Below are 57671 nucleotides of genomic sequence, written 5' to 3' on the forward strand. Positions count from 1 at the left end.
AGAAATTGACTTGTGGGAAGTGTCTATTGTGACCTTTCCCGCGAATCAAAAAGCTCGTGTAACCAATGTCAAATCATCTGATGACATGGCTACACCAAAAGATGCTGAAAGAATCTTGCGTGATGCAGGTTTCAGCAAGTCGGACTCTACGGCATTTGTGTCGCGAGTCATGCGGATGGGAGAAGTGCGGAGAGATTCCGTTGATTCGACCGCCGTGGCAATGAAGGCAGCAAACAAGCTGCTTAATTCCCTCACATCCACTAAAGGAAAATCATGAAAACTATTGATAAGCACTACAGCGCATTCCGCGCAAAATTGGCAATGTTGACCGCAATCGGTATTGCGGCGGCATACGAAAAACGCGAAGACGTTAGCATTAAGAATGTCGCTGATTCACTCGATAAGATCGCCACAGCTTTTGACGAGTACAAGAAGACTAACGACGCTCGCTTAGAAGCGATCAAGTCTGGTAAGTCTACCGCCGATTTTGACGCCAAATTGGCGAAGATAGATGAAGCAATTGATTCTTTGAACGAGCAAAAAAGCCGTTTGGAGAAGATGGAAACCAAGCTTGCACGCCCAGGTGTTTTCCATGAAGAAAAGCAAAGCAACGAAACACGCGAAGCGGTTGAATATCGCCATGCATTCTTGGATTGGATGCGCGCACCTTCTGATCATGAGCGTCAACAAAAGGCGAGTGCAGCAGCAAAAGCGCTTGAGGCTAAATCAAAGGCAGATGGCCGCGAGACTCGTTCTACTCAAACTGTAACATCTACCGGTTCTGCTGGTGGCTTTGCTTTGCCTGAAATCATCGAGCGTCAAATCCAGCGTTTGAGCGTTGATATTTCCCCTATCCGTCAAATCGCAACGGTTCGCACTGTTGGTAGCGTCGACTATAAAGAGCTGTTCGATGTAAATGGCGCTGGCTTTGAATGGGTTGGTGAGACTGACCCTCGCAATCAGACAAATACGCCAGACTTGGCAGAAGTTGCGCCTACATTCGGCACGGCATCTGCTAAACCCCAAGCATCTGAAGAATCCTTGGATGACTTGTTTTTCAATGTCGAAGATTGGCTGATTAACTCTGCCGCTGAAGCAATGGCACAAGGTGAAGGTATTGCATTCGTCTCTGGCAACGGCACTAAAAAGCCTACAGGCTTTTTAGCGGGGCCAACTCCAGTAACAACAGCAGATTCAGCGCGTGCATTTGGTACGCTGCAATACATCGCATCAGGTCAAGCGGCTGCATTGCCAACATCTGCCGATATTTTCTACGATCTGATCTACTCTTTGCGTGCACGCTATCGTGCAAACGCTCAGTTCGTTACATCTAAATTGGTATTGGCCGCCTTGCGCAAATACAAAGACAGCCAAAATCAATATTTGTGGCAACCAGCTCTGACAGCTGGTCAACCAGCTACATTCATGGGTTATGGCATCACAGAGGCAGAAGATATGCCTGCGGTTGGTGCTGGCGCATTCTCCTTGGCTTTCGGTGACTTCAAAGAAGGTTACTTGATTACTGATCGTGTTGGTATGCGTATCACTCGCGATGAAATCACTACACCTGGCTTCGTGAAGTTCTATGTTCGCAAGCGTGTTGGCGGCAAGTTGCGCAATACGCAGGCAATCAAGCTGTTGAAAATCGCAGCTTCCTAATCTAAGCCTGAATTAAGCCAATCAAAAAAAGCCCCAGCAATGGGGCTTTTTCTTAGGAGTAGTAAATATGAAAATCATAATTCTGCAAGACTTTACTTACTGGCACAACGGTTGCAATCGCGTTGACTATGTTGCTGGCGATGAAATTGACACCGAAGATTCAGAAATGGTGAGCGTTGCGGTAGGCGAAGGTTGGGCGAAGGCTGACGATGCGCAGCAGAAGTCAGCCGAGCAAACTCCAGCCGAGCAAACTCCAGCCGAGCAAACTCCAGCCGAGCAAACTCCAGCCGAGCAAACTCCAGCCGAGCAAACTCCAGCTAAGAAAACAAAATCCAGCAAGGAATAAAGATGTCCTTACGTCTTCACACAGCGCCAACATTAAAGCCAGTGACTCTCTCAGCGATACAAGAGCACTTGCGCATTGATGCTGGTGTTGAAGAGTCGTTAATTGATGCCTTAATCGATGCAGCAACAGCAAGCGCAGAACACATCATGGGGCGCGCAATCATGCCGCAAAAGTGGCAATTGATGACCAATTCCTTCGATGATCTGCTGCTGAAAATGCCAACCGTCACGGCTGTTGATTCTGTGAAGTACGTGAACACGTCAGGCACTTTGACAACGCTCGATCCAAGTGTGTATCAAACTGTTTTAGGTAGCGACTACGAAGCCTCGGTGCAACTCGCTTACGGTCAATCGTGGCCTGAAATCCGAGATCAGGCTGAAAGTGTGCAGGTCATATTTTCATGTGGCTATGCTGATGCTGCAAGTGTTCCTGCGCCTATCGTGGCATGGATCAAATTATGTGTCGGCGCATTGTTCGCGAATCGCGAGCTTGAAACTGACCGTCAAACATATTCGCTCGGCATTGCTGATCGAATGCTTGATCGTTACAAGGTCTATGCAATATGAAAGCGGGTTTGCTTAATCGGAAGATCACAATTCAGAGTTTTGGTCCGACTCAAGATTCAATCGGGCAGGAGATACAGGATTGGGCGCCATTTGCGACCACTTGGGCAAATATCAGGTTTCTAAATGGCGTTGAGTCGGTTAAAGCTGATGCAGAGGTAAGTGTATCAAAGGCATCTATTCGCATTCGCTATCGCCAAGACATTACCGAAGCAATGCGCGTTGTTTATAACGGCATCACGTATCAAATTAAAGCAGTATTGCCAGATGAGGTGGGTCGCGATCACGTTGATCTGTCTTGTGAGGTGGTCAAGTGATGAACATCAAAATGGATACGTCTGGCTTTGTAAGTGCCTTGCGCAAGAAAGCTGGCGAGATTCAGGCGGCAACGCGACCAGCGGCGCAAGCTGGCGCACAAGTTATTTATGATCAAGCGCGGCTAAATGTTCCGGTAAGTAGCGGCGCTCATTTTTTTTACGGGACCTCGTATCAGAAGACTGGAAAGAGATATTTCTTTTCGCCCGGTAATCTGCGAAATTCGATTTACCAAGTCTATTCCAAATCCAATAGCGGAGAAAACAAAGCAACGTATCACATCAGTTGGAATCATACGAAAGCACCTTACGGATTCATGGTTGAGTTCGGCACAAGCCGCGCTCCCGCGCATCCATTTCTCGGACCTGCTATCCACGACAAGCAAGACGTGGCAGCAGCCGCAATGAAAACAAAATTTCTAGGTCTTGTGAAATGACTTTCGAAGTTGATTTGTACGCGGTCATCAAGACTGTTACGCCAAAAGTATATCCCGATGTGGCGCCAGAAGGCACGACAGCGCCTTATGCAACATGGCAAGGAATCGGCGGTAAGTCGATTAGGTTTCTAAATAACCAAGCAGGTGACAAGCGCAATACCTTGATGCAAGTCAGCGTGTGGAGCTTAACGCGACTTGAGGCATTAAATTTAATTCGGCAGATTGAAGATGCGCTGTGTGCTGCGAGTCAATTTGTCTGCACACCCGAAGGTGAGCCGCTGTCAATGAAAGAGCCTGATACGGGGCTCTACGGTTCAGTTCAAAGATTTTCGATTTACAGCAACAGATAAGGCGAAAGCCAACCAGTTAAGCCACCTTCGGGTGGCTTTTTTATTGCCCGTTATGGGCGCAACCGACCGCTGAAAGGCGGTTTTTTTTCGTCCAAAGGAACCAAAATGGCTTATTTTTTCCCTGAGGGTAGCTCTCAGCAATTCTCAAATACATTAGCTGCGGCAAAGACAATTACCGCAATCACAAACGCCAATCCAGCTGTAGCAACGTGCACGGCTCACGGCTACTCAACAGGCGATGAAATCTTGCTGACTTCTGGCTGGGAGGACGCAACTGATACCGTTTGGCGTGTCACAAGCATTGATGCGAATAGTTTTTCAATTCAAGGTTTGGACACTACTAATACTGGCTTCTATCCAGTTGGCACCGGTGCTGGTACCGCGCAAAAAATAAGTGGCTGGACAACCATTCCGCAAGTTTTAACAATCAGCGGTTCAGGTGGTGATGCCCGTTTCACTGATGTGAATCCATTGTCCAAGCGTAACGGCATCAAGATCCCAACTGGTTTTAATGCCACGTCAGTGACCTTGAGTCTCGCCCACGATGCAAGTCAAGCGAACTATATCACCATGGTTGGCATTAGCCGCAATTTGTCGAAAGTCGCTTTCAAGCAAGTTATTTCTGGCGGCGCGGTGACGTATGGCTACGGCTATATGAGTGTTTCTGAAATGCCAAAACTCAATAACAACCAGGTGAATACCGTCGATGCCGCATTGACGATTCTCGGTCGTTCCATCTCCTACTAATCGAGCGGAAGCTCTCCTTTGCACTGACCAGATCGCCGTCTTCCTTTCGCGGGGAGCGGTGGTCTGGCACAGGCTTTTTTATCTCGCGAAAGTAAAAAATCATGGCAAAAATTATCCTCGGCAAACGCCCAAAGAACTTCAAAAAAACGATCACTGTAACGATGCTGGAAGGCGGCGAAGGCTCGGTAGAAATGAGCTACAAGTATCGCACTCGCACAGAGTTCGGTACTTTCATTGATGAGTTATTCAACGACGCGGGCGTAAAGCCTGCAAGTCAAGACGATGCAGATGTGAAATTCAGTCTCGCTGAGGCGTTAAAGAAAACTCTCGACGTCAATGCTGACTACATCATGAAAGTGGCTGATGGCTGGAATTTGGATATTGAGTTCAGCCGCGACAGCGTTGCTCAGTTGTGCGATGAATTGCCAGGTGTCGCTTTGCAGATCATCGATTCATATCGTTTGGCGATCACTGAAGGTCGCTTGGGAAACTAAGAAGGGTCGCGGCGGCTTTCTATTCAAGCGAAGAAAAAGCCGCTCCGGCAAATGCATTTCTCGCCGCAATCGCGGCAAAAAACAAACCTGTTGACGTTGAAGTGTGGCCTGAAAATCAGGCCGCATTCTACCTATTCGCCCAACTGCAAACCCAATGGTATGTCGCGGCGGGTGGGCGTACAGGACTAAATCACCTAGTAGTTCTGGCACGAATAGACCGTATGAAGCTCAGTGAAGAAGATGCTGAGCAGATGTTTGAAGACATTTGGACGATGGAACTAGCGGCACTTGAAGAAATGAATAAAGGCGATGACTAATGTCTGACTTAAAAATTCAAGGCGAGGTCTCACTTGACACGACCAATGCAGACGAAGCACTGGTCAAAGTTGAGAAGGGCGCTAGCCGTATGGCCGAAGCTGTCGGCAATGCCGGCAAGAAGGCAGGCACCGGACTAAGCGAAATCGGTAATGGCGGCGATGCAAGTGCAGCGAAGGTTGATAAATCAACGAAAAGCATTGTTGCGTCTATCCAGCGCGCAACGGCACTTATGGAGGCTGGTTCGAAAACCAGCACTAAGTACTACGAGGCTTTAGCGAATCAGCGTGGCGTGTCTGTTGATGCCCTACGTCCTTATCTTGACCAGTTAGAAAAAGTTCAGCAGTCACAAACAAAGGTCGGCATTTCTGCTGCGCAAACATCTGCAGCAATGCGCAGTATCCCTGCGCAATTCACAGACATTATCACTAGCTTACAGGGCGGCCAGGCTCCTTTGACTGTTTTCTTGCAACAAGGCGGTCAGTTAAAAGATATGTTTGGTGGCGCTGGTAATGCTGCTAAGGCTTTGGGTGGGTACGTCGCAGGATTGGTCAATCCTTTTACGATTGCTGCGGCAGCTGCAACGGCTCTTGGCGCAGCTTATTACTACGGCAATGAGCAGTCTAAGGCATTGCAAAAATCTCTTATTGTGAGCGGCAATTATGCTGGTACTACGTCAGCAAAACTTAACGAAGTAGCCGAAAAAGTAGGGCTTATCACTGGTAAGTTTTCAGAATCTCGCGAGGCTGTGACCCTGCTTGCTGAGTCTGGTAAATTTTCATTTGAATCAATTCAAAAGCTATCTCAATCAATAGTTTCCGCATCGTCAGTAACTGGGAAGAGTATTGGTGAAACTATTTCGCAATTTGAAAAATTGAAGGGCGATCCGGCCAAAGCAATTCTTGAGTTGAACCAGCAATATAATTTTTTAACGGCCGATATTTACAAACAAATAAAGGCACTTGAAGAGCGTGGAGAAAAGGAAAGGGCTGGATCTGAAGCTATAAAAGCCTATTCTGAAAGCGTGAATTTAAAGCAGGGAAAGATTGTTGAAAATCTTGGTTATATTGAGAAAGCATGGCGCGGGATTAAATCAGAAACACTAGGCGCAATTGATACATTCCTTAGCTTTGGTCGTGCAGCTGACGATGCTCAAAAACTGGCAGTTGCAAAAAACCAACTACAAAGCATGCGTCAGACTGCTGGCAATGTCTCGAAAGACTCTTTAGCGGCAAAAGAAATCGCAGAGCAAGAGCAGCTTATCAAGACAATTGAGGCTCGCATTAATGCTGAGGCAGCATCCGCAGATGCTGCGGGTGTTGCAAGTCGTCAAAAAAAGGAAGCGATTGATCAACTAGTGGTCTATGACGGCTATCTGAAGAAGAATACGGAAACATTAAAAGATGCAGCATTGGCGGCCGCAAAAAATGATTTCAGTGCTGCTGTAAAAGGCTTGTCAAATACGTCGCAAGAGTACAAAAAAGCATTTGAAATATATCAAACTATTGAGAAAAAGATTGAAGATCAATTCAAAGAAAAGAAGGTTGCGATAAGCAGAGAGGAAAGTGCCTATAAGTTGCTCAGTAAGTCAATTTCCGAGCGCATTGCCCTTTCTGAAATGGAATTGCGGACTGGCATTTCACTCACAGAAGGTCAGAAATTAAAAGTAAAGCTGAATGAGTTAGAGCAAGCATCAAATAGCAAGCTCGCAAAGTCCGAAATTGAAAAGCAAAAAGCTCGTCTGTTATTGCTTGATGCAAATATTCGAGATATTGATTATTCCAAGAAGATTGTGGAGGAACATGCCAATCTAATTAAGTCGATGGATCTTGAGACAGATTCAATTAGAAAGCAAATCGAGTCGCAGAGTGAATACAATGAAAAAGTTGGTTTGACCAAAGAAGCTATTTCAGAACTAGAAATCGCAAAGCTCAATGACATTGCGGCAGGAAAAGAGCAAAACGCACAGATGCTTGAAGCGATCGGTCTAGAGACTGATTTAATTCAACGTCTTCGCGATCAAGCAAAGGAATATAGGGAACTTGCAATAGCCAAGGGCATTGGCGCACAGAAAACGCAAGAGAACGATTTAAAGAAAATCGAAATTGATCAAGCTAAAAAAACACTTATTGAATTAGAGCAGGAATCAAAACGATTCTATGATGACTTGTATAGAGGGCTAAGCGATTCCCTGTACCGCGGGTTTGAAGCTGGCAAAGGCTTCTTCCAGTCGTTCTGGGATGGCATCAAAAACCTGTTTAAGACGACTGTTTTAAAGTTAGCAGTTCAGGGCGTGATGACTGGCGTATTAGGCTTGGGTGCTGTTGGTCAGGCTGGCGCGGCTCAATCGAATCCGTTAGGGCAAGCGTTTGATGCGATCTCAACTGGCAAGTCTATTTGGGAAGGTTTTTCTACAGCTGGCGCTTCATTTACTTCATCCTTATCAAGCGGCATAACTTCACTTGCGAACTTAACCGGCTCAAATGGAGGCTTCTTGTCGTCCATAGCCGGCGGAATGAATGGCGCAGGAGTCGGCAGCGGATTGCAGTCAAGTCTAGGCCTCAGTATCGGTCAAAGTGCGGCATCAGTTACCTCGATGATGCCATATGTTGCGGCGGCTGTTGCTGCGTTCCAAGGTGTAAAAGCCATCAATGGCGATTATCGACTAGGCGGCTTATCGGCTGATGTCGGCGCACTACTTGGCATCGCTCCAAGATTATTCGGTCGCAAAGCGCCTGAGTTGCAACAGTCTGAGTTGTCGGGTACGGTTGGTCCTGATGGCTTCTCTGCAACCACGCGTGACGTGTATATGGCGAAAGGCGGCTTGTTCCGCTCGGATAAATGGTCAGAGACGAAAACACCGTTTGCTGATGCTGCTGGCTTATCTGCGCAATACGAAGCGATCAAGGCAGTTGCTAGCTCCTATGCTGGTTTGCTCGGCTTATCAACTGACGCGCTCGCATCGTTCAGCAAGAGTTTTACTTTCAATCTGTCAAAAACTGGCGATGCAGCTAAGGATGCAGAGGCAAATCAAAAGCTGATAAATGATTTGTTCGTTGGTATTACTAACGACGTTTCAACTTTGTTGGTCCCATCGATTGCAACGTTTGCAAAAAGCGGTGAGACCGCATCGCAAACCCTGCAACGCTTGGCGATAGGATTGACCGATGTTAATTCGGTTATGAAATCGTTTGGGTTTACTCAGTTTGCCAAGAGCTTAGAAGGCTCTAATGCAGCTACCAGACTCGCTGAATTGACGGGCGGCATCGAGAAGTTAGCTAGCGGTGCACAGTACTTCTTTGAAAACTTCCTGACAGAAGCTGAAAAGATTAAGCCGAGTGCTGATCTGGTCACAGACACAATGAAGCGTCTTGGGCAGTCTTCAGTGGATACGATTGATGAATTCAAGATGCTGGTTCAAGGGCTAGATTTGGCGACAGAATCAGGCTCGAAGATGTACGCTGAACTGATCGCAATTGCGCCGCAATTTAAGGCGGTGGCAGATTTTGCGAAACAAAGCGCAGAAGAGGTCAAGAAAGCCGAAGAGGAAAAAACTAAGACTATCCAAAAAGGAAACGCAGAGCGTGCAGCAATATTGGCTGATCGTCGCGCTGCGGATTCTGCACAGGAGGCAATTAAAAAAGCATCTGATGAGGCATTCAAAACGCTTACAGAATCAGTCACCAGCGGCATGCAATCAATGCTGCGTGCTGGAAATGTTGGTGCTGCATTAGCAGCGCAAATGTCAATCACGTCGTTTAATCCTGCGCAGTACACCGACGCGGGCGGTTTTAACGCAGGTGCATTCAATCGTACCTATGCACTCGCGAAAGCCAATGCGGCAAAAGGTTTAATGAGCTCAGTGAGTGCAGATGCGCTCAATGTGCAAGACGTTAGCAAAGTCATGCAAGATCTGATTGCGACTGTGTTTGATGACGCAATCGTCGCAAGTAATAAATCGAACCTGATTGATCAACTCAAGCTGCCTGCCAGTGATCTCATTCGAACTGCAATGAACGGCTTGCTCGATGCGGGTGTGCAGTCGTACATGGTGCAAAACGACATCGGGCGCGGTGCAGGTATCGCATCGGTGCTGGGCGCTCAAATGGACTATCTGTTTGCGTCGTTCGAAGGCATGGGGCGCGATGTTGTTGAGTACACCAAGTTTGTCGATGGCTTGAGCTGGTCACTCGACAAAGGCAAGATCAGTCAAGGTGATTACACGGCCGCGCTCGAAGCGGCAAATAAAATCGTCGGCTCAAATATCGACTTGCTCGGCAACGAAGCAGCGCAGCGCGAACGAATCGCAGCATCACAAAAAGCCTTGAATGATGCCGGGCTGAACTCTGTCTCGTTCTACTTCAACCAGATCAGCAAATCGGTCGAATCACTGAATGAAGCCGCTTCTCTGGCAAACGCGCCACTGGCACAAGTCACGGCAGGCATAGGCCGCTTAACATCATTGTCCGACGTTTTTAGCCAATCCGCAAAAGCAGCGCTCAGCGGCGGTGCAAACTTGGGCAATGGCTCATTGATCAATGCACAGATCGTCGCAGAGGCAGCAGCAAAAGCAGCATCAGTAATCACCACGGCAGACGCAGCGCAGGCAGCCAAGTTGCTAGGCAGCAAAGAGAGTTTTGCAGGTGTGGGTGGTTCGCAGTTGCGCGATGTGTCGTTATTACTGGATGGGCTGAAAGCCTTTGACGCAGTCTCGTTTGAAGCTTCGTTCATGCGGATAAATGATGCATTGAATAAAGGTGCACTCACGCAAGAACAGTATCAAGACATCTTCCAGCAGAGTCTAAACACATTCTCTGGCGTCGATGATGTCACCAAACAGCTCACAGACAGCATGACAAAGCTGCGCGACTCGATGGGCAGTTTTGCTGATCAAATTTTGATCGATAAGAGCAAAACAACACTTGGAGCCGGTGCAACGCTCGAAGAGATCGCGCGCCAATATGACATCGCACGCGTTAGTGCAATGACTGGTGATAGTACCTCAATCAGTCAATACCAGACATTAGCAAATCAATTGTTGGATGTGAATAAGTACAAAAGCCGCGCAGATTACAACTTGGCTTTCGGGTCGGTGTACGCAGATGCGCGGAATTTGGAAAACATCGGTGTGCGTGCTTTATCTCAAAACAGTGGTGAAAGCGTTGTCAACGAGCTTCGCTCAATGAATGCCAATTTAGCGAAGAAGGTTGAGAATTTAGAATCGTCATTGATGGCAGCGCTAGCGCAAATCGCCCAAAACACCAAAGACACAGCGAATAACATTGAAGCGAGCAATATAACGTGAAAATAATTATTCCAACTGGGGTGACATCAAGCATGGTGTCAGCAAGCACAGCGGTAAATGCTGATGCTGATTATGCGCCAGCCACAACATATGTTTTTGGTGCAAAAGTCACGTTTGAAAACTATATCTACAAGTCGCTGCAGAACGGTAACTTGGGGAATCAACCTGATTTGACAACATCGGCGGCTTGGTGGGCATTGCAAGGTCCTGCAAACAAATGGGCAATGTTTGACGATGAAGTTCAAACGCAAACAACCGCAACAAGCACGCTATCGACAACGATTGATGCAAGTTATGTCAATTCGATTTCATGCACCAACATCGCAGGGTCAAGCGTTACGGTTACAGTGAAAAAAGATGCTGTCACTATCTACACGCGCACACTCGATCTCGCGGATTACTCTTTGATTGGCGATTGGTCAGACTATTACTTTTCAGAGCATGAATTTCAGTCTGAGTTCTCCTTGACTGATTTGCCGCCAGTTCCAGGTGTCCAGATCATTGTAACTATTACTAAGCCATCAAATACCGTTGCAATAGGGCATTTGATTATAGGTCGTTTGCTTGATGTTGGTCTTGAGCAGTACGGGCTTAATCGCGAGGGTATTGATCACACTATTGCCACGACAGATAAATTCGGCAAACTCACTCGCGAAAAGCAAGCCTATGCGCGCAAGTATTCAACGCAAGCGATTTTGAATAACGAACGTTTTGACTATGTTTCTAAAAAGCTAGATTCAATCGCCTCGGTGCCGGTTGTCTGCATTGGTGGGAACGGCTTCAAAAGCACGCTTACTGTTTATGGACTGGTCAGCTATTCGATCTCGCTCCAGCACCTCTCAATTTCTTATGTTTCGATCAAAGTTATAGGACTAATCTAATGCCTACCCCTACCGAAATTCCATCACTTAATCCAGTTCCAGATCCAAATTCAGCAACATTTGGTGCGGACTGCTATCCATTTACTCAGCGAATGGCCGCTGCTGGCGAGGCTATGAATTTGTTGGCAGCTGAGTTAAATACGGCGCTTAATTTATCGCTGCTTGGCGTAACCTCATCAAGCACAACATCGCTCACTATCGGCACTGGCTCAAAGACGCTGACAGTCGGCACAGGTTTAGGCTATGCAGTCGGCATGCCGCTAAAAATCCCAAGCGCTGCGAATGTTGCGAACTTTATGAAGGGCGTGGTCACAGCATACAACAGTGGCACAGGTTCACTGACGGTCAATGTCGCAAGTATCGGCGGCTCGGGGACTTTTGCAGATTGGGCGGTGTTTTTTGATATTCCCGATGCTGGCTCTGGATTTGTTCCAATTGGCGGCTTGGTCGCAAATAAAAATCGTGGCAACAGCTTTACAGAAAACGGCACAACGTATTTAAAAACGGGTGTTATTTCGCCAACTGCGACATATCCATTGGCTCCGACGACTACGATCAACGACGGCTCAACCTGGTTGTCAAAAACGGGTGTTGCAATGATCAATTGCAATCTCGCATCCAATGGATCCGGTACTGTTCTTGGGATGCCGCGAGCGAACAACGATGCAAACTATGCAATCTCGACGGACTATGGTGCCACGTGGTCGACAGCAACGTTTCCAGCAGCTATCAGCGGTATTCCAGTCTGGTGTGGGTCATTCTTTTTGATTGTGAATGTCAATGGTGGGGCTGCGTCTACTACATTTTACACATCGACTACGGGCGCGACTGGTAGCTGGACCGCGAGGACTGTTCCGTCCAATGTATTCGTCAATGCGGTATATGGCGCGCAGGGATGCATTATCACAACCAGTACTACGCAAGGGTATTTAACAACCGATGGTATCAATTACACATCAATAACAATGCCAGCTGCCAATTTGTCTGGATGTTTCGGTAATGGATTCTATGTGTTCTTGACACCATCATCATCAACAACAACGTGTTACAAAACAGCGAACGGATCTACGTTTGTCACAAAAACCTTGCCGGTTGCTGTGGCTGGTAATGGTACTTGGGATAGACCGATAACATTTGGTGAAGGGGCGTTTTTGTGGGCGCAGAGTTCCGCTGTCGCAAAATGTTTCACGACCGCAGACTTTGAGACCTTCTCAATAAATGACACAGGAATTCCATTGACCAATACGTATTTAAGAGTGTTTGGCAATGGCACCTTCTTGCTGATCAATCCGTTTGGTTCGTCGACCTGCTACACATCAGACAATCAAGGTGTGACATGGACGCCAAGAACTTTTATTTCATCAGCGAACTTTCCTGCGGTTGCGTTCACTGGTACGTCATTTGTTGCCCTTGAATATAACTCGACAAACGCAACGCAAAGCGTGTCAGGCGGCACTTATACCGACACAGCAAAAGCCATGTTTGCAGACTCACCGGAAAACACTAGACCATTTTATATGAGGGTAGCGTAATGACTGAAATCGTAATTGATACGGGTGCAAAGCCCGTGCAAGACACTTCAAATCTCATCGACATTGGGCCATTTTTTGACCGATTTGGCGCTGCGAAAATGGCAGTTCTGATGAGTACAGACCCAGTTGTTCAGGCGATTTTACGTGATGTGCAAGTTCGCAAGTGGATTGATTTAAGCCGTCAAGATGTGGCGGATTCGCTGACTTACATCACAACAAAGGTTCCTGCGCTTACTCCTGAAATTGTGGCTAATGTTATTCATCTTCCAGTTGAAGAATCGGAAAACATGGCACTCAAAAAACTCTATTTCTCATAACAAGAGGTGAGCAATGTTTAAGATGACTCGTCAAAAATTAAAGTTAGTTCGCGCGAAGCTCGACCCACTTTTTAAAATCTTGTTGCACGGCTTGACTCAAATGTTTATCGCGTTTGATCAATTGCTCAACGTGTGGCTATTCCCGTTTTCGTGGAATACCTGGGCTGATGAGACTTTTTCAAGTCGCTGCGGTCGCCTGCAACATCGCTATCCCTACAAGATTTTTGGATTTATTGTCGATCTCTTGTTCTACTTTCAGAACAACGACCTCGAACACTGTAGGCGTGCGTATGAGAAAGAGAAAACGCGCTACCACTTTCCTCCTGATATGCGTGAACCAAAATGAAAGGGTGGCACATGCAAGATGATTTCGGCAATGAAATACCTACTCTTAGCCAGATGTGGGAGCGCATCACCAACTTTAACGATGAACTATCCACTGTAAAAGAGCAGCTTGCCGAAAATACTGAGGCAACTAAGCGCATAGAGACAAACACGGGCGAGTTGATCGAGATACTTACCAGCTTTAAAGGTGCATTTAAAGTGCTGGCATGGATAGGGAAATTAGCTGTACCACTCGCTGCAATCATTGGATTGTTTACTGCTGCTTATGCCGCGTGGCAGGCAATCAAAACAGGGATCATGCCGAAATGACAGATGCGACGATTAAGCAAAGACTGATTGCAAAGATTGGCGCGGGATCGCTCGCGCTGCTTGTGCCGCTGGTGATGTTCTTTGAAGGGACTGTCACCAAAACTTATAAAGACCCGATTGGCGTCATCACAGCTTGCGTTGGTCATACGGGGCCAGAGTTAAAGATTGGGCAGACTTTCACGCCTGAGCAGTGTCAAGAAATGCTCTATGCCGATTTACTCAAGCATTCGAGCGACATTGATTGTATTAAGCGACCTTTAACAGATGGACAGAAAGCCGCGTTTATTTCATTTGGCTTTAACGTTGGCAAAGAAAAACTGTGTAAATCGACGCTGGCAAAACGTGCCAATGCTGGCGACATGGTCGGCGCTTGTAATGAGTTAATGCGCTGGACGTTGGCAGGCGGTAAAGAATTACCTGGTCTTGTGAAGCGACGTGAAGCAGAAAGAAAATTATGTTTAACATAAAAATCTATATCTACGCGTTAATCGGTATTTCCATTGGTATGTTCGTTTTACTAATGCCAGAGCATTACAGGGAGCAGGGCAGACTAGAAGAGCGTGCGGCTTATAAGCGAGCAGCCGACATGGCAGTCATTAAATCATGGCGAGATTTAACAGCAACAGAACAGCAATTGACTAAAGAGAGGCAGCATCATGCAGACGAAATCGCCAAACATGAAGAGAAGTTTAATCAGTATGTCAGTGATGTGCGCGCTGGCCGCATTGCAGGGCTGCGCATCCCCCGAAGTGATTTATGTACCGCAGGAAGTGAAAAAGCCTCAAGCCCCAGCCGAGTTGTCGAAGAAACGACGGTTAGACTCCCAAGAGCAATTGAGGAAGGTCTTTTCCGATTCGCAAACGATCGAGACCAGATAATTGCGGACTTCGAGTCGTTTAAACAAGAGGTCCGCTTGGCTAAGTGTTTTGCTGATTAATCAGCGGACAGCGACAAGCTAAGCGTTTTGCCAAGCGCGCGCAGTGCGTCATTGATCGAGTCAATCTTCGTTGTGTGCTTCAAGTCAATTAATCGATTAACGACTTGGGGCGATGTGTTTAATCTGCGCGCAAGCTCCGAGGCCGTTACTTTTTGCTCAAGCATTTCATTTAGTAAGTGAATCTTCGCTGCAGCGGATAGCGGCAAAGAGATTAAGCGATCGCCAGCTTTTCTTTTTGATGGCGGCGGCACTTGTCGACCATCTTCAAAGTAAAAATCCATCGAGCAGAGAAGGGCATCTTCCGCCATCTCAATTGCTTCTTTTTCATCATCGCCCTGTGTGATGCATTCAGGAATATCTCTGAATGTGACGACAAAGCCGCCCTCTGGTGCTGGTGTGAAAGTTGCTGGGTATTTCATTGGTATTGCTCCTATTTCGCGTGATGTGCTTCAAGAAGCCCCTTTCGGGGCATCTCTCATTTCAAGTTAAGTTGTTTTAAAATTCCCTCGACTAGCGGCTGTTTCAGTTCTTTGGCTGGGTGTCTTGGGACTTGGCTTCTTTTTCCGTTTAGATACACATTTAAGTGATTCTTACCATGTGTAAATGTCGCCCCTTGCTTCCTCAACCATCGAACAAACTCACTTTGTTTCACATCACCTCCTGTTGTTGTTACGATGATGCTAGTTTAAACAAAAACGTTTAAATAGTCAAGATTTTTTAAGCATTTTTGTGTAAATTTTTGCGAAAAAAAAGCCCTGTTGAAAGGGCTTTACTATGTTTCATTTTGTGCTTATACTGTGTTTTTATACAGTAGTTTTGGTATTATAAAGTTTCGTTGTTGTGTCTTGCATATCACATAAATCTGATTTTCGCACGCAACAAATTTCTCGATTTATTTCTCGCAATAACAACAAAAACTAGTCACACTTGTCTGTCGGAAGCGTGACTTTGAACCCCGCTCTTTTTAAAACCTTAACAGCGAAATCAACGCGATCAAGTGGTTGAATTTCTTCGCAAGCTGACGAGATGTCGGCGGGAACAAATAACGATGACGCGAGCCGATGAATTATTTCAGCGTTCAAGCTTCGGTTATTTTTTTCAGCAATCTTTTTTAATTCGGCGCGCATTCCGTCCGGCATGCGAACCATAAATTTATCTTCATCCTGAAGAATTGATGTTTTTTTATTTTCCATCCGAAGATGGTAGAGATAAACTAAATTTAGTTAAATAGTAGCTAATAGCTACTATGTAATACTGAAATTTGATCGACGGAAAAACAGCGTCTTTGCAAGCGATTTGACCGAACAAGAACGATCGTTATTCTGTTAAATTTTTCGGTCGAATTTCGTTGGCGTGTCAATCATCAGGATTTTGAAAAGTTGTGGGTTACAAGCTCCGAATCACAAAATAATATACACAAACATTAACCAATAAAACAATAAAATGAATCAAGAAAAAATGATGTGGGCTCCAAAAATCGGCATTCAAAAAGACGGGGGCGTACAAGAAATTAGGAAATTTGACGCAGTTGAAGACCGAGCGGCGGCGGTCAGATTCGCCGAAAAAATCTTTGATGAAAATATTAATGCAGCGTGGTTTGGTGTTGAGAGGGTCTTGGTAGATCGATAAAAGCGATTGAAAATTTAAGTAAACATATTCTGTGGTTTACGCGAAAATACTGATTATTTATTCAGTATTTGTTATGAAATGCCACATGCTAAAAATGCGGGAGCGAGGAATAGTCATCCCAAAAGGTCGCCTCTTTGATCGCTATCACCCTGCAAATGTTGGTGTCTTGAGCCTGCGGGAAACCACTTCAAGTCAACTTCACCGAATGTCTCGAACTGCAGAGTTCAAACTTGGAGAGTCATCAAGTTATCTTCTCGACGCTCAGATACTTTGGATCGAGGGCGGCAGATTTGTTTTGACTGGTTTTGAACAAGTAAAAACACATGAAGGTGTTGCAGAATATGCACAGTCTTGGCTGATCATTACTCACGGCGCACCGACAGGGCAAGAGGGAAGGTAATTAACTGTGTATACATACAGTCAATATAAAATAAATTTGGGCGAAATTTGGGCGAAAACGGGGACTGAAAACAACTTCGCCAAACCTTAATACTTTGGCAAAAGCCTAGTATTGATGGGGTTTGGCGAGGTTTATTGCGGTATAAATTGGTGGAGTCGGCGGGAATCGAACCCGCGTCCAGAAGCACTCTACAGACAGTTCTACATACTTAGTGCTGCCATTTAATTTAATTTTAACGACGCGGACGCACACGCTGCGTTAAAACGAGTTACCTATTATTTAGGCCCAAGCTAAGTAACCCAGCTTAGGACGATTCCCTATAAATGACTCTACTGCTGTTGCCAGCCCACCCTAGGGAAGAGGCGGTGTAGAGCTAGCGAGCGATTAAGCTGCTAATGCGTACGAATTATCGTTTGCAGTTATATAGTTCTGATTGTATTTACGAGGTAGTCAGGCCTCGGTATGCCCTGCGCTGCTTTGCAACCCCTGTCGAAACCAGGTCGACCCCAAAGCAATGCTTAGTATACTCTATATAGAGTGTGTGTTTCAATTTTCAAGTCGCGATTCAAAACTTAATTTAGGCGATTTGTGTTTGTTGTATTTTGCCGCGCACTAGTTCTAGCAATTCAAGCGGCGAATCTAAAATCGCGTCCGCTTTCCAATGGGTAGGCTCAGTCGCACCGCAGTAGCCCCAAGCCGCAGCAATACTCGTCATTCCAGCGGCTTGCGCTGCTTGCATATCACGTAAATCGTCGCCAACATACCAGCAATCCGTCGTAGTAATCCCAATCCGTCTTGCAGCTTCCAAGAGTGGTTCTGGATGCGGCTTTGCATGTGCAGTTGTGTCACCCGAGATCACACAAGCTGCTTTTTCTAAACTGATCAGCGGAATTAGTGGCGTGGTAAATCTTGCTGCTTTGTTTGTAATGATGCCCCATGTGACGTCAAGATTTTCTAAGCCGGAAATCAGTTCTCTCACGCCAGAAAATAATTTACTTTGAGCTGCAATCGCAGATTCGTAGTTGGCAAGAAATTCTACACGCATTGCTTCATATTCAGCATGATCTGGGGTTATCTGAAATGCCGCCCCAATTAGTCCACGTGCACCAGCAGAGGCGAATGGTCTTAAGCTAAGGTAGGGTGCTGGCTCTAAGCCACGTCTAATACGCATTAAGTTGACCGCTGCAGCGAGGTCGGGTGCGGTATCTGCTAAGGTGCCGTCGAGGTCAAATAAAACAGCTTTTGGTGTAATCATAGTGGGCGAGTGCAGGCAACTAGATAGTTAACGCTAGTATCTTGATTGAGTGAATAAATTTTGCTGATTGGGTTGTAGCTCATGCCTTTCATGGCATCAACGATCAGTCCGGCGTTGCGAATGTCTTGTGTTAGCTCCGCTGGTGTGATGAACTTTTCATAATCATGTGTACCTTTCGGTAGCATTTGTAAAAGATATTCGGCGCCAATGATCGCAAACAGATAGGCTTTAGGATTACGATTGATCGTTGAGAAAAACACTTTTCCACCGGGTTTGACCAAGCTTGCGCAGGCACGAATTATTGAAGATGGATCGGGCACGTGTTCTAACATTTCCATGCATGTTACAACGTCGTACTGTCCAGCTTCTCGCTCTGCAATTTCTTCAGCCGCAATTTTCTCGTATCGAACTTGGACGCCAGATTCAAGGCTGTGTAGATCGGCAACTTTAAGCGCTTTCTCGGACAAATCGATACCAGTGACCTGCGCATTTTTCTTTGCCATTGATTCGGCTAATATGCCACCGCCGCAACCAATATCGATGACTTTTTTTCCTGCTAAAGGCGCTAAGTTGTTGATCCATTCTAATCGTAAGGGATTGATCTCATGCAAAGGTTTAAATTCTGAGCTGGGATCCCACCAACGATGCGCCAAGTCACTGAATTTTTGAATTTCAGAGGGATCGACATTGCTTGCAGCATGGTTCGAAGTGTTTATTGTCATAGTAGAATTCGCTAATGTTCAAAGTCCGTTGCGTTGCTTATCAAATTGGGTCTGTTTAATAACGCGCTATTTTAGAGTAAATAAGGATGGAAGTTGTTTTAACCAGAGTTTGCTGCAAAAGAAATTCTAGCTTCTTTGATTGCCAATAAAAAAACCCGCCGAAGCGGGTTTTTTTTATGTAAATCAGTCAGACTTATTTATTGATTGTACGTGTACCAACCACTTCGATTTCAACGCGGCGGTTTTTAGCACGACCTTCTTTTGTTTTGTTATCTGCAACTGGTTGTTTTTCGCCTTTGCCTTCAGAGAAAACACGCTTTGCATCAATGCCACGGCTGATGATGTAAGCCTTCACTGCTTCAGAGCGGCGAATAGACAATTTTTGGTTGTATTCGTCTGTGCCAACAGAGTCTGTGTGACCAACAGCAACGATTACTTCCAAGTTCACATCTTTCAACTTGGATGTCATGTCGTCCAGTTTTACTTTAGCTTCTGGCTTCAAAATTGCTTTGTCGAAGTCAAAGAAAGCATCTGCTGCAAAAGTTACTTTTTCAGAAGTCGGCACAGGTGCTGGTGCCGGTGCTGGCGGTGGTGGCGGAGGAGCAACTGGCGCTGGTGGAGGCGGAGGTGCCACTGGTGTTGGAGGTGCCAATGGCAAATCACAACCTGCTACTGCATCTGCAGGTGTGTAGTAGCCAGTGCGCCAGCACAAACCGAATGGATCGCGCACGATAATGCCACGTGCATCCTGAACATACGCGCTATATGGAGTGTTGGCTTTGATATCAGTAATCGTTTGTGCCGATGCAGCAAATGATGCAACAGCCGATGCTGCAATCGCGAGCTTGACTAAAAGTTTCATATATTTTTCCTCGGTTGAGAATAATCGCAGTTGAACTGCGTTAAAAGATGCAAAAATGCAAGATACAAAATCTGTAACAGTAGAATTTTATCACGTGCTCGATGACAACAGTGTGACTGTCATAGCAGAATTATTCTAAATCAATGAATACCTTGTGCGATGCGACAGAAAGAGTTTGCCACAAGTCCACTTTGTTGAACTCAATTCGTCTTCGCTCTAATTAGAGTCTGCGATGTTTATGTCTTTTTTTGGCAACAGGATTTTTGTAGTAGGTGCCGTCGATAGGAATGTGGTTTTGTAATGTCGAGTTTGTGGTGGTGTTGATAGTTTTTTATTGGTGAGTCTTGCATCCGTCGGTGATGCAGTCTTTTCAAGCTATAAAAACCCTAATTTCATATAGTAGCCGTGCTAAAATGAACAGTTGAATACTAAATCCCAAAAAGAGGTTGCGTAAGCAGCGCTTGAGATTTAGTTAGCATATGTAGGTCTTCCGCCAGCCTCGTGCTGGCTTGTTATTTTAACCAAGCTTACTGCTGCATTTTTAAGCAAATATTTAAGCAATTAGACAAGTCTGACCGCCAATGGATCAATTCGCAAAAGAAACACTCCCGATTTCCCTTGAAGAAGAAATGCGCAAGAGCTACCTAGATTACGCCATGAGCGTGATCGTAGGTCGTGCTTTGCCGGATGTGCGTGATGGTTTAAAGCCTGTGCATAGACGCGTGTTGTTCGCGATGCATGAAATGAATAACGTCTACAACCGCCCATTCGTCAAATGTGCGCGTGTGGTCGGTGAAGTCATGGGTAAGTATCACCCGCATGGCGATGCTTCCATTTACGATACCTTAGTGCGTATGGCGCAGGACTTTTCCTTGCGTTACACGCTGGTGGATGGTCAAGGTAACTTCGGTTCTGTCGATGGCGACAATGCGGCAGCGATGCGTTATACCGAATGTCGCTTGGATAAAATCGCGAATGAAATTTTGGCAGACATCGACAAAGAAACCGTCGATTTTGTGCCTAATTACGATGGTAAAGAAAAAGAACCATCCGTTTTGCCAACCCGTATTCCGAATCTGTTGATCAATGGTTCTTCCGGTATTGCGGTTGGTATGGCGACCAATATTCCGCCGCACAATATCACTGAAATCATCAACGGCGCGTTGCATGTATTGCGTAACCCAGAATGCACGATTGATGAATTGATTGAAATCATTCCGGCACCAGATTTCCCGACTGCAGGTTTGATTTACGGCGTATCCGGTGTGCGTGATGGTTATCGTACTGGCCGTGGTCGTGTTGTGATGCGTGCAAAAACGCACTTTGAAGAATTTGGTAAAGAAGGTCGTACTGCGATCATCGTTGATGAGTTGCCGTACCAAGTCAATAAAAAATCCTTGTTGGAGCGTATCGCTGAAAACGTTCGCGATAAAAAGCTCGAGGGTATCTCTGATATCCGCGATGAATCCGATAAGTCGGGTATGCGCGTTGTGATCGAATTGAAGCGCGGTGAAGTTCCTGAAGTCGTCCTGAATAATTTGTACAAACAAACGCAATTGCAAGATACGTTTGGTATGAATATGGTGGCTTTGGTGAATGGTCAACCGAAGTTGTTGAACTTGAAGCAAATGCTGGAATGCTTCTTGTCGCATCGTCGCGAGGTAGTCACACGCCGCACAGTATTTGAATTGCGCAAAGCGCGTGATCGTGGTCATGTATTGGAAGGTTTGGCAGTTGCCTTGGCAAATATCGACGATTTCATCGCAATTATTAAAGCGGCACCAACGCCACCGATCGCGAAACAAGAGTTGATGACACGCGCTTGGGATAGCTCTATGGTGCGTGAAATGTTGACGCGCACAGCAGCTGATAATCCAGGCGGTATCGAAGCATTCCGTCCTGAGAGTTTGCCTAAGCACTATGGTATCCAGCCAGATGGTTTGTATAAATTGTCTGACGATCAAGCGCAAGAGATTTTGCAAATGCGTTTGCAACGCTTGACCGGTTTGGAACAAGATAAAATCGTCAATGAATATAAAGATGTGATGGCAGAGATCGCTGATCTGTTGGATATTTTGTCTAAGCCAGAGCGCGTCACTGTCATCATTACCGATGAAATGACAGCCTGCATGAACGAATACGGCATCGGCAATAAAGATGCACGTCGTTCTGAAATCGTCTTGAATGCAACCGACTTAGAAACCGAAGATTTGATTACCCCTGTTGATATGGTTGTCACCTTATCGCACACTGGTTATATGAAGTCACAACCATTGTCCGAATATCGAGCGCAAAAACGGGGTGGACGTGGTAAGCAAGCAGCCGCGACAAAGGATGACGATTGGATCGAACAACTCTTCGTCGCGAATACCCATGATTACATCTTGTGCTTCTCGAACCGTGGCCGTATGTACTGGTTGAAAGTGTATGAAGTTCCGCAAGGTTCACGTAATTCACGTGGTAAGCCGATTGTGAATATGTTCCCATTGCAAGAGGGCGAAAAGATTACGGTGATCTTGCCATTGTCTGGTGATAATCGTAGCTTCCCTGAAGATCATTATGTCTTCATGTCGACCAGCCTTGGTACCGTAAAGAAAACGCCATTGACTGATTTCAGTAATCCTCGCAAGGCGGGCATTATTGCTGTTGATCTGGATGAAGGTGACTTCTTGATCGGCGCAGCTTTGACCGACGGTAAGCACGACGTGATGCTGTTCTCCGATGCGGGCAAGGCCGTGCGTTTTGATGAGAATGATGTGCGTCCTATGGGGCGTACCGCACGTGGTGTGCGCGGTATGAATCTGGAAGAAGGTCAACAAGTCATCGCCTTGTTGGTCGCAGAAAATGAACAACAATCCGTTTTGACGGCAACTGAAAATGGCTTCGGCAAACGCACGCCAATTACGGAATACACACGTCATGGCCGCGGTACCAAAGGCATGATTGCCATCCAAACTTCAGAGCGTAACGGTAAAGTCGTTGCCGCGACCTTGGTCGAACCAACTGATGAAATCATGTTGATTACCACTGGTGGCGTGTTGATCCGTACCCGTGTCTCTGAAATCCGTGAAATGGGTCGCGCGACACAAGGTGTGACTTTGATTGCGGTGGAAGATGGCACTAAACTTTCTGGTTTGCAGCGTATTGTGGAAACGGATGCTGATCCGGAAGTTGAAGGTGGTGATGCAAGCAGTGACGCAGCTGTCGAAGAATAATCGTAGGGTGGGCGCGGTTTACGTGCCCACGCGTTACGCTTAAATTACTTCGGAAAATATTGAAATAAATCTCCGGCGTTTGCCGGAAGCGTGGGCACAGAAATCGTGCCCACCTTACGTTTAATACTACGGTTTGAAAACCATGACGACGATCTACAATTTCTCAGCCGGCCCAGCCGTCTTACCTAAAGAAGTCTTGCAACAGGCAGCGAATGAAATGTTAGATTGGCATGGCAGCGGCATGTCGGTGATGGAAATGAGTCATCGTGGTCCAGAATTTATGTCTATCTTGGCGCAAGCCCAAGCCGATTTGCGCGACCTATTGAACGTTCCTGCTAACTATAAAATCTTGTTTTTGCAGGGCGGTGGTCTCGGCGAAAACGCGATTATTCCTATGAATTTGGTCGGGCGTAAAACACAGCCTGCAACCATTGATTTTATTCACACCGGATCTTGGAGTGGAAAGTCGATTAAGGAAGCGCAAAAATACGCAAACGTGAATGTTGCGGCGTCGAGCCAAGCGACGGGTTTTGACGTCGTTCCAAACCCAAGCAGTTGGCAATTGAGTGCTGATCCCGCGTACGTGCATGTGTGTACCAACGAGACTATAGATGGCGTCGAATATCATTTTGTCCCGGACGTCGCGGCGCGAACCAATAATGCCCCTTTAGTAGCCGACATGTCCTCGCATATTTTGTCGCGCGAGATTGATTTTGCTAAATATGGTGTGATTTTTGGTGGTGCACAAAAGAACATTGGCCCTGCAGGTTTGACCTTGGTTATTGTGCGTGAAGATTTGTTAGGCTCTGCCTTATCCATTTGCCCGTCTGCCTTTGATTGGAAAAATGTGGCGGACAATGATTCCATGTATAACACGCCACCGACCTATTCCATTTATATCGCTGGCTTAGTGTTCCAATGGTTGAAGCGACAGGGTGGCGTAGCGGCGATGGAGCGTCAAAATATCGCGAAAGCCAATTTGCTGTATGACTTTTTGGATAGTACCGACTTCTATGTGACGAAAGTCGCGAAAGAATTCCGTTCTCGCATGAACGTGCCTTTCTATTTGAAAGACGAGTCCTTAAATGCCGCGTTTTTGACAGCCGCGAAAGAACGTGGTTTGTTGCAGTTGAAAGGACATAAATCAGTCGGCGGCATGCGCGCCTCGATTTATAACGCAATGCCGATCGAAGGCGTGCAGGCTTTAGTGGCGTTTATGCGGGATTTTGCGACGCAGAATACTTTTAAGAGTTAGGATTCATGATGGGCGTTGATGTTGCGTGAATCAATGAACGGCACGAAGAAAAGCAGGAGGTTTTCGATTCTCAACAGGTAATCTCGAAGCTTGCGATGACTACATGGCCAAAGCTGTCGGATTCTTTTTGTTTACGGTTTGTTGATTGCGCAGGGGACACGATTTTTAATCAAGCGCAGATAAGATTATTACTTGAAGAATTGCGGAGCGAGGCGAAAAAACAAGACGATTCGAAATTTCGTGAGCACTTAGAGAAAGTAATCCGATTTGTTGAACGATCAATCGATCAATTACATACTTATATTAAATTTAAGGGCGACTAGTTTGTAGGGCGGGTGAAACCCGCGCCGCCAGAATTTCGAGCTTGTAAGCAGCGCGGGTTGCACCCGCCCTACATTTGAGCTTTTTGTTGGATCGCTTGGATATAAACAAAATTCATCTGCATCATCAGCCCTTTCTTCGCATGGTACCCACCATCACCTAGAAACCGTGGCGCTGATGAATCAAGTCAAAAGCTTGAATAAGATTGATAGTCTTACTTAATATTTTTCATTGAAACTTTGTGCTTCAATGAATTTTGTAGGGCTTACGCAAAATTGTGCTGGCTAGGCGCGGAGCCGAAGACAGTACGCATGTACGGCGAGGTGAACGCAACAACGCCAGCGTCTGTTTTGCGTAAGACCTATCCCAAAACGGTTTTTAGGTTTTTAAATGAACGACAATAAATTACTTCCTCTTAGAGAGAAAATCGATGCGATTGATGCGGCGATTTTAGAGTTGCTGAATCAACGTGCTAAAGTTGCGCAAGAAGTTGGGCATGTGAAGGCAGAGACCAATGCGCCCGTGTTTCGACCCGAGCGTGAGGCACAGGTCTTGCGCAATATGGCTGCAAAAAATACCGGCCCTTTGCTGAATGAAGATATTCAATTAATTTTCCGTGAAGTGATGTCCGCCTGTCGCGCGCTAGAGCGGCGTGTGGTGGTGGCATTCTTGGGTCCCGTTGGTACTTTTAGCGAGCAAGCGGTGTATAAGCAATTCGGTCACGCGATCGAAGCTTTGCCTTGCATTTCTATCGACGAAGTATTCCGTGCGACCGAAGCAGGTACAGCCGATTTTGGCGTGGTGCCGATCGAAAATTCTTCTGAGGGCGCTATTAATCGCACTCTCGATTTGCTATTGCAAACGAGTCTGGCGATTAGTGGCGAAGTCGCGATTCCTGTGCAGCATAGCTTGATGAGTAAGTCCGGTACGATGGAAGGTGTGACGCGTATCTGTGCACACTCGCAAGCACTGGCGCAGTGTCAAGCTTGGCTCAATCAACATTACCCGCACGTTGAGCGACAAGCCGTTGCCTCTAATGCCGAAGCCGCGCGTATGGCGAGTGCCGATTACAGCGTGGCGGCGATTGCGAGTGAAATCGCCGGCCATCAATACAATCTGGGAATTGTCAATGCGCATATTCAAGACGATCCACATAACCGCACGCGCTTTGCGGTGGTGGGGCGTTTGAATACGACGCCTAGCGGCAAGGATCAAACCTCTATCGTGTTAGCAACGCCGAACAAGGCAGGTGCTGTTTACAATTTGTTGGCTCCTCTGTCCAAGCACGGTGTATCAATGACACGCTTCGAATCACGTCCGGCACGCACAGGCAATTGGGAATATTACTTCTACGTTGATGTCGAGGGGCATGCAATGGATGCCAAGGTCAAAGCGGCGATGGAGGAGTTGAATCAGGATGCGGCTTTTTTTAAAATTCTTGGATCGTATCCTTGCACGGTTTGAGGTGAGGATAGGTGCAGGTTGCACCCACACTACACGACGAATGAAATTTTGAATGAATAGGTTCGAATAACATTCCCTCTCCCGCAAGCGGGAGAGGGCTAGGGTGAGGGTGGCTCAGAAATTACGAGTCGAATTCAGGAGTATGTTTATCGTCGCTCTTGATTTCTATGTTCCTAAGTATTGTTCTGGAATCTGAATCACCCTCATCCCCAACCCTTCTCCCGCTTGCGGGAGAAGGGAGCAGTCAAAACGTGTTCTAATAAAATAATTGTTGATAGTGATTTTAAAAATGAAGAATGATGAGACGTCTGTACGTCCACTCTTTAACAAAGTTGTTCTGATCGGCGTTGGTTTAATCGGCGGCTCCTTCGCTTTGTCATTAAAAAAAGCGAACGCAGTAACGCATGTCGTCGGATTAGACCGCCACTTAGCTTCTTTGGAGAGCGCGAAGCAGCTAAATATTATCGACAGCTTTACCGACGATACCGCATCCGCCGTGCTAGATGCAGATTTGATTGTGATCGCGACACCAGTTGCTCAAACTGAAAAGATACTCAGCGCGATTTATCCGTATTTGAGGGCGAACACTTTAGTCACAGATGTTGGCAGCACTAAAGCCGATGTAGTACGTGCTGCACGAAATGCCTTGCATGAAAAAATCGCGCAATTTGTCCCAGCACATCCAATTGCCGGGCGCGAAAAAAATGGGCCTGAAGCAGCTATCGATGATTTGTATGTTGGCAAAAAAGTCGTGATTACACGTCTAGCAGAAAATAGTGATCAAGTAGTTGAATTGCTTGCGCAAGCATGGCGTTTATGTGGCGCGATTATTCATTATTTAAGTCATAAAGAACACGACCAAGTGTTCGCCTCAGTGAGCCATTTGCCGCATCTGTTGGCCTATGCTTTAGTAGATGATATCGCTGCAAAACCGCACGTGGATCGCTTGTTTCAATATGCAGCAAGTGGCTTTCGAGATTTCACACGTATTGCGGGGTCTTCGCCAGAGATGTGGCGCGATATTAGTCTGGCTAATCGTGATGCCATTTTGGAAGAGTTAGATTCTTATAGCGCCAAATTAAAACAATTGCGAGCAAGTTTAGAAGCTAATGATAGCGCTGCTTTAGAAGCAATTTACAGTCGTGCACAAACCGCGCGGCTAAATTGGATTACAGCGATCGAAGCAGCAGAAGCACAGTATAGAGATGGCGGCGATTAAATAGGTATAAGTAGGTATAAGTAGAATTAAATAACTTACGCCGTGCGCATCGAGGTGATTGGTTAAAAAAAAGGTGTGTACAGCCCACACTACGCGAATAGATTTTGTTGTATTTAAAATAGAGAAAAAGCATGAAAGAACACAGCAAACGTTACCCACCATATCTTGACTTACATCCCGTGATGAAAGTGCAGGGCACAGTCCGCTTGCCGGGTTCTAAGAGTATTTCGAATCGGATCTTGTTGTTGGCGGCCTTGTCTAAAGGCACAACACGGATCCATGATTTGCTCGCATCCGACGACACGATGGTGATGTTGAATGCACTGCAAAAACTCGGCGTACATTGGACCCAAGAAGGTGATACGCACAACTATACGGTGATCGGTGCGAATGGCGTTTTTCCGAACCATCAAGCGGATTTATTTATGGGCAATGCGGGTACCGCAATTCGACCGCTAGTGGCTGCACTTGCAGTCCTAGGTGGCGATTACACCGTACATGGGGTGGCTCGCATGCATGAGCGCCCGATTGGTGATTTGGTCGATGCTTTAAATGCCGTGGGTGCGCAGATTGATTACACAGGCAATCCTGGCTATCCACCGTTGCACATCATGCGCGGGCATATCCATGCGCAGAAGATGCAAGTGAAGGGCAATGTTTCTAGCCAATTTTTAACCGCGTTGTTGATGGCTTCACCACTTGCTGCACAGCATAGTGATGTGGTGATTGAAGTGGTGGGCGATTTAATTTCTAAACCCTACATCGAAATTACACTGAATTTGATGGCACGCTTTGGTGTCGAAGTCGTGCGCGATGGTTGGCAGCGTTTCACGATTAAAGCAGGCCAGCATTATGTCTCGCCTGGCCTGGTGTATGTGGAAGGAGATGCTTCTTCAGCATCGTATTTCTTAGCTGCTGGTGCGATCGCGGGTGGGCCGATTCGAGTTGAAGGCGTTGGCAGAAATAGCATACAAGGCGATGTCCGTTTTGCTGAGGCGCTAGAAAAAATGGGCGCCAAAATCACCATGGGGGATAATTGGATTGAGGCGGAAACTCAAGGCTCACTAAATTCCATTGATATGGATTTTAACCATATTCCCGATGCGGCGATGACGATCGCAATCGCTGCTTTGTATGCGAACGGCACCACGACTTTGCGCAATATCGAGAGTTGGCGCGTTAAAGAAACTGATCGGATTGTGGCAATGGCAACAGAATTGCGCAAACTTGGCGCGATTGTTGAGGAAGGTCAAGACTTTATGACGGTCACGCCACCAGTCGAACTTGCGCCAGCGACGATAGATACCTATGATGATCACAGAATGGCGATGTGTTTTTCATTGGCAAGCTTAGATGGTGTTGCGCGCCGAGGTGCAGCGATGCGGATTAATGATCCTAAGTGCGTTGCTAAAACTTTTCCCGACTTCTTTGAAGCTTTTATGAAGATCAAATACGAGGATTTATTTTGAACGGTTCTACCAATATTCCTGTCATTAGTATTGATGGTCCTACCGCTTCCGGTAAAGGTACGGTCGCGCATCGTGTGGCGAAGCAGTTGGGTTTTCATTACCTCGATTCCGGAGCGCTGTATCGTTTGACCGCCTTGTCCGCGATACGTCATGGGATCGATTTATGGGAAGAGCAACAAATTGCTGATTTGGCACGTGTATTGCCATGTCGATTTGAAAAAGGTCATGTATTTCTCGCTGGTGACGATGTGACGGATGCGGTAAGGCAAGAGGTAATTGGCGTTGCTGCCTCGAAAATCGCTGTTTTGCCATTGGTTCGAAGAGCCTTGGTCGAGCTGCAAGTGTCGTTTCGACAAGCACCTGGTTTGGTTGCTGATGGGCGTGATATGGGCACGGTGATCTTCCCAGATGCAATCCAAAAGGTCTTTTTGACAGCAAGTGTGGAAGCGCGTGCAAATCGTCGCTATAAGCAATTGATTGAAAAGGGTTTTCCTGCTAATATGGAAGACTTGGTAAAAGATTTGGCAGAACGTGATGCTCGCGACATGGCTCGCACAGAAGCGCCTCTCAAACCCGCACCAGGCGCGTTTATCTTAGATACGTCTCATATCACTGCGAATGAAGCAGTGCATCAGATACTTAGTCTCTACACAAACGCTGTTCGCGAAGCTCGATAAATCCGATTATGGGGCGCATTGCGTTGTAGGTGTTGCAAATTCGATCCTCGCAGTACTTGAATATTGCTGAACGAATTTGACGCCTAGTATTGCAATCCTAATATCGAATTTCTAGAGCTCGCAAAAAGAAATTCCATGATGAAGTTTCGTCTGCTTGATTCTTGGATTTTTTTATTTGGTTCTCATTTAGGCGCAAAGTCTGAATGAGTTTGTTTAACTCAACCCGGTAAATAGACCTTTTGTCCTATTCCGGCTAACTCGTAAATATTATGTCTACAGTCTACATGTCTCAAGATTTCGCAACTGGTGCAGATAGCTTCGCAGCTTTGTTCGAAGAGTCTTTGTCACGCCAAGATATGCGCTCCGGTGAAGTGATTTCTGCCGAAGTCGTTCGCATCGACCACAACTTCGTGATCGTGAACGCAGGCCTCAAATCTGAAGCCTTTATTCCTGTTGAAGAATTCAAAAACGACCAAGGTGAATTGGAAGTTAACATCGGTGATTTCGTATCCGTAGCGATCGAATCATTGGAAAACGGTTTCGGCGACACAATCTTGTCCCGCGACAAAGCAAAACGTTTGGCATCATGGCTCGCGCTCGAAAAAGCGCTGGAGTCTGGCGAAATGGTTGTTGGTACAGTCAATGGCAAAGTAAAAGGTGGTTTGACAGTTCTCACGAACGGCATCCGCGCTTTCTTGCCAGGTTCTTTGGTTGATACACGCCCAGTTAAGGATACAACTCCTTACGAAGGCAAAACTATGGAATTCAAAGTTATCAAGCTCGACCGTAAGCGTAACAACGTTGTGTTGTCACGTCGTGCAGTTGTTGAAGCTTCTATGGGTGAAGAACGTCAAAAATTGATGGAAAACCTGAAAGAAGGCACAGTGGTTACTGGCTTGGTTAAAAACATCACTGACTACGGTGCGTTCGTTGATTTGGGCGGCATCGATGGCTTGTTGCACATCACTGATTTGGCATGGCGCCGTGTACGTCACCCATCTGAAGTTCTCACAGTGGGTCAAGAAATCACTGCGAAGATCCTCAAGTTTGATCAAGAGAAAAACCGTGTTTCTCTCGGCGTTAAACAATTGGGCGACGATCCTTGGACAGGTTTGGCACGTCGTTACCCAGCAAACACACGTTTGTTCGGTAAAGTGACTAACTTGACAGACTACGGTGCGTTCGTTGAAGTTGAACAAGGTATCGAAGGTTTGGTTCACGTTTCTGAAATGGATTGGACAAACAAAAACGTTGCTCCAAACAAAGTTGTTCAATTGGGCGACGAAGTTGAAGTTATGGTATTGGAAATCGACGAAGAACGTCGTCGTATCAGCTTGGGCATGAAACAGTGCAAAGCAAATCCATGGGATGACTTCTCCTTGAACTTCAAAAAAGGCGACAAAGTTAAAGGCGCGATCAAGTCTATCACTGACTTCGGCGTGTTCATTGGCTTGACAGGCAACATCGACGGTTTGGTGCATTTGTCTGATTTGTCTTGGAACGAAACAGGTGAAGAAGCAGTTCGTCGCTTCAAGAAAGGTGACGAGTTGGAAGCAGTTGTGTTGGCGATCGACGTTGAACGTGAACGCGTTTCTCTCGGCGTAAAACAATTGGAAGGCGACCCATTCAACAACTACTGCGCAATGAATGACAAAGGCGCATTGGTGACTGGTACAGTTAAATCTGTTGAAGCTAAAGGCGCAGTAATTCAATTGGCTGACGAAGTTGAAGGCTACTTGCGTGCATCTGAAATCTCCCGCGATCGCGTCGAAGATGCTGGTACACACTTGAAAGTTGGCGACACAGTTGAAGCATTGGTATTGAATATCGATCGTAAAGCACGTGGTATCCAATTGTCTATCAAGGCAAAAGATACAGCGGATACACAAGAAGCAATGGCAAAAATGTCGACAGACTCTAATGCTGCTTCTGGCACAACAAGCCTCGGTGCTTTGTTGAAAGCTAAGCTCGATAACAAAAACTAAGCAACGACCTAGTCAAAGGCTTCATTTATGACCAAGTCAGAGCTAATTGCTCGTCTGGCCGAGCGGTATCCACAACTGGTAGCAAAAGATGTGGATATCGCCGTCAAAACTATTTTGGATGCGATGTCTGATTCACTGGCTACTGGCCAGCGAATTGAGATTCGTGGCTTTGGTAGTTTCGCTTTGAATAGCCGTCCACCGCGTATCGGTCGTAACCCTAAGTCGGGTGATAAAGTGATGGTGCCTGAAAAACGGGTGCCGCATTTTAAACCTGGTAAAGAATTGCGAGAGCGGGTCGATGCGACTGTCGGTCAGCCCATACTGCGTGACTAAGTTGTTAGCAGTTGTGGAAAAAAGTGAGTAATTTGCACTAAGAAAACAAAACGGCATAAGGGATTTCCCGATATGCCGTTTTTTTTCACGTACAATTTCACATATTCATTTTCGTCTTGTATGTTCTTTGTGATTCGAGATCGGAGAGTTTTTTTGACCGATAGAAAAGGACATCCGTTGACGTTTATTTGTAAATAGGTCACTTAGGTTAACCATGAAAATTATTTCTAAAATTATTTGGCTGTTGGTATTTATCGCTTTTTTAGGGTTTGCATTAAAGAACGATAAAATCGTCACGCTTGAGTATTTCTGGGGCTATCAACAATCGGCACCTTTAGTGATTTTATTGTTGTGCTTTTTTGTCGCTGGAGCGGTGTTTTGTTTGTTAGCGATGACACCCATGGTGTTTCGTCATCGTCGTGATATATCGCGTCATAAAAAGACAATCGCCGAGATCGAAAAAGAGCGACAACAGGAACAAGCTGCGGCAAATCAAGCACCTAATCCTGATGCCGTTTCTAATCCTATTCGTAACTCTTAAAATCAATATTTAACCCCCACTGAGACCCGTCATTATGGAATTTGAAATCTGGTGGTTACTAGGTATTCCGCTCTTCTTTAGCTTGGGTTGGATTGCAGCCCGCATCGATATTCGGCAGCTTATTTCTGAATCGAGTAGCCTACCAAAAGGTTACTTCAAAGGTTTAAATTTTTTGCTCAACGAGCAGCCTGACAAAGCAATTGATGCTTTTATCGAGATACTTAGACTCAATCCAGAAACGGTTGAATTGCATTTCGCACTTGGCAATTTATTCCGGCGTCGTGGTGAGACTGAACGCGCAATTCGCGTACATCAAAACTTATTATCCCGTCCTGACTTGCCAGTTGAACAGCAAACGCAAGCCATGTTTGAACTGGGACAAGATTACTTGAAAGCTGGATTGCTTGATCGTGCCGAAGAGACTTTTAATCAGCTCGTTGCTGGTCAATATGCGATTCCGGCGCGAAAAGCTTTGCTCGAAATTTATCAACGAGAAAAAGAATGGTTGCGCGCGATTGATGCTGCACATGCTTTGCAAGAGTCAGGTGCTGGCGGTCGGCAAAAAGAGATTGCTCAATTTTACTGTGAAATTGCGCAAGATGAGTTGGTGCATACGCACCCAGAAGCAGCGATGGCCATGTTAGAGAAAGCTACCGCAACTGATAGGCATAATGTGCGAGCAGCTATTTTGACAGGTGACATCCATTTGGTTAAAGGTGATATTGAGCAAGCGGTATTGGCGTGGCGTCGAGTGGAGCAGCAAAGCGTGCCACATGTGGCTTTAGTCGCACAACGATTGATGGATGGCTATCGCAAGTTAGAACGCCCGCACGAAGGTCTCAATTTGTTGAAATCCTATCTAGCAGAAGCACCCTCTATCGACTTGCTAGAAGTCGTGTTCAAAGCAACTTTAGAGTTGGAGAGTGTTGCCGAGGCCAATCAATTAGTAAGTAATGAATTACGCCGCACGCCCACTTTATTGGGGCTCGACAAACTACTTGATGCGCGCATGATGACAGCCCCTCCTGAAGTACTTCCAGAGTTATCAATTGTTAAAAATCTGGTTAGTGGATACGCGCAGAAATTCACGCGTTACCAATGCACCCACTGCGGGTTTAAAGCTCGTCAATTTTACTGGCAATGTCCGGGATGCAGTAAGTGGGAAACTTATCCACCGCGTCGTACTGAAGAGCTCAATGTCATGAATTAAATTGACGAATAAAAAGTTAGTCAACGCATCGCGAGTTATGGGGGCGAGCGCGCGGTGATAATGGTTTGAATCTACATTTCGCACCTATGCGCTTCGGCTTCTTTCACAGTTAAATAGATTAATTACGGATTTGTTTTAAAAAATGAAAATAACAATTATTGGTACAGGTTATGTCGGCTTGGTGACGGGAGCATGTTTGGCTGAAGTCGGACATGATGTATTTTGTTTGGATGTCGATCAACGCAAAATCGCTATTTTGAATAGTGGAGGCATTCCTATTCACGAGCCAGGTTTAGATGAGGTGGTGGCGCGTAATGTTGCAGCTGGACGTCTGCGTTTTTCGACGGATGTTGAAGCTAGCGTGGCGCATGGCGATGTGCAGTTCATCGCAGTGGGAACACCGCCAGATGAAGATGGTTCTGCGGATCTGCAATACGTGGTCGCTGCGGCGCGCAATATTGGTAAGTACATGACTGGTTTTAAAGTTGTGGTTGATAAGTCGACGGTGCCTGTAGGCACTGCGGATCGGGTATCTGCAGCGATTGCTGAAGAACTCAAGTTACGTCAGTCTGCCTTGGATTTTGCCGTTACCTCCAATCCTGAGTTTTTGAAAGAAGGTGCTGCGGTAGCGGATTTTATGAAACCGGATCGCCTAGTGATTGGGCATGCTAACGATGCGCAAGGCCTACGTGCACAACAAGTGATGCGCGAAGTGTATGCAAGCTTTGAATCTGTCGGACATAAAATTTATTGGATGGATGTACGTTCTGCAGAGTTTACAAAATATGCCGCGAATGCCATGTTAGCGACGCGCATTTCGTTTATGAATGAATTGGCGAATTTGGCGGACAAAGTTGGTGTCGATATCGACGCGGTCCGTCAAGGAATTGGCTCTGATCCTCGCATCGGGCCAGGATTTTTGATGGCAGGTTGTGGCTACGGCGGCTCTTGTTTTCCGAAAGATGTACAAGCTTTAGTAAAGACTTCGCAAGAATATGACTATGAGCTAAAAATCTTGCGAGCAGTTGAAGAAGTCAATGAAAATCAAAAATATGTGTTAGGAGATAAGATTTTTGCAAAGTATGGCAAGAATCTACAAGGACTCAAGTTTGCGCTGTGGGGATTAGCATTTAAGCCTGATACCGACGATATGCGTGCAGCATCGTCGCGCGTATTAATTCAAGAATTGTTGCGAGCCGGTGCGCACATCGTTGCGTTTGATCCCGTCGCAAAAGAGGAGGCGCAGCGCGTGTTGGCTTTGGATTTTGCTGATGCACCTGCGTTGTTGAATCAGATTCATTTTGCTAGCGATGCACAATCCGCATTGTCGGACGCAGATGCTCTGGTGATTGTGACTGAATGGAAAATTTTCCGCTCTGCCGAATTAGAAACGATCAAATCAATATTGAAGCATCCTGTTATTTTCGATGGACGTAATTTGTTCGACCCACGTACAGTGAAATCATTGGGTATGGAATACTATCCGATTGGACGTGCTGTATTGAGTCATTAATCTGCTCTCAACTTATTGAAATCAAATGAAGATGACCACACAGAAGCGTATTTTGGTTGCTGGCGATGTGATGTTAGATCGTTATTGGTTCGGTGAAGTAAATCGAATTTCTCCTGAAGCGCCAGTGCCGATTGTGCGAGTAGAGCGTCGTGAAGAGCGCCTAGGCGGTGCGGCAAATGTGGCGCGTAATGCGGTGGCTCTTGGCGTTGAAACCAGCTTGCTAGGCGTGATTGGCGAAGATGAAGCAGGACAGAGTGTTGAAGCGCTTTTGAGTGAAGTTGGAATTCATAGCTATCTTAATCACGACCCCTGTATCTCAACGATTATTAAGTTACGCGTGATTGGAAGACAGCAACAATTAATTCGTATTGATTTTGAAGAAAAGCCCACTGCACAAATTTTGCAGGATAAATTGTCACGATTTAATAGCTTGATTGCAGATCACGACGTAATCGTACTATCTGATTACGCCAAGGGTAGTTTGGTCAATGTGGCGACGATGATTGCGCATGCGAAGCAGTTGGGGAAATATGTTTTGGTTGATCCTAAGGGAAGTGATTATTCGATTTATCGCGGTGCTAGTTTGTTAACGCCAAATAAATCAGAATTGCGCCAAATTATTGGTGAGTGGAAAGACGAGGCTGACTTAACTTTAAAAGCACAATCGCTGCGTAAAGAACTCGATATAGCAGCCTTACTGTTGACCAGATCAGAAGAGGGGATGACCTTATTTACCGATGAGGAAATTCTGCATGTGCCTGCGATGGCGCGTGAGGTGTTTGATGTATCTGGCGCTGGAGATACTGTAATCGCAACAGTTGCCGCGATGTTAGCAGAGGATAAAAGCTTGCACGATGCCGTGCTGATTGCAAATCAAGCTGGTGGTATCGTTGTTGGTAAATTGGGTACAGCAACCGTAACAAGAGAAGAATTATTCCAAAATAAGTAGATTTTTAATAAATTTAATGTATTATGTATTTGCAATAATAAATTTGCATGTGAAGTTTTTTATTGTTGCTCAATTCAGGTCAATTTATTGAATTATTTTGGGAGCTTACGATGTTGAAAAAGATCATTTTTGCAGTTGCAAGTTTGTGTGTAAGTGTTTGTTTTGCGTTTGCTGATGTGGATGTAAATAAAGCAGATCAAGCTGCACTTGACGGTATTAAAGGGATAGGGCCAGCAAAGTCCAAACTTATTTTGGCTGAGAGAGCAAAGGGTGGAAATTTTAAAGATTGGGCAGATTTTGAAAGTCGCGTTAAAGGTATCGGTGAGAAGAGTGCAATGAAATTGTCAGATGCAGGTTTAACTGTGAACGGACAAGCGCGTGCTGTTGCAAAAAAAGACGACACCAGCGATAAAGCGGCCAATCAAGCGAAAGCGAAAACGACCAAATAGCATTGATCTAATTGATGTTTGAAATTAAATAAAAACCTTACTTCATCGAAGTAAGGTTTTTTTCAATCTGTTGTCAGTTTTTGTTCCAATTATCTAGCAATTTTGTTTGCGCCTTAGTTTGTTTTAAATCTAGAGAAACAAGTTGATTTCTGCAGAAAACGTGTACAAGTATTAGAATATGAATTTGTGTTTCCATTACGCCTTATTACTATGAGTTATATAACCATTGAAGACACCATAGGGAATACTCCCTTGGTTCGTTTGCAGCGTTTGCCTAGCCTTGAAGCGACACGTCGAAATAATATTATTTTGGGTAAGTTGGAGGGTAATAACCCTGCAGGTTCGGTTAAGGATCGTCCCGCCTTGTCGATGATTCGACGCGCTGAACAACGAGGGCAAATTAAGCCGGGTGACACTTTAATCGAAGCAACGAGTGGTAATACTGGCATTGCCTTAGCAATGGCTGCGGCGATGCGTGGCTATAAGATGGTGTTGCTGATGCCTGAACATTTGAGTATCGAACGTCGTCAAAGCATGGCCGCTTATGGCGCACAAATTGTGTTAACACCACAAGCTGGTGGAATGGAAACAGCGCGAGATTTGGCCGAGAAGATGCAAAAAGAAGGCAAAGGTGTGATTTTGGATCAGTTTGCAAATCCAGATAATCCGTTAGCGCACTACGAAAGCACGGGGCCGGAGATTTGGCGGGATACCAATGGGCAAGTGACCCATTTTGTTAGTGCGATGGGAACTACTGGCACCATAATGGGAGTTTCTCGATTCTTAAAAGAGCAAAATCAACAAGTACAAATTATTGGTGTGCAACCCGAAGATGGTGCACAAATTCCAGGTATACGAAAATGGCCAGAGGCATATCTGCCGCAGATTTATCAACATGAATTAGTTGATTCTGTTGAATCGGTGAGTCAGGCCAGCGCGGAGGCAATGGCGAGAAGATTGGCAGTGGAAGAAGGTATTTTTTGCGGCATTTCTGCTGCGGGAGCTTGTGAAGTTGCCTTAAGAATTGCAGAAACAGTCGAAAATTCGACGATCGTTTTTATCGTGTGTGATCGGGGAGATCGTTATTTATCAACAGGTGTGTTTCCTGCTTGAGTTGTAGTGTGTTTCCTCTGATTGTTGTTTGATAGCAACGAGAAAATAAAAAATCGAAGTCAGTATTGAGCTGATCTTCGATTTTTTAACTAAACCTAGATTTAAATCTAAATTTTTATTTAAGTTTTAGCCGTTATTTGCAGTGTCTTTAGGCTTGAATTGCTTGTCGCTGATGCGGAATTTTGCGCGGCGATCACCCATCAATGCGCGTAAATCTTTGATGCTGACATCGCTGATTTCATGCATACGGATCAATAAAGATGCGCCAACAGGTAAACGACGATGACGGATTTTACTGATAACTGGTGGCGCAACTTCTAGGGCTCTAGAGAGTGCAGCGTCATTTTTTAGATGCAATTGTTTGATCAAAGTATCCAAAAGATTATTTGGATCGTAGTCGATTTCATCTGATTCTAATTGTGTCAAGTTTGGCATTATTACCTCATTGTTGATGATTATTAAGTGTGCAGGAGGGTGCAGTAATCAATTATTTAAACAGTAATACTATATCTTTGAGACAAATTTATCTACTTAATACGAAAAAATTAAGAAAGAAAATTGTTAAATCTATTGACACTTTCCTGTAAACCATCATAAATGTATCATTAGATAACATTACTTTAGACCAAAAAATTCTTATTTGCAATATTTTTTATTGGTGAATTTGAATTTGGCAACGGATTATTTGGTGCGAGCGAGTGCGATGACGTTGCCAAGATCAATAACCGACATCGCGTAAAAATAACTCCGATTGTATTTGGTGATCGCAAAAAAGTTCTCTGTCGCCAGCCAATATTCAGTTGGGTCATCGCCATTTTGTAGATCGATTAAACCGTACTTTAAATTTCGAGGGGCTTTATCATCAGCGGTGCTGACCAGTAATTTTAGATCATCAATGTAAAAACTCGATTTTAGTCCGCGATTTAAGGCATCTTTCAGACTGAGTGAGGCGGGATCTTGATCGAGTAATGTCGCTGGAAAGGCAAATGGCAAGTCCTTTTGCCAGCCATGTTTGGCTAAATAGTTCGCAACGCTGCCGATGGCATCTGCCTCAGATTCTCTTAGATCGATTTTTCCATCAGTATCAAAATCAACGGCATGTTGTCGCAAACTACTAGGCATAAATTGAGCGAGTCCAATTGCGCCTGCGTAAGAAGACTTAATCGAGAAAACATCAAGTTTGTTATCTCTGGCAAATAACAACAATTGGCTTAGTTCATTTTTGAAAAATTGACTTCTCGTCTCACGATTTGGCGTTTCTGGATAAGAAAAAGCGAGTGTCGTCAATGCATCTAGCGCGCGAAAACTCCCGGTATTTTTGCCAAAAATTGTTTCTACACCGATTAGCCCAACAATAATTCCAGCAGGCACACTAAATTGACGTTCTGCGCGTTGTAATGTCTCTTGATTTCTTTCCCAGAATGTGACACCAGCAGCGATACGACCGTTTTCAACAAAGCGTGCGCGATACGCTTTCCAATTTTTTGGCTTACCTGGTGGTGCTGGCTTGACTAGTTGTACCGCTGACTCCATATAGCGCGCATTGTCGAAAATATGCTGCAACTGATCTAGCGGAAATTGATGCTGCGCTTGCATTTCGGCGATAAAGCTTTGTACCTCTTGCCACTCTAGATAATGCACATCTGCTGCTTTACTTTGGGTATTTTTTTGACTCGATTTAGCGGCTACTTTTTTTGTGTTTGCAGCGAAAGCGTCATGAGATAACAATAAATTTCCTGCAGCGCTGGTACACAAAATCATTGTGGCGCTAACACTAGCATAGAGAATGTGAGAGAGAATTTTCAAAATATAGCGATCTGGTAATGATATAAATGGGTTATGGATGGCAATTAAATGCGCTTGAGTAAGCGTCGCATATCTTGTAACTGCGCGTTCACTTCATCCATATTTTTTTGTTCAACTGAGGCTGATGTTTTACCATATTTTATTGCGATATAGTGACGAATAAATTCGTCTACCAATTGATATTTTTCTGCAGCCATCGTGGCTTGCAGTCGCTCAAGATAGCTTGATGGCCCTTCATAGATTGTTTTTACGAAACCTTGTTTGGCAAGTTTTTCACATAGGCGTAAATACAGGCGATCGATCTGTGCACGGTGTATGCGTTTGGGAAGCAGCGGGATGGCTAGTGAACCGACGATAATTAAACCGATACCAAATATCCACATTAAGCTTGTGCTCCAGTCTAACTGGTTCAATCCAAGTCGATCTAAAAGTTTGGTCTGTTGTGTCTGGTTGTAATTAAGAACCCATTGATTCCAAGAATAGTTAAGCGCGTTCCATTGCATGCGTAGTTCGCGACTCCAAGCATTTTCTTTGATGATGTCACTAACTATCCCTGCTAATCCTGATTTTTCTTGGGTTGCTTCTAAGTTGCGAAGAATTCGGTTCGGGGCGACGGCTGCGGTTGGATCGACTCTTATCCAGCCGCGTTCGCTCAGCCAAACCTCAGCCCAAGCGTGCGCATCCGATTGCCGAATTTCATAGAAGCCGCCTTGCGTATTGAGTGTGCCGCCTTGATAACCGGTGACCACGCGTGCTGGAATGCCCATAGCGCGCATTAATATGACAAAGGCGCTGGAATAGTGTTCACAAAAACCTGCGCGTGTATTGAATAAGAAATCGTCCGCACTATGTCGACCAAGCTGAGGTGGTTCTAAGGTGTAGAAGAAGCGCTCATTTCTAAAAAAATTTAATACCGCGTTGACTTGTGCCAGCGGCTCTGGATTTTGCCGCCTAATTTCTTGTGCAAAACTATGCGTTTGTGGATTGAAATTGTTCGGCAGTCTTAGATTCAATTGTAGTTCTATAGGATTGGGCGACACATTGAGTTGATAATCAGGGAACGATGTCACTTGATAACGGATTCTTTGAGTGACTTTGTCGCGGTGTTGTAGCTCACCGTCTGAGTTGAGGCTGGCGAGCGTGCCTTCGACCAAGGGTGGATTGGCGATGCTGTCGACACCGAACAAGAAATTTGTATTGCTGGGTTCGAGTGTAATTTCTTGTGAAATCGCAGGCCCACGTGTTTCTAGCTGACGTGGTGTAATATTTTTTGAGAAGCGATTTTGTGACCAGCGACGTCCGTCAAATTGTGTGAGCACCAAAGCGCGCCAGTACAAAGCTGATTTTTCTGGCGCTTGCTCAAGAAATTTCACACGAAAAACGAGTTCTTCCGACATTGCAAGTTTGCTGATATTCCCAGGTGTCATTGAATCCGATAAGCCCGAGCGCGCGACATCCGCGTCACTTGGTAAGCCCCACAACGGACCTTGAATTCTGGGAAATAGGAAAAATGCCAGTACCGTTAATGGCATTGCGATAGCAAGCATACTCAACACAATTTTTGTTCTTGCCCATAGCTTGATGGTTTTTTTCTCAAACTGAAAGCTGAGTTGCGCCAATAAAAGAACGATGGTTGATATCGCTACTTGAAATGCAGCCGCAAGACTCTGAGATTCAAAGAAACGGGTGAGTAGTAAAAAAAAACTTAAAAACAAAATCACGAACAAATCGCGCTTGGCGTGCATTTCTAACATTTTGCAAGCTAGCAGCAAAGCAAGCATGGCGACACCAGTTTCTCGCCCAAAAAAACTTCGGAACTGCCAAAAAATGCCTGCCATTAAGGCAGCTGCAATCGGTAGTAATACCCACCTTTCAGGTAGTTGATTGCCGCGTAGAGTTAACCATGCGCGCCACAGCATCAGTGCGATTGCACTACAACTTACCCAGATATATAAGCTATCAACATGATTGAGTATCACTAACAAGCAGGCAAAAACCAATAGCAAAGTATCGCGTTTATCTCGACTAAGTGTTGCAACAGTATTGAAAAGAGAATGCTTAAGCATAGTGTGATTTTTTTTACGAAATTTCAAATAAGGCTAATGCGGTTAAGCAGGCTTGGCTGTGTATTTCCCCCTGAGCTGGCGGCAACTCAAAGCCTTTGAGTTTAAAACCGTAGTCAAGCTGCAGACGTTCCGCTTGCAAAACCCAACTACACATTCTAGACAAGCGATTTTCCACGTCTAGCTGCGGTGAGATTGCGTCGAAATCAATGAAGATTTTTCCACCACTAGCCCCAGCAAATTGTTTGGATATCAAACTGCCGCCAGCTTCTAGATCGACACGCGCGATGTGCTTCCATGAGAGTTGTTTCAGCGGATCACCAGATTGATAGCTTCGCACACCCGAGAAATCTTCATTGCCTGAGTTTGACAGGGCATTCCCTTGTCCCTCGCTGCCGATAGGTAATGGTGGGCTAATCGCTTCAGGTGTTGGGTAAACCAAAATCGAGCTGGCTGGCATCCATGTGCTCCATGCTCGTAGCAAGCCAAGTGGGAACCAAGTTTGTAACTTAATCCTAGGGCATTGCAGGTAACCTCGTTGATTGCTCAAAACCTGAAGGTAAATCGTTTGTTGAGAATTTCCAGCAATGTCGACGGTTTGTGTCACTGCCGCTTTATCCATCAAACCAACATGTAAGGCGTAGCGCTCAAGGTTCTTTGGGTTGTGTATATGGATCGGAAACTCGGCAATGTCGCCAGCGAAGACAGGATTTCCTTGCCCGGCGTTTAAGCGCAAGTAGGCGAGATTTCGGAAAGTGAACAAGGCATTGACCGCAGCTAAGCCGGCCAATAAATAAGTCATGCCCAACCCCAAATTGAGGCTGTAATTGGTTGCGGTTAAAAACAGGATCAGCAATAAACCAATATAAACCAATCCTGCTTTACTTGGTAAGGTAAATACCCGTCTTTGTTTTAAGACGACTTCTCCGACCTCGGCTGTTTTTTCCAGTAAAACAATCTGCTCAAATTTTGTTTTGAATTGTTGGAAAATGCGCATTGTATTGATGTCGAAAAAATGTCGGAAAAATGCCAGAAAAAGAAATCTGTTCGATTAATTTAGCAAGAAAGCAGTTAGGACTTAGCCCACTATTCAAATTAAACGGGAATTTTTTGCATTAATTGCACCAGCAAATCCGCACTAGCATTCGTTTTATTATTGACTGCTTTGATTGGACGCAGGCGATGGGCAATCACTGGAACCAATACTGCTTGAATGTCTTCGGGCAAGACATGATCTCGTCCTTCAATTGCTGCCCATGCTTTCGATGCTTGTAATAATGCGATTGCAGCACGTGGGCTCATTCCTTCGGCAAACAGACCAGCTTCACGCGTGCTTTGTGCGATCTTTTGTAGGTAATCGACTAAAGAGGACGAAGCATGAATATTTCGGATTGCATGTTGTATCACTTGTAATTCTTCAGGCTGCATAATTGCAGGTAAATTTTTCAACAGGCTGCGTCGATCTTCTCCTAATAATAATGCTCGTTCTGCAGCAGCATCGGGGTAACCTAAAGAAACGCACATCAAGAAACGATCAAGCTGTGATTCTGGTAGCGCAAACGTACCAACTTGGTGGGTTGGATTCTGCGTTGCGATAACAAAGAAAGGTTGGGGGAGTTGCCGAGTTTGTCCTTCCGCACTGACTTGTTGCTCTTCCATTGCCTCTAATAAGGCTGATTGGGTTTTTGGTGTAGCGCGATTGATTTCGTCGGCAAGTAAAACTTGTGTGAAGATAGGGCCAGGGTGAAAAACAAATTGGCTTTTTTCTCGTTCAAAAATCGAGACGCCAACCACATCCGTTGGCAGTAGATCAGACGTAAATTGTAAACGATTGAATTGAAGGCCTAAGGAAATCGCCAACGCATGTGCTAAGGTTGTTTTGCCGACACCGGGAACATCTTCGATTAATAAATGTCCACCACCTAATAAACATACTAAGGCTTGTTGAATTTGACGTTCTTTACCGATAATGACTTGGTTCAGTTGTTTTGCTACCTCATGGACTTTTGAAAACATGTGCTTTTCCCATAGAATCGTTGCATCAGATATCGCATATTGCATGAATTGTGCAAGACTAGCACAGAGATGTATTTCTCCAAACCCTAAATCGTGGGGCAAAGTGGATAATGCTGGAATTGCACTCGAATGTAGTTGGCATAAAAAAGTGAACAACTAAAGAGTAGCTAAAGAGCTGCTAAAGAACAAATCGACAGTGTAGACCGAGGAAAAAAATGGCAAGGCCAGAAAAAATTCGTTTAGGTGAAATTTTATTGCAGCAAAAACTGATGACCGAAGATCAGTTGCAGTTCGCCTTAGCTGAACAAAAACGTACAGGGCGCAAGTTAGGTCGTCTATTTGTTGAAAATCGCTTTGTGACAGAAGATCAGATCTCAGAAGCAATGGCGAAGCAATTAAATATCAGCTTCGTCAACTTAAAGCACTACAACATCAAACCAGATGTAGTTAAGAAACTGCCTGAGTTACAAGCGCGACGATTCAGGGCAATCGTTCTTGAACAACGCGATAACGGTTATCTCGTTGCGATGGTAGATCCTACGGACTTATTTGCTTACGATGAAATTAGCCGTATTTTAAAAAGTAATATCTATCTTGCCGTAGTCAATGAAAATGATCTATTGGCAGCGATTGATAATCTATATAGACACACCGAGGCGATTACCGATTTAGCACGTGAACTTGAACAAGAATTGGGCGATGCGAATGTTGATTTCGGTAGCATGGGCGCGACGGCCAGCTCCGAAGATGCGCCAGTGGTAAAGCTGTTGCAATCGGTATTCGATGATGCGACCCAAGTTCGTGCCTCAGATATTCATATTGAACCGCAAGAAAAACGTCTACAAATTCGTTTTCGTATTGACGGATCTTTACATCTGCAAACAGAAGCGGATATGAAAATTGCGGGTGCCTTGGCATTGCGCTTGAAACTCATTTCAGAATTAGATATTTCAGAGAAGCGCTTGCCACAAGACGGCAGATTCATCATCAAAGTGCGGCAGCAGCAGATCGATGTTCGTATTTCAACCATGCCGACGCAATATGGTGAATCGATCGTGATGCGTTTGCTCAATCAAAGTGGCGGTATTTTAAATTTAGACCGCATTGGTATGCCTGCGGATATGCTTGAGCGATTCCGTTCGATTATCCAAAGGCCGAATGGTTTGGTGTTGGTGACAGGGCCAACCGGTAGCGGTAAGACAACCACTTTGTATGGTGCATTAGCGGAGTTAAATCGTGAAGACCGCAAGCTGATTACAGTAGAGGATCCTGTCGAATATCGCTTGCCTGGGATTAATCAAGTTCAGGTCAACGAGAAAATCGATCTAAGCTTTGCCAAAGTATTGCGCGCCTCGTTGCGTCAAGATCCTGATATCTTATTATTAGGTGAGATGCGCGATCAGGAAACCGCACAAATTGGTATGCGTGCGGCGATGACAGGCCATTTGGTGCTATCTACCTTGCATACCAATGATGCGATTAGCACACCAATACGCTTGTTAGATATGGGCGTACCGCGCTATATGATGGGGAGCTCTTTGCAAGCGGTATTGGCGCAACGCTTGGTCAGGGTGATTTGTGAGAGTTGTCGTGTTCCACATCAATTATCCCCGGCAGAACAAGAGTGGATGAGTGTGGATTTGCTCGATGAAGCATTGAGTCAGGCACATTTTCATACTGGTCGTGGTTGTGGGCATTGTAATGGCACAGGATATCGCGGGCGTATGGGGGTTTATGAATTGTTAGAAATGACGAAGGCGGTAGTCGATGCCGCGCATAGCGAAGACAATGCGTATTTTATGGAAGTGGCGAAGCGTCAAATGAACGGTCGAACCTTGCGTAAGAATGCGATCGATTTGGTGCTCAGTGGTGTGACTACGGTTAGTGAAGCGATGCGTATTAGTAATCAAATTGAAGAATAGGCTAAGGCATGCCATTTTTTGCTTATAAAGCGCGAAATTCGCGCGGCGAATTAATTGAAGGCGTCATGGAAAGCGCGGACGCGGATGGTGTAGCGAAACAGCTATTCGGCATGGGCATATCGCCTACGCAAATTGAATTGACAACGAATACCTCTGGTAACAAAGAACTCAATTGGTGGCAGAGTTTTTGGGAGAAGAAAGTTCAAGGTTTAGACGTGCAACTCTTTAGTCGTCAACTGCATACTTTAATACGCGCTGGTGTTCCGATTATGCGTGGATTAGCTGGGTTGCAAGAATCAGCGGTGAGTCGGGCTTTTCGTAGTGTGATTCAGGATTTGCGCGAGTCTTTAGATACCGGCCGCGAGTTGTCCGCGGCAATGCGTAGGCACCCCAAGGTGTTCTCGATGTTTTTTATTAGTATGGTTCGCGTTGGCGAAATGACGGGGCGCTTGGATACTATTTTTTTGCGCTTGTCTGAGCACATGGAATTTGAACGAGAGATGCGCAATCGTGTTAAAACTGCATTGCGTTATCCGATGTTTGTGATGATCGTGATGTTAGTTGCGATCATTATCGTAAATATTTTTGTGATTCCTGCGTTTGCCAAAGTGTTTGCTGGCTTTAATGCTGAGTTGCCTCTGATGACGCGCTTTTTGCTGAACATGTCTGAGTTTTTTGTTGATTACTGGATTTTGCTATTTGGAATCAGTCTCGGTGCAGCAATCCTGTTCAAAAATTTTATTTCTACAGTTGCTGGTCGGTTTTGGTGGGATCGACAAATATTGCAATTCCCGATATTTGGACGCATCGTATTAAAGGCGACGCTAGCACGATTCGCTCGTAGTTTTGCTTTATCAAGCAAGAGCGGCGTTCCTATCGTGCAAGCATTAACCGTAGTTTCTAGTACCGTTGATAATACCTATATCGCAAGTCACGTCGATCAAATGCGAGAAGGTGTAGAGCGCGGCGATAGTATTTTAAGAACGGCTTCGGCAAGTGGCGTATTTACACCAGTCGTGTTGCAAATGATTGCGGTCGGCGAAGAAACCGGTGCCTTAGATGAGTTGATGGACGAAATTGCGCTGATGTATGAAGGTGAAGTTGAGTATGAACTCAAGAATTTATCTGCAAACATAGAACCGATTTTGATTGTTTCTTTGGGCGTGATGGTATTGATATTGGCACTGGGTATCTTCTTACCGATTTGGGATCTTGGTCGTGTCGCACTGCAGAAATAGTGATGCAATAATACTGTGTTCGGTATTTGTCACGTGGCTTTGCGATTTATCGTAGAGGATTTATCAAAAAGTTTGTTATGATATAAGAGCACATGTCAAACAATGAAACTTTATCAAAGTGGTATTGCAGATTTTGTGAATGAGTCGAAATAATAGCAAGAAGTATTTAAATAGTTAGATTGAAATAACTGATTGGAAAAAGCAATGAAAAAGACGCAAACTGGTTTTACTTTAATTGAATTGATCGTCGTGATTACGATTTTGGCATTGCTCTCCGCCTATGCATTGCCAAGATTTGCCTCTTTGCAGACAGAAGCGCGTATCGCCAAGATGAATGGTGCATTGGCCTCACTAAAATCAGGTGCCGCTTTGGCACGTTCGATACAATTGACGCAGCAACTTGCCCCTAATACTTCTGTCGTGATGGAAGGCGCAACAATTCCAATGGCGAACGGATACCCAACAACTGCCTTAACTGGTATTCCAGTTGCAGCAGGTTTATCCACACCTGACTTCGTATTGACGGTAACTTCTGCAACGGTATTTCGCGTGTCAGCGGATGCTAATCATCCTAACTGTGCTGTAACTTACACAGTTCCAGCCGCTGCGGGTTCGCCACCGACTTACAATGCCACAGGATTGACGGCAGCAAACTGCGCTTAATTACTTTGCTATAGATGTTCTAGTCTGTTTTGAGTCTCGATTGAAATTAGCTTAATCCGAATTTCAATTTTCATTTGTAAAAATTTTGTTAACGATTTATACAAGAAGAATTCAGAACAGACTTTCTTCCGCATTCGGTGTCATTTATTTTTCTGCTTAAATTGATTGCCTTCTTATGCGAAATTTTTTGCCCATCATTACAAACACATTTACAAGCACATGCAGAACCAGATTCAATCACGGCTTTACGATGGTCGAGTTGATTTTAGTGCTGGTTGTATTTGGTATTCTCTCCGCGATTGCGCTTCCTCGGTTTTCAGATCGAGTTGATTTTGATGCTCGCGGTTTTTTTGATCAAACCCAAAACATGATTCGTTTCGCGCAAAAGACGGCGATTGCGCAGCGTCGTCCAGTTTGGGTGCAAATCGGTCAAGCAGATGGCGTAATTTGCCTAACGTATGTGCAAGTGAACGCGAATTGTCAGAACGACGCTGGCGCTCCTGTAATGAGCCCTGGCGAGCAGAATTGGTTTCGCAGAACCGCTCCCGCCGATGTAAGTTTTGGTGCAGGTGCTGTATTTTCATTCAACGCCTTGGGCCAACCCAATCCGAATAGTGCGCAAACGGTTAGCTTATTTCAGAATGCAACGCTAGCCGTCGGAACAATTCGTGTAGAAGCTGAGACCGGTTATGTACATTAGAACTCAGCTTACTAATGCAAGGCTAATCAACGCCCGACAAGTTGGCGTCACGCTTGTGGAATTAATCTTGTTCATTTTAATTGTGAGTGTTGCCGTAATTGGGGTGACGCGAATCATGAACTTAACTAGCGTGGCGAGTACCGATCCTTTACGTGAAAAGCAAGCACTGGCGATTGCCGAGTCATTATTGGAAGAGGTGCAGTTACAGGCATTTACCTATTGTGATCCGGATGACGCTAACGCGATGACTGCGAACAATCCAGCTGGCTGTGCGACCAGCGTACAAGGATTGGGGCCAACTGCAGGCGAGACACGATATGGCTCACCGCGATTTGATAATGTTGGCGATTATCATAACTTCGAGATGACACCGGCTGATCCGATTAAAGATATTCAAGGACAAGCCATTGTGGGATTGGGAGGCTATAGTGCAAGCGTGCAAGAAACAGAAGACTTAGGCGGCGATCGTATCCGTATTGATGTTACTGTTAGTGTTGATAATTTAAGCGTCAGTTTGACTGGTTACCGTTATCGTTACGCGCCTAGAGCGACGCCTTGATATGCATTTTTCTATTTCTACTGATCAGCGCGGTTTTACCTTGGTTGAAGCGATCATTGTGATCGTGATTACGGGGATTTTGGCGGTTGTTGCCGCGAGTTTTATTAGCCGACCAATTGAGCAATATCGCGATTTGAGTCGACGTGCAGAACTCACAGAAAGCGCGAATTCCGCAATTCGGCGCATGTCACGCGATTTGCATTTGGCATTACCAAATAGTGTGCGCCAAGCCGATACGACTTGCGTTGAATTTTTGATCACCAAAGATGGTGGTCGTTATCGTGCTGCCGAACCTGGTAATGTCATGCAGTTTGATAGTACTTCTGGTACAAAGTTTGATGTGATTGGTCCATTGAATAGCGCGCCACAAGTAGGTGATTTTATTGTGGTGTACAACTTAGGTATACCCGGTGCCGATGCCTATCAGGCGAGTTATCGCGGAATTGTAGGTGCAGATTCTACAAATGCCACGATCAATTTAAGTACAGCTATCCAAAATCCGATCGAGTCTCCGGCTAAACGATTTTTCGTGTTGCCAGGGGCGAGTCCGGCGGTTAGCTTTGTTTGTCAAGGAGTTGGAAGTGATAACGGTAATGGAACTGGTCGTCTTTATCGTGTGTCAAATTACGCGATTGTGCCGGCATTAGGTACATGCCCTGTGCTCCCTGAAGATACAACTCAACCACTGCTGGCAGAACACTTGTCAAGTTGCAGTTTTAATTATTCCAGTGGCGTCACCGAGCGTAGTGCTGTGCTATCGATTAGCTTGGGATTGTTGCGCTCGGGTGAGTCGGTCAATTTATATCAGGATGTGAACATCAGCAATGTGCCATAAGGTGTTAAATCAGTTGAAAAGCCGACCGTCTGCTAAGTTGCTACCAAAATTAGCAGCTCGCGGTTTTTCTTTGGTATCGGCTATTTTTTTGTTAGTGATTTTGGCTGCATTAGGGATATTTATGCTGTCGATTTATACCTCGCAACGCACGATTTCGAACCAAGATGTTCGAGGTGTGTTGGCTTATCAAGCAGCAAAGGCGGGTATTGAAGCGGCTACCTTTGCGATATTAGCTCCCGAGAATGCCGCAGTTGTGAATAGCATTTTTAACGGCTGTACTGCGGGAATGACCGCACCAACCTTGGATGGTGCATTAAGTGGATTTAATGTGACGATTGATTGTCAGCTTACACCAGTGAATGAGGGCGGGAATAAGATACGTGTGTATCAAATAACTTCTACAGCGCGTTCTGGCAATGCTTCTACGAATGACTTCGTTGAGCGGCAAATTTCTGCAAGTATTAGTACTTGCAGAGTTGGCGTCGATGGTTTGGCGACAGATCCACCGTGTTAATAAAATTATTTTTGATGAATTTGTTTGAATCTGTTTGAATCTGTTTTTTAGTAAAAAGTGAATTTTTTAGGCTTAAAAATGAGTAAGCAAACGCATGATCAATTACTTCAATCCTATGCCAGAATTTACTGGATTTTTTGCCTGTCTTTCTTAGTCACTATCATTGGTTTTTCTACGCATGAAGTGCGTGCGCAAACAACCATAGAATTTAATAGCACAGGTGGAACGAACGCAACGAATGGCCTGCATTTTTACATAGATAGATCGAGCAAGATACAAGTGCGACGTTTGAATAATACTGGTCAAGTTTATAGCCCGACTGCCTTACCGCAAACCAATCCGAATAGCTTAGATAATGGTGTGTTCATTCGTGCCAATAAGTTGTTATATGGACCATCACACACCGTCAGCACCTTTAACCCAAGTGGTGGCATGTATAACACTTACAGTATTTCAGCGGCATTACCTGCCAATCCCGCTATTCCTGGTGTCCAGCAAAGAGCGACAAGTTTATTGGGGATTAATAGTGGTCCTCAGGTTTCGATTTTGTGGAAGTACACCACGCCATTTGATTTTTTAACGGCAGAAGTTACTTTAACGATTCCGGCAACTTATCCAGTTAGTGCATCTAATCCGGTTCGTTATTACCATGTGTTTGACACTTATCTCGGTGGTAGCGATAGTGGTTGTGGTGTGAATGTCGTTGGTACTTATAGAATTGTGGGAACTTACTCTAGTCTGGGTGGTGCTAATCCTTGCCCAACCAGCACCGCATTACCAACGGCCGGAACTATCGTGGAGTCTTTCCGTGAACGGGCACCACCAACGCCGCCACCTGGCGGTAGCACTGTCAGCAATTTTAGTAGTTACTGTGCTGCGGGTTGGAATACATTTTTTGCCAACGGTTCTCCTCATTGTTCCATTCAACAATTAACACGGCCAGATTTATTACCGGGTGCAACGACCGGTGCATTGAGCAACACCATTACAACGACCCTGCAAGATACAGGGATAGGCATAGCCTATGATTTTACCGCGCCCGGTGTGTACACCTTCAGTTATGATTTTGTGATTGGATCGACCGTGGTACCGGATTACGATCATATCGAAATTCGTCATGATGGCAGTGCAACGCAATGTCCAGAACCAGTTCAAGTGCTTGCCTGTACTTCTGCTATCGTTCCGTGCCCAGATTTGAATATTGTGAATACGGGTACGTTAACTGGATCTATTTCTTTTTCTCCTACCGCAACTGGAACGACCTGGACGCCGTCGACTTTTTCTTTGGGATCGGCTGCTAGCATCGCGAATCTCGTTCTTCAAGCCAATGCTGCCTCTGCTGGCACATACACGATGTTCGCTAGTGGTTTGAGTAAATTACCGCTGAATGGTACGCGCTGTGTAGTGAATGGTGTAGCGCAAGCAAGTTGCCAAATAACGATAGCCAATACACCTTGTGTTGCTAAATTCGAGTGTATGGAAACTGGTGAGACTTACCAAAACTCAGTACCTGCAACCAATCGCAATCCGCTCTACACGAAGTTGGTCAATACGGGCTTTCGTTTTGATGTTTTAGCTCTGCAAGCATCTGGCGCGCTTGCCAACACCTATACAGGAAATGTCGTTGTTGAACTCTACGATAAAACGAGTGCGGCATCGTGTTCCGCTATAACGCCAATCGCATCACAAAATTTAACTTTTGCTGCGGCAGACAATGGTAGAAAAACACTCACTGCAGATTTGCTGCTTGCCAGAGCCTACAAACATGTGGGATGTCGAGTGCGTGAAAGCGCAGGCGCTTCACCCGTGACGGCTTGTTCGTCGGATGGATTCTCGGTGCGTCCGACCAGTTTCACGACGATCACTTCCAATGCGAATGCAGATGCAGCGGGGAATAATCCAACAGCAACGCCAATCATCACTGCTGGTGCGAACTTTAGCTTAACCGCAAATACAGGTGTCGTTGGTTACGATGGCACGCCAAAAGTGAATCCTGCTTTAATCGAGTGGTTGAATGTTCCGTCCGTGATCAATGGCGGTAGACCAGCACCTGGCACTGGAAATTTGACTGGAGAATTTACGCTTGCAGCTAATTCATTAAACGGAAATGGTGCTGCAGGTAGTGAATTTAAGTATGACGAGGTTGGCTATTTTAGGTTTAAACCACGCGGCGTCTATGACGACACTTTCGTTAGCAGTTCTGGATCAGCTGACGTGGCGAGTGGTGACTGTACGAATGACACATCGAATAGCCTGGTTGGTGGTAAGTATGGATGTCAGTTCGCCAACCTCGCATCAACGAATTATTTTGGTCGATTTATTCCTCATCACTTTTTAATTAGTGGCGCGGCTGTTGTTGAAGCCTGCACGTCCGCCACAGCATTCACCTATTTTGGACAAGATGGATTCACCACTAATTTCACAATGACTGCGCAAAACAGCACGAATACGACGACGCAAAATTACACCAGCGTTTATGCAAAATTTGTTCCTACAGTCTATGCAAATTACGCATTCACAATCAGCGGTGCTCCTGCTGGTGCAGTGTTAAGCTCTGGCGCGACAGCGCCGACCGGTACATGGCTTAGTGGCACGCTAAATGCGTCAGCAAAGCATCAAATCTCTCGACCAACCGCATTATCAAATGAAACTTTGATCGATGTCTTGGCTAATCCAAGTGATGGCGAGGTTCCCGCAAGTACTGCAGTTTTACTCGGAAAGAGTTTACAACGCTATGGACGTTTGAGATTGCAAAGTGCTTACGGTTCAGAGATGTTGGATTTACCTGTGCCATTTTTTGCTGAATATCGAATCGCTGATCAATGGCGAAGAAATAGTGATGATAGTTGTACGCTTATTGTTGCACCAAGCTCAGGTAACGGTTTGATTTTTTATAGTCCAGAAACGGCAACGAATAAATTAAGTGCAGGAGAAACCATTGCGACAGTGAGTGCGACAGGGAAGTTGGTTGCTGGTCAGAGTCAGTTAAAGTTTTCTAAACCTGGCTTAGGTAATAGTGGTTTCTTGGATATGGATATTCCGGTTAGCAACTGGCTTAAGTTTCCTTGGCGAGGTGGTGCCACCGCAATTAATCCAACCGGCAAAGTCAAATTTGGAGCGTATAAGAAATCAAATCAATTTATTTATGTAAGAGAAGTTCATTGAGCTGAGAGTTCGACTGTAGCGATGCAGCATTCGCTGTCATGCTGGTTTCACACTTGTACTTTACAAGTCAATTAAGCAGTCGAACATCATCAATACGACAACAAAACAAAGCGCAGTGATTGACAACAAGCTCATATTATCTTAACGTCAAGCAATATTGCTGAATTGGGTTTACGCATGGGATTATTCTCAAAAAATAAGAAAAACGCCGAAATCATGGCAATTCGTCTTGGTAAGGATGGGCTTTATTCCGCCTCGGTTCGTTTTCCATTAGGTGGTCTGCCGGTCTTAGAATTTCTATCGTTTTATCCGAAGGCCGAACAAGCCTGGCCAGTATTGCTAGAACGCTTGGCGCGCGAGACACCAGCCAAGCAAAAGCAATGTTTATTGCAATTAAACGCGAATGATTATCAATGGTTTGCGATTGACGCACTCAATGTGCCAGCGGATGAATTAAAAAATGCGCTGGTTTGGCGCCTGAAAGAATTAATCGACTATCCAATAGAATCCGCTAGTTTTGATGTCTTAACGGTTCCTGGTGACATACAAAATGGCGGACGTAATCAATCATTAATTGCCATCGTAATCGCCAATCAGCAGTTGGCACTTCAACAAAACTTGTTTGCCGATGCGAGGTTACCCTTGAGTGTGATCGACGTGCCAGAGATGGCGCAACGAAACCTTTCTGCTCGTCTAGAGGTCGAAGGGCGTGGTTTGGCAATGCTGTCGTTTGATGTGCATGGTGGGTTATTAACCGTGACCTATGGTGGTGAATTATATTTGTCGCGGCGATTGGATATCACCTCAACTGATTTAGGCACGCAAGATGTACGTGAGCGTGATGCGACTTTTGAGCGAATTTCTTTAGAATTACAAAGATCGCTGGATCACTTTGATCGTCAGCATAATTACATTACGACAGCGAAGCTGGTGGTGTCGCCATTAGGTGAGGTCGCAACATTATTACAGCAGTATTTGGCCAGCAACATGTATTTGCCTGTTGAGATTATGGATCTCGCTCAGATCGTCAATTTAGAGAAAATTCCTGAACTGAAATCGGCTGAACGACAAGGGGCATTTTTGTCGATCATTGGTGCTGCTTTACGTCAAGAAGCGAGTGCTACATGAGTCAGCAGATTAATCTTTTTAATCCAAGTTTATTAAAGCGAAAAGATTACTTTTCTGCTTTGAACTTGCTTGTTTTATTGGCGCTCAGCTTATTCATTGTCGTTCTGGGATTTGTTTATACGCGTGCGCAAGTAAATACGGCGAAAATGAATTCTGAGCAGGCCGCGAACAAGCTCACGACTTTGACCAACCAAGTAAATTCCTTGCGTGAAGCGCATGCCGCACGTTTAAAAAATCCGGCGCTTGCGCAAGAGCTAGCGGCAATTGAGTCATCGCTGTTACGTCGCCATCAAATTGCGCAAATTTTACAAAATAGTCAGTTCGGAAATACCGATGGATATTCATCTTATTTAAGTGCATTTGCGCGCCAGATTCCTCAGAATTTGTGGATCACAGGTTTTACTTTGGAAGGTGCTGGTTACGATTTGATTTTGAATGGACGCACTTTGCAAGGTGAATTAGTACCGCTATATGTGACACAGTTAAAGCGAGAGTCAATTATGCAAGGTAAGACATTTTCGACCTTACAAATGGAAAGGCCGATGTTGCCAGTACCTGCAGCCGTTAGTGCCGCTGATCCAAAGAAATTGCCTGAGCCCGCGCCTTATCTTGAATTTCAATTGCATTCGACTGGCATGGCAGAAAAAGCAGACAAAGAGAAAACAGCGGGGGCTAAAACACCATGAAAAGAATATGGTCCAGTCTCTTGGCAAAAATAGATGCGCTGTCGATGCGTGAACGCGCAATATTATTTGCGCTATGTAGTGTTGGGGTGCTCTTACTTGGCTTTACGTTTTTGATCGAGCCACAGTTGAAGTTGCAAAAGACTTTTAAAACACAGCAACAAACGCATCAAACGCAAATCAGAGTCTTGCAGGGAGAACTCACACAATTGTCGAGTTCAATGCAGCAAGATCCTGATGCCGATGTAAAAGCGAGATTGGCAGAGGCAAAGGCACGGCTGGCGCTAATGGACGCTGATTTGTCGAACTTACATAAAAAATTGGTCGCACCAGATAAGATGGACACGCTGTTGCAAAATATCTTGAAGCGAAATAAGCGTTTGCAATTAATTTCTCTGAAGAGTCTTCCGGTGATGAACTTGTTCGAACTCGAAAAACCAACTGAAGGCGCTGCTACTGCACAAACTACAGCGCAAGCATCTGCAAAAGTGACGACGGAAGTGAATCAAGTAACATTGAACAAGCTAACTACGATTAATCCCGATGAGCTCAGTATTTATAAACATGAGGTAGAGTTGGTTTTGGAAGGAAATTATCTCGACATGCTGGCATACACCAAAGATTTAGAATCAATGCCAGAACAGGTGTATTGGAGTCGAGCGAATTTGCAAGTGATTGAATATCCAAAAGCGCGTTTGAGTCTACAGATATTTACATTGAGTTTGGAGAGAAAATGGCTCAATTTGTAAATCCATTATTACTAGTCAGTGTTTTATTATGCGCTGAACATTCTTATGCAGTCACTAGCTCATCGGTCTCGCAAAATTTGCCAGATCCGACCAAACCGCCTGTGAGTATTTTGAACCCAGCAGGCATTGGCGAACAAGAAAGTGGGCCGGTATTGCAATCAATCTTGTTATCGGCCAATCGTAAGATTGCAATCATCGATGGGCAAGCGATTAAATTGAATGGTAAATTTGGTGACCAAACTTTAATTAAGATGACGGAGTCAGAAGTGGTGTTGAGACGAGGAAAGCAATTGCAGACGCTAAGTTTGCATCCAGATCTTCGAAAAAAGCCAAGTCTGGAAAGCACTAAGTTGAAATAATCGATGTCTTGAAATGCGTGAGTAAAAATACGTGTTGATATCAATTGAATCAAGTTAGCGACAATATGAGATTAGTTGGACCAAGGGTTTAAAAATGAAAAAAATTGGGCTATCAGTTTTGCTGTTTAGTATAGTCGCCGGGTGTGCGATGCCGCCGTCACGTCAAGAAACTTACGACTTGATCAAGAGCGAAATGAGTAAGGCGACAGCGTCCAAGGCAAAAGCTGCTGAACCAGAAGCGGTTGCGGCTTCTTTGTTGCCGCCATTAAATGTCGATTTGCCGCCAGTGCGCAAACCATTGGAAGAACGATTTAATCTTAGCTTTAGCAACGCACCTGCGGCACAGTTTTTCATGGGAATTGTCGCTGGCACTCCATACAATATGTTGGTGCATCCCGATGTGACAGGGAATATTTCCGCGAACTTAAAAGATGTCACTTTGTTTGAAGCCTTAGATGCAATTCGTGAGTTATACGGCTACGAGTACAAGGTGGAGGGAAGTCGTATCTACGTCAAACCATTGACTTTGCAGACTCGCGTTTTCCAAATTAATTATCTAGCTTCCGTGCGCAAAGGTAGTTCTGATATCCGCGTCACATCTGGCTCTGTTGCGGATGCGATATTGACTGGAAATCCAAGTGCTAATTCTTCTACTGGACAAGGAAATACGCCAACTAACACGCCGAGCAATGGAGCCAGTCAATCGGTGAACTCCAGCAAAATTAACACGACTTCGAATAATGATTTTTGGTCTGAATTAAAGGCGTCCTTAGACATTCTTGCAGGCAGCGGACAAGACGGCCGACAAGTGGTGATTAACCCGCAATCTGGTGTGGTGGTGGTGAGAGCGATGTCAGATGAGATTCGCAATATCGCTGCCTATTTGAAAGCGACACAATTGTCCGTCGATAGACAGGTCATTCTTGAAGCGAAAATTTTAGAAGTTGAGTTAAACGATCAGTATCAAACCGGGATCAATTGGGCATCGTTTGCGTCGCTCAAATCTTCGCCAAATAGTGCAGCATCGATTGGATTCTTAACGCCGGGTACGACCTTGAGTACGACAAGGTTGACTACCGATGGCACTGGAATTGACACGATTACTGGCCTCAACTTAGGGGCAGCATCGCGTGCTGCGGGTTCTTTATTTGGTCTCGCATTTCAAACGTCTAATTTTTCTGCGCTGCTGTCATTTTTAGAATCGCAAGGTAGTGTGCATGTATTGTCTAGCCCACGTATCGCCACCTTGAATAATCAAAAAGCGGTTTTGAAAGTGGGTAAAGATGAATTCTTCGTAACGAGTCTAAAGACCACACCAGGCGTGGTTAGTACGGGCGGCAATACGGCACCAACCGTTAGCGTTGAAGTACAACCATTTTTCTCCGGAGTCGCGCTTGATGTTACGCCACAAATTGATGACGAAGGCAATATCATTTTGCATGTGCATCCATCGGTAAGCAAAGTAACGACGATAGAAAAGACGGTCAATGCGGGTACGGCTGGGTCGGTAGTTTTGCCATTGGCGTCGAGTGTCGTATCAGAGACGGATAGTATCGTCCGAGGGCAAAATGGACGTATTGTCGCGATCGGTGGTTTGATGCGTCAATCGAATTCAGATGATCGCTCACAAATTCCTGGCGCTGGCGAAGTGCCTTTGCTCGGTGGCTTGTTTAGAAATACAAATCAGATCTCGCAAAAGCGAGAATTGGTCATTTTGATTCGACCAACCATCGTCGAAAACGATGGCGCTTGGGAACAAGACTTGTTAGAAAGTCAGAAGCGCATCGAAGAGATGACGCCGCGTTCACGCTTGGAAAAGAAGGTAAAGTGAATCCCTTA

General features: G+C 45.3%; 58 protein-coding genes and 1 other RNA gene (1 of these 59 only partly in view). 47 read left to right on the forward strand and 12 right to left on the reverse strand.

The features are described from left to right. From KDM92_RS12755 to KDM92_RS12840, 18 genes are all read left to right on the forward strand, one after another. Positions 1–277, forward strand: partial view of an HK97 family phage prohead protease gene (locus KDM92_RS12755; protein ID WP_230408338.1) — the final stretch only. Its footprint begins 515 nt before the window's first position; the window shows 277 of its 792 coding nt (coding positions 516–792); its start codon lies off the left edge, out of view; its stop codon occupies positions 275–277. Beyond that, positions 274–1659 (forward strand): phage major capsid protein, encoded by a 1386-nt coding sequence (locus KDM92_RS12760; RefSeq protein ID WP_212684844.1) that lies wholly within the window; start codon positions 274–276, stop codon positions 1657–1659. The genes KDM92_RS12755 and KDM92_RS12760 overlap by 4 nt, the downstream gene beginning before the upstream one ends. 67 nt (positions 1660–1726) lie before the next feature. Further along, the gene (locus KDM92_RS12765) at positions 1727–2005 is read left to right on the forward strand and encodes a hypothetical protein (RefSeq protein WP_212684845.1); all 279 of its coding nucleotides are present in this window, start codon (positions 1727–1729) and stop codon (positions 2003–2005) included. Between the two features lie 2 nt (positions 2006–2007). Then, positions 2008–2571, forward strand: coding sequence for a head-tail connector protein (locus KDM92_RS12770; RefSeq protein ID WP_212684846.1), 564 nt, complete (start codon positions 2008–2010; stop codon positions 2569–2571). Next, positions 2568–2885, forward strand: a complete 318-nt coding sequence (locus KDM92_RS12775; RefSeq protein ID WP_212684847.1) for a phage head closure protein — start codon at positions 2568–2570, stop codon at positions 2883–2885. The genes KDM92_RS12770 and KDM92_RS12775 overlap by 4 nt, the downstream gene beginning before the upstream one ends. Then, the gene (locus tag KDM92_RS12780) at positions 2885–3319 is read left to right on the forward strand and encodes an HK97-gp10 family putative phage morphogenesis protein (protein ID WP_230408339.1); all 435 of its coding nucleotides are present in this window, start codon (positions 2885–2887) and stop codon (positions 3317–3319) included. The genes KDM92_RS12775 and KDM92_RS12780 overlap by 1 nt, the downstream gene beginning before the upstream one ends. Then, positions 3316–3669 carry a DUF3168 domain-containing protein gene (locus KDM92_RS12785; RefSeq protein WP_212684848.1) on the forward strand — a complete coding sequence of 118 codons (354 nt, stop codon included), beginning with the start codon at positions 3316–3318 and terminating at the stop codon, positions 3667–3669. Before KDM92_RS12780 ends, KDM92_RS12785 begins: the two co-directional genes overlap by 4 nt. A gap of 105 nt (positions 3670–3774) precedes the next feature. Next, positions 3775–4416, forward strand: coding sequence for a phage tail tube protein (locus KDM92_RS12790; protein WP_212684849.1), 642 nt, complete (start codon positions 3775–3777; stop codon positions 4414–4416). A 101-nt stretch (positions 4417–4517) separates the two neighbouring features. Continuing rightward, on the forward strand, positions 4518–4910 hold the full coding sequence (locus KDM92_RS12795; RefSeq protein ID WP_212684850.1) for a phage tail assembly chaperone: 393 nt from the start codon (positions 4518–4520) through the stop codon (positions 4908–4910). Between the two features lie 101 nt (positions 4911–5011). After that, a complete protein-coding gene (locus KDM92_RS12800; RefSeq protein ID WP_212684851.1) occupies positions 5012–5227 on the forward strand; it encodes a DUF1799 domain-containing protein in 216 nt (71 codons plus the stop codon). Beyond that, positions 5227–10530, forward strand: coding sequence for a phage tail length tape measure family protein (locus KDM92_RS12805; protein ID WP_212684852.1), 5304 nt, complete (start codon positions 5227–5229; stop codon positions 10528–10530). Before KDM92_RS12800 ends, KDM92_RS12805 begins: the two co-directional genes overlap by 1 nt. Continuing rightward, on the forward strand, positions 10527–11411 hold the full coding sequence (locus tag KDM92_RS12810) for a hypothetical protein (protein WP_212684853.1): 885 nt from the start codon (positions 10527–10529) through the stop codon (positions 11409–11411). Before KDM92_RS12805 ends, KDM92_RS12810 begins: the two co-directional genes overlap by 4 nt. Continuing rightward, positions 11411–12943, forward strand: coding sequence for a hypothetical protein (locus KDM92_RS12815; RefSeq protein WP_212684854.1), 1533 nt, complete (start codon positions 11411–11413; stop codon positions 12941–12943). Before KDM92_RS12810 ends, KDM92_RS12815 begins: the two co-directional genes overlap by 1 nt. Next, entirely contained in the window at positions 12943–13260 is a 318-nt protein-coding gene (locus KDM92_RS12820) for a hypothetical protein (RefSeq protein WP_212684855.1), read from the forward strand. The genes KDM92_RS12815 and KDM92_RS12820 overlap by 1 nt, the downstream gene beginning before the upstream one ends. Before the next feature lie 13 nt (positions 13261–13273). Continuing rightward, positions 13274–13606 carry a hypothetical protein gene (locus tag KDM92_RS12825; RefSeq protein ID WP_212684856.1) on the forward strand — a complete coding sequence of 111 codons (333 nt, stop codon included), beginning with the start codon at positions 13274–13276 and terminating at the stop codon, positions 13604–13606. Positions 13607–13617: 11 nt separating this feature from the next. Further along, positions 13618–13914 (forward strand): hypothetical protein, encoded by a 297-nt coding sequence (locus KDM92_RS12830; RefSeq protein ID WP_212684857.1) that lies wholly within the window; start codon positions 13618–13620, stop codon positions 13912–13914. Further along, positions 13911–14381, forward strand: a complete 471-nt coding sequence (locus KDM92_RS12835; RefSeq protein WP_212684858.1) for a lysozyme — start codon at positions 13911–13913, stop codon at positions 14379–14381. The genes KDM92_RS12830 and KDM92_RS12835 overlap by 4 nt, the downstream gene beginning before the upstream one ends. Beyond that, complete coding sequence (locus KDM92_RS12840; RefSeq protein WP_212684859.1) at positions 14369–14851, forward strand: hypothetical protein; 483 nt, start codon at positions 14369–14371, stop codon at positions 14849–14851. The genes KDM92_RS12835 and KDM92_RS12840 overlap by 13 nt, the downstream gene beginning before the upstream one ends. On the opposite strand, the gene KDM92_RS12845 is transcribed toward KDM92_RS12840, so the two are convergent. The 3 genes from KDM92_RS12845 to KDM92_RS12855 form a co-directional block, all read right to left on the reverse strand. Then, entirely contained in the window at positions 14848–15270 is a 423-nt protein-coding gene (locus KDM92_RS12845; protein WP_212684860.1) for a type II toxin-antitoxin system HicB family antitoxin, read from the reverse strand. The two genes, KDM92_RS12840 and KDM92_RS12845, sit on opposite strands and share 4 nt — an antisense overlap. 56 nt (positions 15271–15326) lie before the next feature. Then, a complete protein-coding gene (locus KDM92_RS12850; protein ID WP_212684861.1) occupies positions 15327–15503 on the reverse strand; it encodes a type II toxin-antitoxin system HicA family toxin in 177 nt (58 codons plus the stop codon). A 265-nt stretch (positions 15504–15768) separates the two neighbouring features. Further along, positions 15769–16044, reverse strand: a complete 276-nt coding sequence (locus KDM92_RS12855; RefSeq protein ID WP_212684862.1) for an Arc family DNA-binding protein — start codon at positions 16042–16044, stop codon at positions 15769–15771. 250 nt (positions 16045–16294) lie between these two features. On the opposite strand from KDM92_RS12855, the gene KDM92_RS12860 reads away from it, so the two are divergent. Both KDM92_RS12860 and KDM92_RS12865 read left to right on the forward strand, forming a co-directional pair. Next, positions 16295–16480, forward strand: coding sequence for a hypothetical protein (locus KDM92_RS12860; RefSeq protein WP_212684863.1), 186 nt, complete (start codon positions 16295–16297; stop codon positions 16478–16480). Positions 16481–16565: 85 nt separating this feature from the next. Further along, the gene (locus KDM92_RS12865; RefSeq protein WP_212684864.1) at positions 16566–16880 is read left to right on the forward strand and encodes a hypothetical protein; all 315 of its coding nucleotides are present in this window, start codon (positions 16566–16568) and stop codon (positions 16878–16880) included. A 147-nt stretch (positions 16881–17027) separates the two neighbouring features. Here KDM92_RS12865 and ssrA read toward each other — a convergent pair. The 4 genes from ssrA to ompA form a co-directional block, all read right to left on the reverse strand. Beyond that, positions 17028–17388: a transfer-messenger RNA gene (gene ssrA / locus KDM92_RS12870) on the reverse strand. Positions 17389–17457: 69 nt separating this feature from the next. Continuing rightward, entirely contained in the window at positions 17458–18135 is a 678-nt protein-coding gene (locus KDM92_RS12875; protein WP_212684865.1) for an HAD family hydrolase, read from the reverse strand. Continuing rightward, on the reverse strand, positions 18132–18857 hold the full coding sequence (gene ubiG / locus KDM92_RS12880; protein WP_212684866.1) for a bifunctional 2-polyprenyl-6-hydroxyphenol methylase/3-demethylubiquinol 3-O-methyltransferase UbiG: 726 nt from the start codon (positions 18855–18857) through the stop codon (positions 18132–18134). Before ubiG ends, KDM92_RS12875 begins: the two co-directional genes overlap by 4 nt. Positions 18858–19050: 193 nt before the next feature. Continuing rightward, the gene (gene ompA, locus KDM92_RS12885; RefSeq protein ID WP_212684867.1) at positions 19051–19719 is read right to left on the reverse strand and encodes an outer membrane protein OmpA; all 669 of its coding nucleotides are present in this window, start codon (positions 19717–19719) and stop codon (positions 19051–19053) included. Positions 19720–20300: 581 nt separating this feature from the next. Here ompA and gyrA point away from each other — a divergent pair. The 14 genes from gyrA (at position 20301) to cysM (ending at position 37432) form a co-directional block, all read left to right on the forward strand. After that, on the forward strand, positions 20301–22934 hold the full coding sequence (gene gyrA / locus KDM92_RS12890; RefSeq protein ID WP_212684868.1) for a DNA gyrase subunit A: 2634 nt from the start codon (positions 20301–20303) through the stop codon (positions 22932–22934). A gap of 142 nt (positions 22935–23076) precedes the next feature. Next, positions 23077–24189, forward strand: a complete 1113-nt coding sequence (gene serC, locus KDM92_RS12895; protein ID WP_212684869.1) for a 3-phosphoserine/phosphohydroxythreonine transaminase — start codon at positions 23077–23079, stop codon at positions 24187–24189. 711 nt (positions 24190–24900) lie between these two features. Beyond that, positions 24901–25974 (forward strand): prephenate dehydratase, encoded by a 1074-nt coding sequence (gene pheA, locus KDM92_RS12900; RefSeq protein ID WP_212684870.1) that lies wholly within the window; start codon positions 24901–24903, stop codon positions 25972–25974. A 289-nt stretch (positions 25975–26263) separates the two neighbouring features. Continuing rightward, a complete protein-coding gene (locus tag KDM92_RS12905) occupies positions 26264–27193 on the forward strand; it encodes a prephenate dehydrogenase (protein WP_212684871.1) in 930 nt (309 codons plus the stop codon). 131 nt (positions 27194–27324) lie between these two features. After that, a complete protein-coding gene (gene aroA / locus KDM92_RS12910) occupies positions 27325–28662 on the forward strand; it encodes a 3-phosphoshikimate 1-carboxyvinyltransferase (protein WP_212684872.1) in 1338 nt (445 codons plus the stop codon). Beyond that, the gene (gene cmk, locus KDM92_RS12915; RefSeq protein ID WP_212684873.1) at positions 28659–29339 is read left to right on the forward strand and encodes a (d)CMP kinase; all 681 of its coding nucleotides are present in this window, start codon (positions 28659–28661) and stop codon (positions 29337–29339) included. Before aroA ends, cmk begins: the two co-directional genes overlap by 4 nt. Positions 29340–29608: 269 nt before the next feature. Further along, positions 29609–31324 (forward strand): 30S ribosomal protein S1, encoded by a 1716-nt coding sequence (rpsA, locus tag KDM92_RS12920; RefSeq protein WP_230408340.1) that lies wholly within the window; start codon positions 29609–29611, stop codon positions 31322–31324. Between the two features lie 27 nt (positions 31325–31351). After that, the gene (locus KDM92_RS12925; RefSeq protein ID WP_186916709.1) at positions 31352–31657 is read left to right on the forward strand and encodes an integration host factor subunit beta; all 306 of its coding nucleotides are present in this window, start codon (positions 31352–31354) and stop codon (positions 31655–31657) included. 214 nt (positions 31658–31871) lie between these two features. Continuing rightward, positions 31872–32198, forward strand: coding sequence for a LapA family protein (locus KDM92_RS12930; RefSeq protein ID WP_212684874.1), 327 nt, complete (start codon positions 31872–31874; stop codon positions 32196–32198). Positions 32199–32232: 34 nt separating this feature from the next. Further along, positions 32233–33408 (forward strand): lipopolysaccharide assembly protein LapB, encoded by a 1176-nt coding sequence (gene lapB, locus KDM92_RS12935; RefSeq protein ID WP_212684875.1) that lies wholly within the window; start codon positions 32233–32235, stop codon positions 33406–33408. A gap of 142 nt (positions 33409–33550) precedes the next feature. Then, the gene (locus KDM92_RS12940) at positions 33551–34921 is read left to right on the forward strand and encodes a UDP-glucose dehydrogenase family protein (protein WP_212684876.1); all 1371 of its coding nucleotides are present in this window, start codon (positions 33551–33553) and stop codon (positions 34919–34921) included. A gap of 31 nt (positions 34922–34952) precedes the next feature. Then, positions 34953–35870, forward strand: coding sequence for a D-glycero-beta-D-manno-heptose-7-phosphate kinase (rfaE1, locus tag KDM92_RS12945; RefSeq protein WP_230408341.1), 918 nt, complete (start codon positions 34953–34955; stop codon positions 35868–35870). A 110-nt stretch (positions 35871–35980) separates the two neighbouring features. Then, a complete protein-coding gene (locus KDM92_RS12950) occupies positions 35981–36319 on the forward strand; it encodes a ComEA family DNA-binding protein (RefSeq protein WP_212684878.1) in 339 nt (112 codons plus the stop codon). A gap of 210 nt (positions 36320–36529) precedes the next feature. Continuing rightward, the gene (gene cysM, locus KDM92_RS12955) at positions 36530–37432 is read left to right on the forward strand and encodes a cysteine synthase CysM (RefSeq protein WP_212684879.1); all 903 of its coding nucleotides are present in this window, start codon (positions 36530–36532) and stop codon (positions 37430–37432) included. 126 nt (positions 37433–37558) lie between these two features. Here cysM and KDM92_RS12960 read toward each other — a convergent pair whose 3' ends face one another. The 5 genes from KDM92_RS12960 to KDM92_RS12980 all read right to left on the reverse strand — a co-directional run bounded on the left by KDM92_RS12960 (position 37559) and on the right by KDM92_RS12980 (position 43317). After that, on the reverse strand, positions 37559–37867 hold the full coding sequence (locus KDM92_RS12960) for a hypothetical protein (RefSeq protein WP_212684880.1): 309 nt from the start codon (positions 37865–37867) through the stop codon (positions 37559–37561). 246 nt (positions 37868–38113) lie between these two features. Beyond that, on the reverse strand, positions 38114–39160 hold the full coding sequence (gene mltB, locus KDM92_RS12965; RefSeq protein WP_230408342.1) for a lytic murein transglycosylase B: 1047 nt from the start codon (positions 39158–39160) through the stop codon (positions 38114–38116). A gap of 122 nt (positions 39161–39282) precedes the next feature. Beyond that, a complete protein-coding gene (locus tag KDM92_RS12970) occupies positions 39283–41304 on the reverse strand; it encodes a transglutaminase TgpA family protein (protein ID WP_212684882.1) in 2022 nt (673 codons plus the stop codon). A gap of 13 nt (positions 41305–41317) precedes the next feature. Beyond that, the gene (locus KDM92_RS12975) at positions 41318–42298 is read right to left on the reverse strand and encodes a DUF58 domain-containing protein (RefSeq protein WP_212684883.1); all 981 of its coding nucleotides are present in this window, start codon (positions 42296–42298) and stop codon (positions 41318–41320) included. Between the two features lie 98 nt (positions 42299–42396). Beyond that, positions 42397–43317, reverse strand: a complete 921-nt coding sequence (locus tag KDM92_RS12980; RefSeq protein ID WP_212684884.1) for an AAA family ATPase — start codon at positions 43315–43317, stop codon at positions 42397–42399. Between the two features lie 215 nt (positions 43318–43532). On the opposite strand from KDM92_RS12980, the gene KDM92_RS12985 reads away from it, so the two are divergent. The 13 genes from KDM92_RS12985 to mshL all read left to right on the forward strand — a co-directional run bounded on the left by KDM92_RS12985 (position 43533) and on the right by mshL (position 57663). After that, positions 43533–45239 (forward strand): GspE/PulE family protein, encoded by a 1707-nt coding sequence (locus KDM92_RS12985; RefSeq protein ID WP_189344547.1) that lies wholly within the window; start codon positions 43533–43535, stop codon positions 45237–45239. 8 nt (positions 45240–45247) lie between these two features. Beyond that, positions 45248–46477: a type II secretion system F family protein gene (locus tag KDM92_RS12990; protein WP_212684885.1), complete on the forward strand. Its 1230-nt coding sequence runs from the start codon at positions 45248–45250 to the stop codon at positions 46475–46477. Between the two features lie 204 nt (positions 46478–46681). Continuing rightward, positions 46682–47140, forward strand: coding sequence for a pilin (locus KDM92_RS18885; protein ID WP_212684886.1), 459 nt, complete (start codon positions 46682–46684; stop codon positions 47138–47140). A 250-nt stretch (positions 47141–47390) separates the two neighbouring features. Next, on the forward strand, positions 47391–47840 hold the full coding sequence (locus KDM92_RS13000) for a GspH/FimT family pseudopilin (RefSeq protein WP_230408343.1): 450 nt from the start codon (positions 47391–47393) through the stop codon (positions 47838–47840). A 115-nt stretch (positions 47841–47955) separates the two neighbouring features. Beyond that, a complete protein-coding gene (locus KDM92_RS13005; RefSeq protein WP_230408344.1) occupies positions 47956–48399 on the forward strand; it encodes a type II secretion system protein in 444 nt (147 codons plus the stop codon). A gap of 1 nt (position 48400) precedes the next feature. After that, positions 48401–49234: a PulJ/GspJ family protein gene (locus KDM92_RS13010; RefSeq protein WP_212684889.1), complete on the forward strand. Its 834-nt coding sequence runs from the start codon at positions 48401–48403 to the stop codon at positions 49232–49234. Between the two features lie 121 nt (positions 49235–49355). Next, positions 49356–49748, forward strand: a complete 393-nt coding sequence (locus KDM92_RS13015; protein WP_212684890.1) for a hypothetical protein — start codon at positions 49356–49358, stop codon at positions 49746–49748. A gap of 78 nt (positions 49749–49826) precedes the next feature. Next, complete coding sequence (locus KDM92_RS13020) at positions 49827–52913, forward strand: DUF6701 domain-containing protein (RefSeq protein ID WP_212684891.1); 3087 nt, start codon at positions 49827–49829, stop codon at positions 52911–52913. A 216-nt stretch (positions 52914–53129) separates the two neighbouring features. Continuing rightward, entirely contained in the window at positions 53130–54041 is a 912-nt protein-coding gene (locus KDM92_RS13025) for a type IV pilus biogenesis protein PilM (RefSeq protein ID WP_212684892.1), read from the forward strand. After that, positions 54038–54727 (forward strand): hypothetical protein, encoded by a 690-nt coding sequence (locus KDM92_RS13030; protein ID WP_212684893.1) that lies wholly within the window; start codon positions 54038–54040, stop codon positions 54725–54727. The genes KDM92_RS13025 and KDM92_RS13030 overlap by 4 nt, the downstream gene beginning before the upstream one ends. A gap of 20 nt (positions 54728–54747) precedes the next feature. Continuing rightward, positions 54748–55473 carry a hypothetical protein gene (locus KDM92_RS13035; RefSeq protein ID WP_212684894.1) on the forward strand — a complete coding sequence of 242 codons (726 nt, stop codon included), beginning with the start codon at positions 54748–54750 and terminating at the stop codon, positions 55471–55473. Further along, the gene (locus KDM92_RS13040) at positions 55458–55832 is read left to right on the forward strand and encodes a hypothetical protein (protein ID WP_212684895.1); all 375 of its coding nucleotides are present in this window, start codon (positions 55458–55460) and stop codon (positions 55830–55832) included. The genes KDM92_RS13035 and KDM92_RS13040 overlap by 16 nt, the downstream gene beginning before the upstream one ends. Positions 55833–55926: 94 nt before the next feature. Further along, on the forward strand, positions 55927–57663 hold the full coding sequence (mshL, locus tag KDM92_RS13045; protein WP_212684896.1) for a pilus (MSHA type) biogenesis protein MshL: 1737 nt from the start codon (positions 55927–55929) through the stop codon (positions 57661–57663). Positions 57664–57671: the final 8 nt, after the last annotated feature.

The organism is Affinundibacterium baiyunense, from assembly GCF_018139645.1.
GTDB lineage: Bacteria > Pseudomonadota > Gammaproteobacteria > Burkholderiales > Burkholderiaceae_D > Undibacterium > Undibacterium baiyunense.

Excerpts from the sequence above, each read along its gene's own strand:
- KDM92_RS12790 (WP_212684849.1), top strand. The coding sequence starts at position 3,775 with ATGGCTTATTTTTTCCCTGAGGGTAGCTCTCAGCAATTCTCAAATACA.
- KDM92_RS12975 (WP_212684883.1), bottom strand. The coding sequence starts at position 42,298 with ATGCGCATTTTCCAACAATTCAAAACAAAATTTGAGCAGATTGTTTTA.
- KDM92_RS12985 (WP_189344547.1), top strand. The coding sequence starts at position 43,533 with ATGGCAAGGCCAGAAAAAATTCGTTTAGGTGAAATTTTATTGCAGCAA.
- KDM92_RS13015 (WP_212684890.1), top strand. The coding sequence starts at position 49,356 with ATGCTGTCGATTTATACCTCGCAACGCACGATTTCGAACCAAGATGTT.
- KDM92_RS12795 (WP_212684850.1), top strand. The coding sequence starts at position 4,518 with ATGGCAAAAATTATCCTCGGCAAACGCCCAAAGAACTTCAAAAAAACG.
- rpsA (WP_230408340.1), top strand. The coding sequence starts at position 29,609 with ATGTCTACAGTCTACATGTCTCAAGATTTCGCAACTGGTGCAGATAGC.
- KDM92_RS12760 (WP_212684844.1), top strand. The coding sequence starts at position 274 with ATGAAAACTATTGATAAGCACTACAGCGCATTCCGCGCAAAATTGGCA.
- mshL (WP_212684896.1), top strand. The coding sequence starts at position 55,927 with ATGAAAAAAATTGGGCTATCAGTTTTGCTGTTTAGTATAGTCGCCGGG.
- KDM92_RS13010 (WP_212684889.1), top strand. The coding sequence starts at position 48,401 with ATGCATTTTTCTATTTCTACTGATCAGCGCGGTTTTACCTTGGTTGAA.
- KDM92_RS18885 (WP_212684886.1), top strand. The coding sequence starts at position 46,682 with ATGAAAAAGACGCAAACTGGTTTTACTTTAATTGAATTGATCGTCGTG.
- KDM92_RS12815 (WP_212684854.1), top strand. The coding sequence starts at position 11,411 with ATGCCTACCCCTACCGAAATTCCATCACTTAATCCAGTTCCAGATCCA.
- KDM92_RS12765 (WP_212684845.1), top strand. The coding sequence starts at position 1,727 with ATGAAAATCATAATTCTGCAAGACTTTACTTACTGGCACAACGGTTGC.
- KDM92_RS12950 (WP_212684878.1), top strand. The coding sequence starts at position 35,981 with ATGTTGAAAAAGATCATTTTTGCAGTTGCAAGTTTGTGTGTAAGTGTT.
- KDM92_RS12865 (WP_212684864.1), top strand. The coding sequence starts at position 16,566 with ATGCTAAAAATGCGGGAGCGAGGAATAGTCATCCCAAAAGGTCGCCTC.
- KDM92_RS12770 (WP_212684846.1), top strand. The coding sequence starts at position 2,008 with ATGTCCTTACGTCTTCACACAGCGCCAACATTAAAGCCAGTGACTCTC.
- gyrA (WP_212684868.1), top strand. The coding sequence starts at position 20,301 with ATGGATCAATTCGCAAAAGAAACACTCCCGATTTCCCTTGAAGAAGAA.
- KDM92_RS12970 (WP_212684882.1), bottom strand. The coding sequence starts at position 41,304 with ATGCTTAAGCATTCTCTTTTCAATACTGTTGCAACACTTAGTCGAGAT.
- KDM92_RS12960 (WP_212684880.1), bottom strand. The coding sequence starts at position 37,867 with ATGCCAAACTTGACACAATTAGAATCAGATGAAATCGACTACGATCCA.
- KDM92_RS12940 (WP_212684876.1), top strand. The coding sequence starts at position 33,551 with ATGAAAATAACAATTATTGGTACAGGTTATGTCGGCTTGGTGACGGGA.
- rfaE1 (WP_230408341.1), top strand. The coding sequence starts at position 34,953 with ATGACCACACAGAAGCGTATTTTGGTTGCTGGCGATGTGATGTTAGAT.
- KDM92_RS12860 (WP_212684863.1), top strand. The coding sequence starts at position 16,295 with ATGAATCAAGAAAAAATGATGTGGGCTCCAAAAATCGGCATTCAAAAA.
- KDM92_RS12785 (WP_212684848.1), top strand. The coding sequence starts at position 3,316 with ATGACTTTCGAAGTTGATTTGTACGCGGTCATCAAGACTGTTACGCCA.
- KDM92_RS13030 (WP_212684893.1), top strand. The coding sequence starts at position 54,038 with ATGAGTCAGCAGATTAATCTTTTTAATCCAAGTTTATTAAAGCGAAAA.
- KDM92_RS12830 (WP_212684857.1), top strand. The coding sequence starts at position 13,618 with ATGCAAGATGATTTCGGCAATGAAATACCTACTCTTAGCCAGATGTGG.
- KDM92_RS12780 (WP_230408339.1), top strand. The coding sequence starts at position 2,885 with ATGAACATCAAAATGGATACGTCTGGCTTTGTAAGTGCCTTGCGCAAG.
- KDM92_RS12980 (WP_212684884.1), bottom strand. The coding sequence starts at position 43,317 with ATGTTTTCAAAAGTCCATGAGGTAGCAAAACAACTGAACCAAGTCATT.
- KDM92_RS12805 (WP_212684852.1), top strand. The coding sequence starts at position 5,227 with ATGTCTGACTTAAAAATTCAAGGCGAGGTCTCACTTGACACGACCAAT.
- KDM92_RS13020 (WP_212684891.1), top strand. The coding sequence starts at position 49,827 with ATGAGTAAGCAAACGCATGATCAATTACTTCAATCCTATGCCAGAATT.
- KDM92_RS12855 (WP_212684862.1), bottom strand. The coding sequence starts at position 16,044 with ATGGAAAATAAAAAAACATCAATTCTTCAGGATGAAGATAAATTTATG.
- KDM92_RS12905 (WP_212684871.1), top strand. The coding sequence starts at position 26,264 with ATGAAGAATGATGAGACGTCTGTACGTCCACTCTTTAACAAAGTTGTT.
- KDM92_RS12845 (WP_212684860.1), bottom strand. The coding sequence starts at position 15,270 with ATGAAATACCCAGCAACTTTCACACCAGCACCAGAGGGCGGCTTTGTC.
- KDM92_RS12875 (WP_212684865.1), bottom strand. The coding sequence starts at position 18,135 with ATGATTACACCAAAAGCTGTTTTATTTGACCTCGACGGCACCTTAGCA.
- KDM92_RS12840 (WP_212684859.1), top strand. The coding sequence starts at position 14,369 with ATGTTTAACATAAAAATCTATATCTACGCGTTAATCGGTATTTCCATT.
- pheA (WP_212684870.1), top strand. The coding sequence starts at position 24,901 with ATGAACGACAATAAATTACTTCCTCTTAGAGAGAAAATCGATGCGATT.
- serC (WP_212684869.1), top strand. The coding sequence starts at position 23,077 with ATGACGACGATCTACAATTTCTCAGCCGGCCCAGCCGTCTTACCTAAA.
- KDM92_RS12775 (WP_212684847.1), top strand. The coding sequence starts at position 2,568 with ATGAAAGCGGGTTTGCTTAATCGGAAGATCACAATTCAGAGTTTTGGT.
- lapB (WP_212684875.1), top strand. The coding sequence starts at position 32,233 with ATGGAATTTGAAATCTGGTGGTTACTAGGTATTCCGCTCTTCTTTAGC.
- KDM92_RS12990 (WP_212684885.1), top strand. The coding sequence starts at position 45,248 with ATGCCATTTTTTGCTTATAAAGCGCGAAATTCGCGCGGCGAATTAATT.
- KDM92_RS12930 (WP_212684874.1), top strand. The coding sequence starts at position 31,872 with ATGAAAATTATTTCTAAAATTATTTGGCTGTTGGTATTTATCGCTTTT.
- aroA (WP_212684872.1), top strand. The coding sequence starts at position 27,325 with ATGAAAGAACACAGCAAACGTTACCCACCATATCTTGACTTACATCCC.
- KDM92_RS13005 (WP_230408344.1), top strand. The coding sequence starts at position 47,956 with ATGAACTTAACTAGCGTGGCGAGTACCGATCCTTTACGTGAAAAGCAA.
- ompA (WP_212684867.1), bottom strand. The coding sequence starts at position 19,719 with ATGAAACTTTTAGTCAAGCTCGCGATTGCAGCATCGGCTGTTGCATCA.
- KDM92_RS12820 (WP_212684855.1), top strand. The coding sequence starts at position 12,943 with ATGACTGAAATCGTAATTGATACGGGTGCAAAGCCCGTGCAAGACACT.
- KDM92_RS12825 (WP_212684856.1), top strand. The coding sequence starts at position 13,274 with ATGTTTAAGATGACTCGTCAAAAATTAAAGTTAGTTCGCGCGAAGCTC.
- KDM92_RS13040 (WP_212684895.1), top strand. The coding sequence starts at position 55,458 with ATGGCTCAATTTGTAAATCCATTATTACTAGTCAGTGTTTTATTATGC.
- cysM (WP_212684879.1), top strand. The coding sequence starts at position 36,530 with ATGAGTTATATAACCATTGAAGACACCATAGGGAATACTCCCTTGGTT.
- KDM92_RS13000 (WP_230408343.1), top strand. The coding sequence starts at position 47,391 with ATGGTCGAGTTGATTTTAGTGCTGGTTGTATTTGGTATTCTCTCCGCG.
- KDM92_RS12835 (WP_212684858.1), top strand. The coding sequence starts at position 13,911 with ATGACAGATGCGACGATTAAGCAAAGACTGATTGCAAAGATTGGCGCG.
- KDM92_RS13025 (WP_212684892.1), top strand. The coding sequence starts at position 53,130 with ATGGCAATTCGTCTTGGTAAGGATGGGCTTTATTCCGCCTCGGTTCGT.
- KDM92_RS12925 (WP_186916709.1), top strand. The coding sequence starts at position 31,352 with ATGACCAAGTCAGAGCTAATTGCTCGTCTGGCCGAGCGGTATCCACAA.
- ubiG (WP_212684866.1), bottom strand. The coding sequence starts at position 18,857 with ATGACAATAAACACTTCGAACCATGCTGCAAGCAATGTCGATCCCTCT.